The 57,671-nt window shown below is 62.1% G+C and carries 48 protein-coding genes, 2 tRNA genes and 1 pseudogene (2 of these 51 only partly in view); 27 read left to right on the top strand and 24 right to left on the bottom strand.

Annotation, left to right across the window (positions count from 1 at the left end; translation table 11 throughout):
* Both ACIQ2A_RS01475 and ACIQ2A_RS01470 read right to left on the bottom strand, forming a co-directional pair.
* Positions 1–248: the 5' portion of a YciI family protein gene (locus ACIQ2A_RS01475; RefSeq protein WP_398474973.1), read on the bottom strand. It extends 160 nt beyond the left edge of the window; 248 of the gene's 408 nt are visible here — the first part of the coding sequence; the start codon lies at positions 246–248; the stop codon falls past the left edge of the window.
* Between the two features lie 83 nt (positions 249–331).
* Positions 332–1,330, bottom strand: a complete 999-nt coding sequence (locus ACIQ2A_RS01470) for an LLM class flavin-dependent oxidoreductase (protein ID WP_398474970.1) — start codon at positions 1,328–1,330, stop codon at positions 332–334.
* A 399-nt stretch (positions 1,331–1,729) separates the two neighbouring features.
* On the opposite strand from ACIQ2A_RS01470, the gene metF reads away from it, so the two are divergent.
* The 3 genes from metF (at position 1,730) to ACIQ2A_RS01455 (ending at position 7,171) form a co-directional block, all read left to right on the top strand.
* A complete protein-coding gene (gene metF, locus ACIQ2A_RS01465; RefSeq protein ID WP_398474968.1) occupies positions 1,730–2,626 on the top strand; it encodes a methylenetetrahydrofolate reductase [NAD(P)H] in 897 nt (298 codons plus the stop codon).
* A 4-nt stretch (positions 2,627–2,630) separates the two neighbouring features.
* Positions 2,631–6,500: a methionine synthase gene (gene metH, locus ACIQ2A_RS01460; RefSeq protein ID WP_398474966.1), complete on the top strand. Its 3,870-nt coding sequence runs from the start codon at positions 2,631–2,633 to the stop codon at positions 6,498–6,500.
* A gap of 257 nt (positions 6,501–6,757) precedes the next feature.
* Positions 6,758–7,171 (top strand): DUF6636 domain-containing protein, encoded by a 414-nt coding sequence (locus ACIQ2A_RS01455; RefSeq protein ID WP_398474964.1) that lies wholly within the window; start codon positions 6,758–6,760, stop codon positions 7,169–7,171.
* Between the two features lie 24 nt (positions 7,172–7,195).
* Here the strand turns inward: ACIQ2A_RS01455 and ACIQ2A_RS01450 are convergent, their stop codons facing one another.
* On the bottom strand, positions 7,196–8,176 hold the full coding sequence (locus ACIQ2A_RS01450; RefSeq protein ID WP_398474962.1) for a magnesium transporter CorA family protein: 981 nt from the start codon (positions 8,174–8,176) through the stop codon (positions 7,196–7,198).
* Between the two features lie 425 nt (positions 8,177–8,601).
* Here ACIQ2A_RS01450 and ACIQ2A_RS01445 point away from each other — a divergent pair, with 425 nt between their 5' ends.
* Positions 8,602–9,285 carry a L,D-transpeptidase gene (locus ACIQ2A_RS01445; RefSeq protein ID WP_398474960.1) on the top strand — a complete coding sequence of 228 codons (684 nt, stop codon included), beginning with the start codon at positions 8,602–8,604 and terminating at the stop codon, positions 9,283–9,285.
* Between the two features lie 383 nt (positions 9,286–9,668).
* Positions 9,669–9,914 (top strand): hypothetical protein, encoded by a 246-nt coding sequence (locus tag ACIQ2A_RS01440; protein WP_398474958.1) that lies wholly within the window; start codon positions 9,669–9,671, stop codon positions 9,912–9,914.
* A 190-nt stretch (positions 9,915–10,104) separates the two neighbouring features.
* Here the strand turns inward: ACIQ2A_RS01440 and ACIQ2A_RS01435 are convergent, their stop codons facing one another.
* Positions 10,105–11,187: an extensin family protein gene (locus ACIQ2A_RS01435; RefSeq protein WP_398474956.1), complete on the bottom strand. Its 1,083-nt coding sequence runs from the start codon at positions 11,185–11,187 to the stop codon at positions 10,105–10,107.
* 96 nt (positions 11,188–11,283) lie between these two features.
* Here ACIQ2A_RS01435 and ACIQ2A_RS01430 point away from each other — a divergent pair, with 96 nt between their 5' ends.
* Both ACIQ2A_RS01430 and ACIQ2A_RS01425 read left to right on the top strand, forming a co-directional pair.
* The gene (locus ACIQ2A_RS01430) at positions 11,284–12,912 is read left to right on the top strand and encodes a fatty-acid--CoA ligase (protein ID WP_398474954.1); all 1,629 of its coding nucleotides are present in this window, start codon (positions 11,284–11,286) and stop codon (positions 12,910–12,912) included.
* An 82-nt stretch (positions 12,913–12,994) separates the two neighbouring features.
* Complete coding sequence (locus ACIQ2A_RS01425) at positions 12,995–13,342, top strand: endonuclease domain-containing protein (RefSeq protein ID WP_398474952.1); 348 nt, start codon at positions 12,995–12,997, stop codon at positions 13,340–13,342.
* A 113-nt stretch (positions 13,343–13,455) separates the two neighbouring features.
* Here ACIQ2A_RS01425 and ACIQ2A_RS01420 read toward each other — a convergent pair whose 3' ends face one another.
* Both ACIQ2A_RS01420 and ACIQ2A_RS01415 read right to left on the bottom strand, forming a co-directional pair.
* Entirely contained in the window at positions 13,456–13,911 is a 456-nt protein-coding gene (locus tag ACIQ2A_RS01420; protein ID WP_398474950.1) for a GatB/YqeY domain-containing protein, read from the bottom strand.
* Positions 13,912–14,017: 106 nt separating this feature from the next.
* A complete protein-coding gene (locus tag ACIQ2A_RS01415) occupies positions 14,018–15,655 on the bottom strand; it encodes a glycosyltransferase family 39 protein (protein ID WP_398474948.1) in 1,638 nt (545 codons plus the stop codon).
* A gap of 205 nt (positions 15,656–15,860) precedes the next feature.
* On the opposite strand from ACIQ2A_RS01415, the gene carA reads away from it, so the two are divergent.
* Positions 15,861–17,051: a glutamine-hydrolyzing carbamoyl-phosphate synthase small subunit gene (carA, locus tag ACIQ2A_RS01410; protein ID WP_398474945.1), complete on the top strand. Its 1,191-nt coding sequence runs from the start codon at positions 15,861–15,863 to the stop codon at positions 17,049–17,051.
* A 261-nt stretch (positions 17,052–17,312) separates the two neighbouring features.
* On the top strand, positions 17,313–17,795 hold the full coding sequence (locus ACIQ2A_RS01405; RefSeq protein WP_398474943.1) for a PaaI family thioesterase: 483 nt from the start codon (positions 17,313–17,315) through the stop codon (positions 17,793–17,795).
* Between the two features lie 56 nt (positions 17,796–17,851).
* Here the strand turns inward: ACIQ2A_RS01405 and ACIQ2A_RS01400 are convergent, their stop codons facing one another.
* On the bottom strand, positions 17,852–18,373 hold the full coding sequence (locus ACIQ2A_RS01400; protein WP_398474941.1) for a Dps family protein: 522 nt from the start codon (positions 18,371–18,373) through the stop codon (positions 17,852–17,854).
* Positions 18,374–18,642: 269 nt separating this feature from the next.
* On the opposite strand from ACIQ2A_RS01400, the gene ACIQ2A_RS01395 reads away from it, so the two are divergent.
* The 6 genes from ACIQ2A_RS01395 (at position 18,643) to ACIQ2A_RS01370 (ending at position 25,100) form a co-directional block, all read left to right on the top strand.
* Positions 18,643–19,338 carry a class I SAM-dependent methyltransferase gene (locus ACIQ2A_RS01395; protein WP_398474939.1) on the top strand — a complete coding sequence of 232 codons (696 nt, stop codon included), beginning with the start codon at positions 18,643–18,645 and terminating at the stop codon, positions 19,336–19,338.
* An 83-nt stretch (positions 19,339–19,421) separates the two neighbouring features.
* Positions 19,422–19,498 (top strand) — tRNA-Ala (locus tag ACIQ2A_RS01390).
* Positions 19,499–19,781: 283 nt separating this feature from the next.
* Positions 19,782–23,246, top strand: coding sequence for a carbamoyl-phosphate synthase large subunit (carB, locus tag ACIQ2A_RS01385; protein WP_398474937.1), 3,465 nt, complete (start codon positions 19,782–19,784; stop codon positions 23,244–23,246).
* A 212-nt stretch (positions 23,247–23,458) separates the two neighbouring features.
* Positions 23,459–23,935, top strand: coding sequence for a transcription elongation factor GreA (gene greA, locus ACIQ2A_RS01380; protein ID WP_398474935.1), 477 nt, complete (start codon positions 23,459–23,461; stop codon positions 23,933–23,935).
* A gap of 261 nt (positions 23,936–24,196) precedes the next feature.
* Positions 24,197–24,538 carry a hypothetical protein gene (locus tag ACIQ2A_RS01375; RefSeq protein ID WP_398474933.1) on the top strand — a complete coding sequence of 114 codons (342 nt, stop codon included), beginning with the start codon at positions 24,197–24,199 and terminating at the stop codon, positions 24,536–24,538.
* A 163-nt stretch (positions 24,539–24,701) separates the two neighbouring features.
* Positions 24,702–25,100 carry a DoxX family protein gene (locus ACIQ2A_RS01370; protein ID WP_398474931.1) on the top strand — a complete coding sequence of 133 codons (399 nt, stop codon included), beginning with the start codon at positions 24,702–24,704 and terminating at the stop codon, positions 25,098–25,100.
* Positions 25,101–25,250: 150 nt separating this feature from the next.
* On the opposite strand, the gene ACIQ2A_RS01365 is transcribed toward ACIQ2A_RS01370, so the two are convergent.
* Complete coding sequence (locus tag ACIQ2A_RS01365; RefSeq protein ID WP_398474996.1) at positions 25,251–25,730, bottom strand: Lrp/AsnC family transcriptional regulator; 480 nt, start codon at positions 25,728–25,730, stop codon at positions 25,251–25,253.
* 260 nt (positions 25,731–25,990) lie between these two features.
* On the opposite strand from ACIQ2A_RS01365, the gene trxB reads away from it, so the two are divergent.
* Positions 25,991–26,956 (top strand): thioredoxin-disulfide reductase, encoded by a 966-nt coding sequence (gene trxB / locus ACIQ2A_RS01360; RefSeq protein WP_398474929.1) that lies wholly within the window; start codon positions 25,991–25,993, stop codon positions 26,954–26,956.
* Between the two features lie 3 nt (positions 26,957–26,959).
* Positions 26,960–27,883 (top strand): LysR family transcriptional regulator, encoded by a 924-nt coding sequence (locus ACIQ2A_RS01355; protein ID WP_398474926.1) that lies wholly within the window; start codon positions 26,960–26,962, stop codon positions 27,881–27,883.
* 409 nt (positions 27,884–28,292) lie between these two features.
* Here the strand turns inward: ACIQ2A_RS01355 and ACIQ2A_RS01350 are convergent, their stop codons facing one another.
* Complete coding sequence (locus ACIQ2A_RS01350; RefSeq protein ID WP_398474924.1) at positions 28,293–30,674, bottom strand: heavy metal translocating P-type ATPase; 2,382 nt, start codon at positions 30,672–30,674, stop codon at positions 28,293–28,295.
* Between the two features lie 46 nt (positions 30,675–30,720).
* Here ACIQ2A_RS01350 and ACIQ2A_RS01345 point away from each other — a divergent pair, with 46 nt between their 5' ends.
* Together ACIQ2A_RS01345 and ACIQ2A_RS01340 are read left to right on the top strand one after the other, a co-directional pair.
* On the top strand, positions 30,721–30,996 hold the full coding sequence (locus ACIQ2A_RS01345) for a metal-sensitive transcriptional regulator (RefSeq protein ID WP_398474994.1): 276 nt from the start codon (positions 30,721–30,723) through the stop codon (positions 30,994–30,996).
* A gap of 256 nt (positions 30,997–31,252) precedes the next feature.
* Positions 31,253–33,647: pseudogene (locus ACIQ2A_RS01340) on the top strand (EAL domain-containing protein).
* A gap of 67 nt (positions 33,648–33,714) precedes the next feature.
* Here ACIQ2A_RS01340 and ACIQ2A_RS01335 read toward each other — a convergent pair.
* The 3 genes from ACIQ2A_RS01335 to ACIQ2A_RS01325 all read right to left on the bottom strand — a co-directional run bounded on the left by ACIQ2A_RS01335 (position 33,715) and on the right by ACIQ2A_RS01325 (position 35,350).
* A complete protein-coding gene (locus ACIQ2A_RS01335; protein WP_398474922.1) occupies positions 33,715–34,395 on the bottom strand; it encodes an AAA family ATPase in 681 nt (226 codons plus the stop codon).
* Positions 34,396–34,604: 209 nt separating this feature from the next.
* Entirely contained in the window at positions 34,605–34,970 is a 366-nt protein-coding gene (locus ACIQ2A_RS01330) for a hypothetical protein (RefSeq protein ID WP_398474920.1), read from the bottom strand.
* 92 nt (positions 34,971–35,062) lie between these two features.
* Complete coding sequence (locus tag ACIQ2A_RS01325) at positions 35,063–35,350, bottom strand: hypothetical protein (RefSeq protein ID WP_398474918.1); 288 nt, start codon at positions 35,348–35,350, stop codon at positions 35,063–35,065.
* A gap of 196 nt (positions 35,351–35,546) precedes the next feature.
* Between ACIQ2A_RS01325 and ACIQ2A_RS01320 the strand changes: the two genes are divergently transcribed.
* Positions 35,547–36,191 carry an SGNH/GDSL hydrolase family protein gene (locus ACIQ2A_RS01320; protein ID WP_398474916.1) on the top strand — a complete coding sequence of 215 codons (645 nt, stop codon included), beginning with the start codon at positions 35,547–35,549 and terminating at the stop codon, positions 36,189–36,191.
* Positions 36,192–36,196: 5 nt separating this feature from the next.
* Here ACIQ2A_RS01320 and ACIQ2A_RS01315 read toward each other — a convergent pair whose 3' ends face one another.
* Positions 36,197–36,421 (bottom strand): hypothetical protein, encoded by a 225-nt coding sequence (locus ACIQ2A_RS01315; RefSeq protein WP_398474914.1) that lies wholly within the window; start codon positions 36,419–36,421, stop codon positions 36,197–36,199.
* 149 nt (positions 36,422–36,570) lie between these two features.
* Between ACIQ2A_RS01315 and ACIQ2A_RS01310 the strand changes: the two genes are divergently transcribed.
* A complete protein-coding gene (locus ACIQ2A_RS01310; RefSeq protein WP_398474912.1) occupies positions 36,571–36,750 on the top strand; it encodes a hypothetical protein in 180 nt (59 codons plus the stop codon).
* A gap of 10 nt (positions 36,751–36,760) precedes the next feature.
* On the opposite strand, the gene ACIQ2A_RS01305 is transcribed toward ACIQ2A_RS01310, so the two are convergent.
* The 4 genes from ACIQ2A_RS01305 to ACIQ2A_RS01290 form a co-directional block, all read right to left on the bottom strand.
* On the bottom strand, positions 36,761–37,849 hold the full coding sequence (locus ACIQ2A_RS01305) for a helix-turn-helix transcriptional regulator (RefSeq protein ID WP_398474910.1): 1,089 nt from the start codon (positions 37,847–37,849) through the stop codon (positions 36,761–36,763).
* A 208-nt stretch (positions 37,850–38,057) separates the two neighbouring features.
* A tRNA-His gene (locus ACIQ2A_RS01300) sits at positions 38,058–38,134 on the bottom strand.
* A 146-nt stretch (positions 38,135–38,280) separates the two neighbouring features.
* Positions 38,281–38,715: a phasin gene (locus ACIQ2A_RS01295; RefSeq protein ID WP_398474908.1), complete on the bottom strand. Its 435-nt coding sequence runs from the start codon at positions 38,713–38,715 to the stop codon at positions 38,281–38,283.
* 358 nt (positions 38,716–39,073) lie between these two features.
* A complete protein-coding gene (locus ACIQ2A_RS01290; protein WP_398474906.1) occupies positions 39,074–39,448 on the bottom strand; it encodes a phasin in 375 nt (124 codons plus the stop codon).
* A gap of 374 nt (positions 39,449–39,822) precedes the next feature.
* On the opposite strand from ACIQ2A_RS01290, the gene ACIQ2A_RS01285 reads away from it, so the two are divergent.
* Complete coding sequence (locus ACIQ2A_RS01285) at positions 39,823–43,035, top strand: PAS domain-containing protein (protein ID WP_398474904.1); 3,213 nt, start codon at positions 39,823–39,825, stop codon at positions 43,033–43,035.
* Positions 43,036–43,100: 65 nt separating this feature from the next.
* On the opposite strand, the gene ACIQ2A_RS01280 is transcribed toward ACIQ2A_RS01285, so the two are convergent.
* Positions 43,101–44,300, bottom strand: coding sequence for an NnrS family protein (locus ACIQ2A_RS01280; RefSeq protein ID WP_398474902.1), 1,200 nt, complete (start codon positions 44,298–44,300; stop codon positions 43,101–43,103).
* A 21-nt stretch (positions 44,301–44,321) separates the two neighbouring features.
* Entirely contained in the window at positions 44,322–44,765 is a 444-nt protein-coding gene (locus ACIQ2A_RS01275; RefSeq protein WP_398474900.1) for a pseudoazurin, read from the bottom strand.
* A gap of 145 nt (positions 44,766–44,910) precedes the next feature.
* Between ACIQ2A_RS01275 and ACIQ2A_RS01270 the strand changes: the two genes are divergently transcribed.
* The gene (locus ACIQ2A_RS01270) at positions 44,911–45,633 is read left to right on the top strand and encodes a Crp/Fnr family transcriptional regulator (protein WP_398474898.1); all 723 of its coding nucleotides are present in this window, start codon (positions 44,911–44,913) and stop codon (positions 45,631–45,633) included.
* Here the strand turns inward: ACIQ2A_RS01270 and ACIQ2A_RS01265 are convergent.
* Positions 45,630–46,964, bottom strand: coding sequence for an ATP-binding protein (locus tag ACIQ2A_RS01265; RefSeq protein ID WP_398474896.1), 1,335 nt, complete (start codon positions 46,962–46,964; stop codon positions 45,630–45,632). The genes ACIQ2A_RS01270 and ACIQ2A_RS01265 overlap by 4 nt on opposite strands.
* Entirely contained in the window at positions 46,961–47,626 is a 666-nt protein-coding gene (locus ACIQ2A_RS01260) for a response regulator (protein ID WP_398474894.1), read from the bottom strand. Before ACIQ2A_RS01260 ends, ACIQ2A_RS01265 begins: the two co-directional genes overlap by 4 nt.
* A gap of 359 nt (positions 47,627–47,985) precedes the next feature.
* On the opposite strand from ACIQ2A_RS01260, the gene ACIQ2A_RS01255 reads away from it, so the two are divergent.
* From ACIQ2A_RS01255 to ACIQ2A_RS01245, 3 genes are all read left to right on the top strand, one after another.
* Entirely contained in the window at positions 47,986–50,292 is a 2,307-nt protein-coding gene (locus ACIQ2A_RS01255; protein ID WP_398474892.1) for a TonB-dependent receptor, read from the top strand.
* 151 nt (positions 50,293–50,443) lie between these two features.
* Positions 50,444–51,457: a Fe(3+) ABC transporter substrate-binding protein gene (locus ACIQ2A_RS01250; RefSeq protein ID WP_398474890.1), complete on the top strand. Its 1,014-nt coding sequence runs from the start codon at positions 50,444–50,446 to the stop codon at positions 51,455–51,457.
* A 165-nt stretch (positions 51,458–51,622) separates the two neighbouring features.
* Positions 51,623–53,263, top strand: coding sequence for an ABC transporter permease (locus tag ACIQ2A_RS01245; protein WP_398474888.1), 1,641 nt, complete (start codon positions 51,623–51,625; stop codon positions 53,261–53,263).
* Positions 53,264–53,321: 58 nt separating this feature from the next.
* On the opposite strand, the gene ACIQ2A_RS01240 is transcribed toward ACIQ2A_RS01245, so the two are convergent.
* The 3 genes from ACIQ2A_RS01240 to ACIQ2A_RS01230 form a co-directional block, all read right to left on the bottom strand.
* Positions 53,322–54,395 (bottom strand): AI-2E family transporter, encoded by a 1,074-nt coding sequence (locus ACIQ2A_RS01240; RefSeq protein ID WP_398474886.1) that lies wholly within the window; start codon positions 54,393–54,395, stop codon positions 53,322–53,324.
* A 171-nt stretch (positions 54,396–54,566) separates the two neighbouring features.
* Positions 54,567–55,217 carry a CoA transferase subunit B gene (locus ACIQ2A_RS01235; RefSeq protein WP_398474884.1) on the bottom strand — a complete coding sequence of 217 codons (651 nt, stop codon included), beginning with the start codon at positions 55,215–55,217 and terminating at the stop codon, positions 54,567–54,569.
* 27 nt (positions 55,218–55,244) lie between these two features.
* Entirely contained in the window at positions 55,245–55,952 is a 708-nt protein-coding gene (locus tag ACIQ2A_RS01230) for a CoA transferase subunit A (RefSeq protein ID WP_398474882.1), read from the bottom strand.
* Positions 55,953–56,221: 269 nt separating this feature from the next.
* Here ACIQ2A_RS01230 and ACIQ2A_RS01225 point away from each other — a divergent pair, with 269 nt between their 5' ends.
* Positions 56,222–57,671, top strand: partial view of an AsmA family protein gene (locus ACIQ2A_RS01225; RefSeq protein WP_398474992.1) — the 5' portion only. It continues 485 nt past the right edge of the window; only the first 1,450 of its 1,935 coding nucleotides appear in the window; its start codon is at positions 56,222–56,224; the stop codon falls past the right edge of the window.

The following is a 57,671-nucleotide window of genomic DNA, read 5'->3' as shown; positions in this document are numbered from 1 at the left end:
ACGACATAGAAGCCCAGTAACTGCTCCTTGGTCTCGGCAAACGGCCCATCGATGATCACACCTGCCCCGGGGCCGCGCAAGGTGAACGCACCCTTGGTGCCGCCGAGCCGCGCGGCTGGTCCCATCTGGCCATCAGCCGTCAGCCGCTCGTGGATTTCGTGAAGATTGGCCATCACGTTCGTGTCCTGATCGGGAGTCCAGGACACGACGACCTCTTCGACATGATAAGCGAGGATTGCATAGAGCATGGATCATTCTCTGGTTCTTGGTGGCGCCGCTTCAAGGACGATTGCCATCAGCTCGTTCCGACATCGCATCATGCGATTTTTCGCTACGCGAATGCCTCCGCCAGCAGGCTGTAGGATCGCTTGCGCGCGTCATGATCATACATCGCGGTGACGACCATCAGTTCATCGGGCTGGCATTGTCCGATCAGCGGCTGCAACTTTTCGCGCACCGTCGTCGGACTGCCAACGAACAGGCGCGCGCGATTGCGCGCGATCTTGGTCTTCTCCACATCGCTATAGGGATAGGCCAGCGCCTCCTCGACACTCGGCAGCGGCGCGTATTCGCCGCGGTCGCGGCGCAGGCGGTTGAGATCGGCGGATGACGCGAGCCGCTCGGCTTCGTCATCCGTTTCGGCGCAGATCACGGCGACCGCTAGAATCGCCTGCGGCGCCTGCAGCCACGACGAGCTCTTGAAGCGGGCCCGATAATGCACCATCGCATCAGCCGCGTCGTGAGATGCGAAATGGTGGGCAAAGGCAAAGCCCATCCCGACTTGCGCTGCGAGATCGGAGCTGAAATCGCTGGAGCCGAGCAGCCAGATCGGCGGCAGCGGCACATCGTTCGGCATGGCGACGACATTGCTGTAGGGATGGTTTTCCGGAAAGCGCCGCGTCTCCCACAGCAGCAATTCGCTGAGCCGCTCGAGGAAATCGTCGCCTTCGCGACCGGCCAGGCGATTGCGCAGCGCATAGGCTGTTGCGCCATCGGTTCCTGGCGCACGGCCGAGGCCCAGATCGATGCGGCCGGGAAACAGCGCCTCCAGCATCTTGAAGCGCTCGGCCACCATCAGCGGTGCATGGTTCGGCAGCATCACGCCGCCGGAGCCAACGCGAATCCGCGACGTTACGGCTGCGATCTGGCCGATCATGATTTCCGGCGCCGGACTGGCGACGGACGCCAGATTGTGATGCTCGGCCAGCCAGTAGCGGACATAGCCGAGGCCATCCGCATGTCTGGCAAGATCGATGCTGTTGCGCAGCGCCTTTGAGGGCGACGTGCCTGTTGTGACGACCGACAGGTCGAGAATGGAGAGCGGGATCATACCGGCAGGCTAATGCGTCCGGACGGGACAGCAAGCGTGACGGGCGGGCACGAGCACGCCATCGTCAATGGGCGAGAATTAATGCCTCGCAATTCATGAAATTCATTGCCCACAGACAACGCAAGGCTAACACGCCATCAAAATTGTATAATTTCATAATTATTTCAAATAATTAAATAGAATCAAGAATCGTTAGACGGGCGTCACTAGCCTGCCCACTCATGTTTCAGCGGGCGAGCCAAACCCATCCTCCGTAGACACAATGGGCCATTTCCCACCCTATATGGCTTTGCGATGGGCTATTTAATTCCGGCACATCAGCATATTTTGTGCAGTGCAGCCAAAAAGCCTGTGACGACCCAGCAACCGGTGCCGCCAGTCGCGGCGGTGGAGTTCGAGATGACCGAGACGACCCCGGCCACCCCTAACCTTCCGAATATCTCCTTCGAGTTCTTCCCGCCGAAGACCGAGGAGATGGACCGCACCCTGTGGGAGACGATTGAGCGCCTGGCCCCCCTCTCCCCCTCCTTCGTGTCAGTGACCTATGGGGCCGGCGGCTCGACCCGCGAGCGCACCCACGCCACCATCGTCCGCCTGCTGAAGGAAACCAACCTGACGCCGGCCGCGCACCTGACCTGCGTGGGTGCGCCGAAGAGCGAAATCGACGATGTCGTGGCCCGCTATCACGACGCCGGCGTCCGCCACATCGTGGCCTTGCGCGGCGACCCGACCACGGGCATCGGCACCCAATATGTGGCGCATCCGGATGGCTACCAGACATGCGCCGATCTCGTCGCCAGCATCCGTGAGCGCTATTCGGACATCGACGTCACCGTTTCCGCCTATCCGGAAAAGCATCCGGAGAGCGCCGACTTCAGCGCTGATATCGACACCCTGCAGGCCAAGGTCGATGCCGGCGCGACGCGCGCCATCACCCAGGTGTTCTTCGACAACGATCTTTACTTCCGTTATCTCGACAAGGTGCGCGCCCGCGGCATCACGATCCCGGTGCTGCCCGGCATCATGCCGATGCACAATTTCAAGCAGGCGCGCAATTTCGTCACCCGTGCCGGCACCACCGTGCCGAACTGGCTGGCCGAGAAATTCGACGGCCTCGATGACGATGCCGAGACCCGCAAGCTCGTTGCTGCCACCGTGGTCGCAGGCCAGGTGCAGAAGCTCGCCAAGGCGGGCGTCAACGACTTTCACTTTTACACCATGAACCGCGCCGATCTGGTCTTCGCGATCAGTCATCTTCTGGGCTTCCGCCCGAACGGCGCGCGGAAGGCTGCTTAAACTCATGACCGTGCCAGTATCGCCGAAGCGTACCGCCCTGCTCAAAGCCGCATCCGAGCGCATCCTCGTGCTCGATGGCGCCATGGGCACCGTGATCCAGGGTCTGATGTTCGATGAAGCCGCGTTCCGCAGCGAGCGGTTCAAGGATTTTCATCGCGACGTCAAAGGCAACAACGACCTGCTGATCCTGACCCAGCCGGACGCGATCGAAAACATTCACGCGGACTATCTGCGCGCCGGCGCCGACATCGTCGCCACCAACACCTTCTCCTCGACCTCGATCGCGCAGGCCGATTATGACATGGCCGATCTCGCTTACGAGATGAGCCGCGACGGCGCGCGCCTGGCGAAGAACGCCGCCATCAAGGTGGAGGCCGAGGACGGACGCCCGCGCTTTGTCGCCGGCGCCATCGGCCCGACCAACCGCACCGCCTCGATCTCGCCGGATGTGGCCAATCCGGGCTATCGCGCCGTGACCTTCGACGATCTGCGTATCGCCTATAGCGAGCAGATCAACGGCCTGCTCGACGGCGGCGCCGACCTGCTGCTGGTCGAGACCATCTTCGACACGCTGAACGCCAAAGCCGCGCTCTATGCCATCGCGGAAATCTGCGAGGCGCGCAGCATCGACGTGCCGATCATGATCTCCGGCACCATCACTGACAAATCCGGACGCCTGCTGTCGGGCCAGATGCCGGAAGCATTCTGGAATTCGGTCAAGCATGCGCGGCCCGCCACCATCGGCTTCAACTGCGCGCTCGGCGCCGAAGACCTGCGCGCGCATATCGCCGATATCGGCCGTGTCGCCGACACCCTGGTCTGCGCCTATCCGAATGCCGGCCTGCCCAATGAATTCGGCCAGTATGACGAGAGCCCGGAATTCATGGCCGGTCTGGTCGGCGAATTTGCCGCCAGCGGCCTCGTCAATATCGTCGGCGGTTGCTGCGGCACGACGCCTGCGCATATCGCTGCCATCGCCAAGGCCGTCGCCCCGCACAAGCCGCGCGCGGTCCCCGAGATCGCGCCACTGCTGCGCCTCTCCGGCCTCGAGCCGTTCGAACTGGCGGCGTCGATCCCGTTCGTCAATGTGGGCGAGCGCACCAATGTCACCGGCTCGGCGAAATTCCGCCGCCTGATCACCGAAGGCGACTATGCCGCCGCACTGCAGGTGGCGCGCGATCAGGTCGAGAACGGCGCGCAGGTCATCGACGTCAATATGGACGAAGGCCTTCTGGATTCAGAGAAGGCGATGGTCGAGTTCTTGAACCTCGTCGCGTCCGAACCCGACATCGCGCGCGTGCCGGTGATGGTCGACTCGTCGAAATTCCATGTCATCGAGGCCGGCCTGAAATGCGTGCAGGGCAAGCCGATCGTCAATTCGATCTCCATGAAGGAAGGCGTCGAGAAATTCATCCACGAAGCCAGGATCGCGCAGCGCCACGGCGCCGCGGTGGTCGTGATGGCCTTCGACGAGGTCGGCCAGGCCGACACCTATGAGCGCAAGATCGAGATCTGCAAGCGCGCCTACGACATCCTGGTCAAGGAACTGGATTTCCCGCCGGAAGATATCATCTTCGACCCCAATGTGTTCGCCATCGCCACCGGCCTGGAAGAGCACAACAATTACGGCGTCGACTTCATCGAGGCGACGCGCTGGATCCGCCAGAACCTGCCGCATGCGCATATTTCCGGCGGCGTTTCCAACCTCTCCTTCTCGTTCCGCGGCAACGAGCCGGTGCGCGAAGCCATGCACTCCGTGTTCCTGTATCACGCCATCAAGGCCGGCATGGACATGGGCATCGTCAATGCCGGTCAGATGATCGTCTATGACGACATCGATCCGGAATTGCGCCAGGTCTGCGAGGACACCATCCTCAACCGCGATCCCGGCGCCGGCGAACGTCTGCTGGAGCTTGCCGAAAAATTCCGCGGCCAGACCAAGCAGGCGAAGGAACAGGATCTGTCCTGGCGCGAATGGCCGGTGGAGAAGCGCCTCAGCCACGCGCTCGTTCACGGCATCACGCAATATATCGACGAGGACACCGAAGCTGCGCGCCTCACCGTCGCGCGGCCGCTGCACGTCATCGAAGGACCGCTGATGGCCGGCATGAATGTCGTCGGCGACCTGTTCGGCGACGGCAAGATGTTCTTGCCGCAGGTGGTGAAATCCGCCCGCGTGATGAAGCAGGCAGTCGCCTATCTGATGCCGTTCATGGAGAAGGAAAAGGCCGACAATCTCGCTGCGGGCATCGCCGGCGACGGCCGCAAGAACGCCGGCAAGATCGTGCTCGCCACGGTGAAGGGCGACGTCCATGACATCGGCAAGAACATTGTCGGCATCGTGCTCCAGTGCAACAACTTCGAGGTCATCGATCTCGGCGTCATGGTGCCGGCCGCAAAAATCATCGAGACCGCGAAGGCTGAAGGCGCAGACATCATCGGGCTGTCGGGCTTGATCACGCCGTCACTCGACGAGATGACCTTCCTCGCCGGCGAAATGGAGCGTCAGGGCATGCAGATGCCGCTCCTGATCGGCGGCGCGACGACCAGCCGTGTGCATACGGCCGTAAAGATCGATCCGAACTACCGCGCCGGCGCCGTCGTGCATGTGAACGATGCCAGCCGCGCGGTCGGCGTCGCGTCGTCGCTGCTGTCGCCGGAGAAGCGCGCGGCTTATGCAGCCGACGTCCGCGCCGATTATGCCAAGATTTCAGCGGCGCATTTCAAGGCGCAGCAGGACAAGAAGCGGCTGTCGCTTTCGACTGCGCGTGCCAATGCGCATGTGGCGGATTTCAGCATGACCGTGCGCAAGCCGACCTTCCTCGGCATCAAGACGTTCAGCGATTACTCGCTGGAAGAGTTGGCGCGCTATATCGACTGGACGCCGTTCTTCCAGACTTGGGAACTGGCCGGACGGTTTCCGGGCATCCTCACCGACAGTGTCGTCGGCGAAGTCGCGACCTCGCTCTACGCCGATGCGCAGAAGATGCTGAAGCAGATCGTCGACGAGAAGTGGTTCACCGCCAAGGCGACGGTCGGCTTCTGGCCCGCGAATGCCGTGGGTGACGACATCCGCGTCTATGCCGATGACGACCGCAAGGCCGAAATCGCGACGCTGCACACGCTGCGCCAGCAGCTGGTGAAGCGCGAGGGCCGCTTCAACGCGGCGCTGTCGGATTTCATCGCGCCGAAGGATACGGGCGTGGCCGACTATATCGGTGCCTTCGTCGTCACTGCCGGCATTGGCGAGGACGTCATCGCCGATCGGTTCAAGAAGGCCAATGACGATTACTCGTCGATCCTGTGCAAGGCGCTGGCCGATCGTCTCGCCGAAGCCTTTGCCGAACGCATGCATGAGCGCGTGCGTAAGGAGTTCTGGGCCTATGCGCCGGACGAGGATGTCTCGGTCGATGACCTGATCCTGGAAAAATATCAGGGCATTCGTCCGGCGCCTGGCTATCCCGCACAGCCCGACCACACCGAGAAGGCAACGCTGTTCAGGCTGCTCGATGCGGAGAACACCGCGGGCGTGTCGCTCACCGAGAGCTATGCGATGTGGCCGGGCTCATCCGTATCCGGTCTCTATTTCAGCCATCCCGAAAGCTATTACTTCGGCGTCGGCAAGATCGAGCGCGATCAGGCGGAAGACTATGCCGCGCGCAAGGGCATGGATGTGACCGAGGTTGAGCGCTGGCTGGCGCCGATCCTGAATTATATTCCGGGTGCCGTCGCACAGGAGAAAGCAGCTGCCGACAAACTGGCCGCGCAGACGCCAGCCAATGACGAGGCGCCAGCCGACATCGCCTCGCATCCGCCAGGCTGCAATTGCGCGGTGCATCTGATGTATCGCGGCAAGGCTGTGGGCGCGAAGTAGGCGTCTTTTTATCCCTCCCCCAAGCGGCGAAGCCGCGCCGTGGGGAGGGTGGATCGGTGCGAGCGTTCAGCGAGCATCGAGACGGGTGGGGTGCTACCCAAACTCCGTCCTATCGTGGGGAGAGCCCCATATCGGTGGCCCATTCGCTTCGCTCCGGGGATGGAAACCGCGGGCTTCGGCGCGCGTGCGGTCATAGGTTTGTGAAACGAGACCGACTAGACTGGCGCTGCAATGCCCCGTCCGGAAAGTCTCTTGCAATGAAATCACCGCTGCTCGCTGTTGCGCTCCTCATCGCTCCGCTGCCCGCCCTCGCGCAAAGCGCGCCCTCCGGTTTCCTGTCACCCTCCAAGAATATCGCCTGCCAATATTTCGCCGATGGCAAGGATGCCGACATCCGATGCGACATCATGGAGGCGACGGTCAGCGTGCCGAAGCCCAGGGATTGCGAGCTGGAATGGGGCCGCGCCTTCGAGATCAGCAAGACCGGCCAAAGCGGCATTCGCATCTGCCATGGCGACACCATCATGGACTCGAAGCTGCCCGTGCTGACTTACGGCCAGACCTTCCAGCGCGACGGTTTTACCTGCAAGTCGGAACAATCAGGCGTGACATGCTTGAATGCCGACCGCCACGGCTTCTCGATCTCGCGCAGCGCGCAATCGGTGTTCTGACCCGGAAACGAGACGCGGCTCCAGCTACAGCCACTTCTTCCACTTGAAGAAGAGATACGGAACCACCGCCGCGCAGACCATCATCATGACAGCCATGGGATAACCGAAATCCCATTGCAGTTCCGGCATCAGCTTGAAGTTCATGCCATAGACCGACGCGATCAGGGTCGGCGGCATCAGCACCACGGCCATCACCGAGAACAGCTTGATGATGTTGTTCTGCTCGAGATTGACGACACCGAGCATGGCATCCAGCGTAAAGGTGATCTTGCTCGACAGATAGGACGCGTGATCGGTCAGCGAGACGACGTCGCGCTGCATGGTCTTGAGCTGCGCACGCATGTCCTTCGACCATTTCACGCCATCCGCTTCCGCCGTGACGAAAGTGACGAGGCGGCCGATCGAGACCAGACTTTCACGCACTTTCGAGGTCAGGTCGCCCTTGCGGCCGATGGCGATCAGGATCTCCGAATAGCGTTTGGCATGGCCGGTGCGCTGGGACTCGTCCGGCTCGAAAATATCGTGGCTGACCTGGTCGATATCGGCGCCGACACGTTCCAGAATATCGGCGGCGCGGTCGATCACGGCGTCGAGCAGTTCGAGCAGCACCGTCTCGCCATTGGCATTGGACGGCGCGGTGCGGCCGAGCTTCAGTTCCACCGAAGCGAAGGGGCGCGGCGTGTCGTAGCGCACCGTAACAAGGCGCTGGCGGGTGAGGATGAAGGTGACGGCGGTGACGCGCGGATTCTCGGTGTCGGAACCGCACATCAAGCTGGCGGTCATGTAGCGGGCGCCGTTCTCGATATAGAGCCGGCTGGAGATCTCGATCTCCTGCATATCCTCGCGGGTCGGGATCTCGACCCCGGCGAGCTTCTCCACCGCCTTGTCCTCGCCGGGGGACGGCTTCACCATGTCGATCCACACCGCATTGTCCGGCAAACTCGACAGATCGGTCGGCTCGGATTTCCGGAGGGCGTGATCGACGGGGGTGAAGACAGCCAGCATGGCAACTCCGCAATGGTTGAAGATGCAAATTGAAGGGATCCGCCGAAACGACGGCCCAGACCGAATCGGCGGGAGGGCGACCATGCCCGACACGGATGCAGCCCTCATGACAGCCTTCTTGCACCGCGCCAACCCCCGCGCATGCGCGAAACGTCATCCGTAGTGCAGCGCCGCTCAACCAGCCGAACATGTGCTCCGCCGATCACAGCTTGGGGAGCAAACCGTGAGAATGCGTAAACCTTGCCCACAGCTGGGAAATTTCTGCGGCAAATATGACACAGGTCACAACCCGCATGCTGCAGCGCGCATCTCGCCGCTGGAATCAGGGGAGAATTCAGCGATACTGCGCTTAACGGAATCGTGGCGTTTGGGGCCCTATTCTCAGGACGTAACACACGTCCGGGCCTAGCAACTGGAACAAAGTTATGTCTCTCAAGATTCGACTGGGTTTGATCGTCGCGGCCGGCCTTATGCTGTCGGCGTGCAACACGACCACCGCCATGTATCAGCCAGCGCCGGACTCGAGCATCAAGCCGAATGACCGCGCCCAGCTCGCCAAGGCGAAATACGCCAATGTGAAGCCGGCCGAGCCGTTCCGCCGCGCCATCGTCGATTTCCATCGCAAGGAGCTTCCGGGCTCGATCGTGGTCGATTCCGACAACCACTATCTCTATTTCGTGCAGGACGGCGGCAAGGCCATCCGCTACGGCGTGACGGTGGGTGAAGAAGCCCTCGCCTTCTCGGGCGTCGCCCGCGTCGGCAACATGGCCGAATGGCCGAAGTGGACCCCGACCAAGGACATCCATGCCCGCATCGAGGGCCTGCCGGCCCAGGTGCCCGGCGGCGTGGACAATCCGCTCGGCGCCCGCGCGCTGTATCTCTATCAGGGCAACAAGGACACGCTGTTCCGCATTCACGGCACCAACCAGCCGGAATATATCGGTGCCTCGATCTCCTCGGGCTGCATCCGCATGACCAATGAGGACGTCATCGACCTCTATAGCCGCGTCAAGCCGGGTGCACTGGTTGTGGTGCTCGAGCCGAAGGCGGGTGACTCGCCGTACAACTCGAAGCTGGCGCTGCAGGGCGGCGGCGGCACGCCGTACTAAAGTTGGGCGAAATTGGATTTGGAAAAAGCGTCGGGCAACCGGCGCTTTTTTGTTGGGTGAACTCAGGCCGGAGTGTCCCCTCCCCCAAGCCGCAAAGCGGCGCAGCGGGGAGGGGCAGGGTGGGGTCTCTCCCACGTGACGTGCGAGTTTGTTGAAACACCCCACTCGTCACTCGCCATAACGAAGCTTCGCTTCGTCAGGCTCGTGCCACCCTCCCCGCTGCGCCGCTTTGCGGCTTGGGGGAGGGAGAAGCGGAGCGCCGCTGCTTGGTGCCCCGCGCCAAAACGAGCAGTTTACATCTGATTAGAACCATTCCAATAAGTGACCACCTAGTGCATGGCCGTCACGATGCCATGCCCGGCAAGTTGGATTTGTTCACTGTGATGTGGAAGCCGAAGAAGAGTGCCGCCGAACTCGAAAAGATCTTTCGGGAGACCAGCTTCCAAAGCATGGGGCCGTGGCCCGCGAATGTGCGGCTGATCATCTATCCGCTTGACGGCAGCTGGCGCATCACCGTCGGCTATTCCGACGCCGCACATACGCCCTTTCGTGACAGGTTGATGGAGCTCAGCGTTCATCTGCGCGAGCTCTATGATTTGGAAGACGATCCAAACAGTCCCTGGCGCTAGGGGTTTTCGTATATTGCTGAACGCTGTTGAGGAGATTGCTCGGCCTGCATGGTTCGAGACGCCCGCTTCGCGGACTCCTCACCATGAGGGTCTCCTACGGCGCCGCAAACTCCCCCTCATCCTGAGGAGCGGCCTCTTGGCCGCGTTTCGAAGGATGGCCACAAGCTCTTTGCGACAGCTATCCGCTCCATTATCGCAACAAATTTAACGGAAATGGCGCCTGCGCACGTTGCTTGCGCGGCTTCTTGGCTTTCACCTTTGCTTTTGGCGCCGGTTGCGCCTTTGGCTCTTCCGGCTTCGCCTCCTCGACGTGCTCATGCTCCGGTTCGGCTTGTGCCTCCGGAGGTGGCTCTACTGGCTTCGTCTGAGCCGGCGTCCCCTCTTTCGCCACGACCTCGCGCGGCGGCGCCTCGGCCGGGCGCGGGGCCGGCATCAAAGGCGCGACTTGCGGCCAGGCATCCCAGACGTCCCACTGGCAGATGCGATAATTGCCGCGGCGCTCGGCGAGATCGAAATGGATATGGTCTTCATGATAACCGTCCGAGCCCGGCCCGAGCACGGTGGGAAAACGCGAGCATAGCGACAGCAGCACCTTTTCGCGCAAGACGCGCGGCGTCGCGCGCTCGGTCAGTGCGATCGACTCACCATTGGCCAGCTTGAAACCGCGAATATCGAGCGCATTGGCGCGGCCATGCTCGGACAGTTTGGCGCCCTGCACCCGGTTGCGGCCGCGGCAGTTGAAGGAATCGAAATTGTCGAGCTCGACCAGTTTCGTTTTCAGCGAGCCCGCCAGCGCCACCATGTCGGTACGCAGCCAATCGGCCACGGCCGTCGCCATCGTACAGCGCATGGTGGCCGCAGGCTTGAGCGGCACGCGCGTCTTGTCCGCCAGCACCACGGCCTCGAGCCGGACCATATCGGGGCCACCGCAGGCGCCCGGCCCCTTGATGTCAGGGATACTCGGCGCGATGGCGATATCTTCGGTAAGCGCGAGCCGGCAGGCCGAAGGCGGCGGCGGTTCCGGCGGCTTCGGCTCGGCAGTCGTCTTCTCCGCGGGCTGATCCGGCTTCTCGGCCGGCCCGGCGTCTGCTGGTGGCGCCGGCGCGTCAGCAGGGCGCGCCTTGGGCAACGGGAAACGTGTGGTGGTGAGATAGGCGTCTGCCGGCACTGCCGAAATCATGAGCAGTGTCAGCACTGCTCCGATTGTCGTTTGGCCGCAGCGGGATAGACCAAAAGTCGATTTTCCGGCCGCTTTCCCCGCGCTAGACTTCATGGCAAGACCTAATTCCCCAGTGATGGGCCAACCCATCTTGGGCGCTGCGGTTCCTTAGAGGAGTCGCGAGCAGAACAGAAATGCGGAGGAACGAGAATGCGCGGCTTGATGCAAGACTGGCCCCTGTTGTGTCATCGGATCATCGATCACGCAGCAAAGAACCACGGTGAGCGCGAGGTCGTGACCCGCTCCGTGGAAGGGCCGATCCACCGCACCACGTACGGCGAGATCCGAAAGCGCTCGCTGAAAGTCGCGCAGCGTCTCGACAAGGAAGGCATCGTGCTCGGCGACCGCGTCGCCACCATTGCCTGGAACACCTGGCGCCATCTCGAATCCTGGTATGGCATCATGGGCATCGGCGCCATCTGCCACACGGTGAACCCACGCCTGTTCCCGGATCAAATTGCCTGGATCATCAACCATGCGCAGGACCGCATCGTGATGACCGACCTGACCTTCATTCCGGTCCTGGAAAAGATCGCCGACCAGCTCCCGAGCGTCGAGCGCTACATCGTCTTCACCGACAAAGCGCATATGCCGCAGACCACACTGAAGAACGCCGTGGCCTATGAAGACTGGATCAACGAGGTCGATGGAGACTTCCAGTGGAAGGAGTTCGACGAAAACACTGCCGCTGCCATGTGCTACACATCGGGCACGACGGGTGACCCGAAGGGCGTGCTGTATTCGCACCGCTCCAATGTGCTGCATGCGCTGATGGCGAATAATGGCGACTCGCTCGGCACCACATCGAAGGACACGATGCTGCCGGTGGTGCCGCTGTTCCACGCCAATAGCTGGGGCATCGCCTTCTCGGCGCCCTCCATGGGCACCAAGCTGGTCATGCCCGGAGCCAAGATGGATGGCGCATCGATCTACGAGCTGATGAGCACCGAGAAAGTGACCTACACTGCCGGCGTGCCGACGGTGTGGCTCATGCTGCTGCAATATATGCAGAAGGAAAAGCTGACCCTGCCCGATCTCAAGGTCGTTGTCTGCGGCGGCTCGGCGATGCCGCGCTCGATGATCGAGACCTTTGCGAATATGGGCATCGAGCCGCGCCATGCCTGGGGCATGACGGAAATGTCGCCGCTCGGCACCGTGTGCACGCTGCAAGGCCAGTACAAAGATCTGGATGGCGCCGAGAAATTCGACATCCTGCAGACCCAAGGCTTCTCGCCCTTCATGGTCGAGATGAAGCTGGTCGATGACAACGGCAAGCTGATCCCGCATGACGGCAAGACGTTCGGCCGACTGCTCGTGCGCGGCCCGGCCGTCGCCAAGGGCTACTTCCGCGTCGACAAGAACATCCTCGACGATGAAGGTTATTTCGACACCGGCGACGTCGCGACCATCGACGCTTACGGCTATATGCGGATCACCGATCGCTCCAAGGACGTCATCAAGTCCGGCGGCGAATGGATCTCATCGATCGATCTGGAAAATCTCGCGGTCGGCCATCCGCAGGTCGCGGAAGCGGCCGTGATCGGCGTCTTCCATCCGAAGTGGGACGAGCGCCCGCTGCTGATCGTGCAGCTGAAGCCGGACCAGCAGATATCGCGTGAGGACCTGCTCAAATACATGGATGGCAAGATCGCGAAGTGGTGGATGCCCGACGACGTGGTGTTCGTCGATGCGATCCCGCATACGGCGACGGGCAAGATCCTGAAGACGGCGCTGCGCGATCAGTTCAAGGAATATACGCTCCCGACCGCGGCCGCTTGACGTTTCTTGACCTCTCCCCGCATCTTGCGCGGGGAGAGGTCGGATTGCATCGAAGATGCAATCCGGGTGAGGGGCATGGCACATGCGGAGCCGCATACTCAAAACCCTCAAATCGCGCGAACTACGCGCCAACTCCACCGACACTGAAACGAAACTCTGGAATGCCCTGCGCAATCGTCAGATCGCGGGCTTCAAGTTCGTGCGCCAGGAGCCGATCGGGCATTACATCTGCGACTTCGTGTGTCCGGAGAAGATGGTGGTCGTCGAAGCAGACGGCGGACAGCATCTGCATTCGAAATGCGACGAGGCGCGCGATCGATATTTGCGCGAGCAAGGTTATCGCGTGCTGCGGTTTTGGAATAACGACGTACTATCGAACATCGAGGGTGTGGCGATGACCATCGAGGCGGCGCTGAAGGAAAGCAACTAGCGCTTCATCGATCCGAGAGCCCGCGTATATGGCAGCCGCGTGCCATGCCCCTCACCCGCCGCGAAGACGCGGCGAACTCTCCCCGCAAAAGGGCGGGGAGAGGTTAAGAAAAATCATCCGTTCAGCGCGGCCTTCACCAGACCGCTGGCTTTGCCGAAATCCATCTGGCCGGCATATTTCGCCTTCAGCGCGGCGATGACCTTGCCCATGTCCTTCATGCCGGCGGCGCCGAGTTCGGTGATCTCCGCGGCGATGGCAGCCTTGGTTTCGTCTTCCGACATCTGCTGCGGCAGATAGGCGGTGATCACGGCGATCTCCTCGCGCTCGCCGGCGGCGAGTTCGGGGCGACCGCCCTTCTCATAGAGCTCCACCGACTCCTGGCGCTGCTTGATCATCTTCTGCAGCAGGCTGAGCAGATCGCCATCGGAGAGCGGCGGCTTGCTTTGGCCGCGGGCATCGATATCGGCATTCTTGATGGCGGCATTGACCATGCGCAGGGTGGACAGCTTGCGTTCGTCCTTTGCCTTCATGGCCTCCTTGACGGCGGTGTTGATGCTTTCGCGCAGCATTTGCGTCTCCTTAGCGGCGGCCTCTCGGGCGCCCGAATTTCTGCTGGGACGATCTAAGCGCTTTGCCGGGGCGGCACAACACGCCCGCGGAACGGCAGGCAGCGCATCACTGCGCGGGCTGGCGACGTTTGGAGCTAAATTCCTCGGCGGCGTCGCTACGGAGATCAGCAGGCTCCCCGGTCTGCGGCCCGCGTGGCAGCACCATCAGGGCCGCAATCGTGGTCGGAATGCCGGGGGTGCCCCACAGCGTCGGCTGGACATCGAAATTGACACGAATGTTCCGGCTCTCGATAGCGGACACTTTCGCCATCCAGTCCATGCAGGCCGGATCGGACGCGAAACAGGCGCCAACCCATCCGCGCGAGAGCGTGGTTGGCGGCGGCATCCCCCAGCTATATTGAAGACGGAACGGACGGCTGTAGCGCGGATGGTCGGGGCTGTAGAAGGCGGTGGCAAATGCCAGACCGTCGTCGCCGCTGACCTGAACCATCGGGACGTCCGTCGCCTGACGCCAGCGTTTTGTCAGTTCGAGCGCCGCGAGGCGATAATAAGTTCGCTCATTGGGGCTGACACTGTTGCGCTGGATCGCATGTATGGGCGCGGCCACCACCACGGCAATGATCGCAATCCCTGCCACCCATGTGGCGAGATTGACGATGAAGAAGCGCTCCAGCACATAGCTGGCACCGCAGACGATCAGAACCACCGGCAGGAACAGCCCCTGCGCGGCCCAGAGCGAGGGCATGTTGGTGCCGAGCGCGATGGCTGTGACCGGCGGCAGCACGAGCGTGCCGACGAACACCCAGAATAACAGAACCAGCCCTGGCGGCATCGCCCGGAAATCGGCAGTGAAACGGCTGAGCCGTTGCCCTGCCGACAGGATCCAGGCGATCGCCGGAATGGCCAGTGCCGCGCCGATGCCGAGCACGAACATGGTCGCTTCGCCCAGCGAATGATGCAGGCCGAAGCCGCCCTGCTGCTTCAGCGGATAGGTCAGAGTCTCGCCATCATTCATGGCCAACCAGTGCAGATGCGGACCGAGCACGACCAGACCGGCGAGCGTGGACAGCCACGGCGCCCACGACTTGAAATAGGCCGCGCGCTGCGGATGCACGAAGGTGGCCAGCGCGAAACTGGCGATCAAAAACACCGAATAATATTTACCGAGCATGGCCAGCGCTGCGAACACGCCGGCCGCGATCGACCACCCGACCGCGCGGGTCTCGAACGAGCGCAAATGGCAATAGACGGCGAGCGGCCAGATCGCCAGCAGCACCGTATTGGCGTTGAAACGCTGGGCGTAGAATTGATAGACCGGCGTCAGCATCAACAGCATCAGCACGACCGCACGGGCATCGCCGCGCACGAACCGGCGCGCAATCAGATCGACCGCAAACAGGGCCACAGCCGCATTGGTCATGGACAGCAACTGGAACGACCAGTCAGTGAGCGGAAAAACCCGGGTCCACAGCCAGGCCACCCAGCCCATCAGCGGCGGATGCTTGGCATTGCCCCAGGCAAAATCCCGCCCGAGGGTCCAGGTTTCCAGCGCGTCGGCATGGAGGTCGCCGCTCTGATAGGCGACGATGAGAAACAGCCACCACGCCGCGGCAAAACCGGCGATCAGGAGTGGGATCGCCCAGCCCTTCTCGATGCCGTCGAGCCATGTCAGAAAGGGGCGTCGCCAGCGCGCCGGACTGGTATCCGACTGCAGGGCCTTCGCGGCAAAGTAGTCAAGCAGCACGGAAACATCCGGAAATATGGCGGAATTGCAGCTTGCTAACGGTGATTGGCAGTTCCGGCAAGCGATCTGTCGCAGTTTCGAGTGATTATGACCCAATAACTATTGTTTATGTGTCTCGTCCCCTGCTGCCTCACCGCGGAGGCGCATGTGAATCCCTGCTCACAGGCTTTGACGCCGCAAAGCGGCGGGACTATGTAGTCCTCTCATGACCCCCACAGAAACATCCTCAGCCTGGCCGGACCACAAACCGACCGCGCTCCTCGTGCTCGCCGATGGCACCGTGCTGGAAGGCTTCGGCCTCGGCGCGGAAGGCCAGGCCGTCGGTGAAGTCTGCTTCAACACCGCCATGACCGGCTATGAAGAGATCCTCACCGATCCCTCCTATGCCGGCCAGCTGATCACCTTCACTTTTCCTCACATTGGCAATGTCGGCACCAATGACGAGGATATCGAGACGGTGAACATGGCGGCGACGCCCGGCGCGCGCGGCGTGATCCTGCGCTCGGCGATTACCGACCCGTCGAATTTCCGCTCGTCGCGCCATCTCGACGCCTGGCTGAAAGCGCGCGGCATTATCGGCATTTCCGGCATCGATACCCGCGCCCTCACCGCGCTGATCCGCTCCAAGGGCATGCCGAACGCCGTCATCGCGCATGCGAAGGACGGCCAGTTCGACCTGCACGGGCTCAAGGAAGAAGCGCGCGAATGGCCCGGTCTCGAAGGCATGGACCTGGTGCCCATGGTCACCTCCGGCCAGCGCTTCGACTGGGACCAGACCCCCTGGGTCTGGAATGAAGGCTTTGGCCATCAGGACAAGCCGGAATTCAACGTGGTCGCCATCGATTATGGCATCAAGCGCAACATCCTGCGCCTGCTTGCCGGCGAAGGCTGCAAGATCACCGTGGTGCCCGCCACGACGTCGGCGGAAGACATTCTGGCGCTGAAGCCGGATGGCGTATTCTTGTCGAACGGCCCCGGCGATCCCGCCGAGACCGGCAAATATGCCGTGCCGGTCATCAAGCAGGTGATCGATTCCGGCCTGCCGACCTTCGGCATCTGCCTCGGTCACCAGATGCTCGGCCTCGCGGTCGGCGCCAAGACCAAGAAGATGCATCAGGGCCATCACGGCGCCAATCATCCGGTCAAGGACGAGACCACCGGCAAGGTCGAGATCACCTCCATGAATCACGGCTTTGCCGTGGACGAGGCGACGCTGCCGAAGGGCGCCAAACAGACTCATATCTCGCTGTTTGACGGGTCGAATTGCGGCATCGAGATCGAGGGCAAGCCGGTGTTCTCCGTGCAGTATCACCCGGAAGCGTCACCCGGCCCGCAGGACTCGCATTATCTGTTCAAGCGGTTCGCCGATCTGATGCGGGCGAAGAAGGCGTCGTAAAACACGCAGTTTCCTCAATCGTCATTGCGAGCGCAGCGAAGCAATCCAGCTTCGCTGCGCTTTTTATTTTCTGGATTGCTTCGTCGCTACGCTCCTCGCAATGACGGCTTGGGCTGTAGGGTGGGCAAAGCGCAGCGTGCCCACCACCGCGGTCACGGCACTTGGTGGTGGGCATGTCGCAGCGCTCCTTTGCCCAGCCTGCAGGCTGGCACACGCCGCGTCTTTTTGTATGATACCCATCATCACAAAGAAAGAAACGCCATGACCGATCAAGCCTCGCCTTACGGCGTCGTCTCCCCGACAGTTCTCGCCTCGATGTCGGGCCTCGATTTTGTGAGAAAGATATTCGCCGGTGAACTGCCGCAGCCGCCGATCATGGAGAATGTCGGGCCGTTCGATTGCACCGCGGATCACGGCCATGTGGTGCTGCACAGCATTCCCGGTATCCGGCACTACAATCCGATCGGCTCGGTGCATGGCGGCTACGCCGCGATCCTGCTGGATTCCGCCATGGGCCTCGCGGTGCATTCGACGCTGCCGCAGGGCTCCGGCTACACCACGCTGGAGTTCAAGATCAGTTTCATCCGCGGCATGAGCGAAACGTCCGGCACAGTGCGGACCGAAGGCAAGGTGCTGAATGTCGGTCGTCGCGCGGGAACGGCGGAAGCGCGTATTACCGACGACAAGGGTCGCCTGCTCGCACATGCGACGACCACATGTCTGGTGTTTGAATTGCCGAAGTAACGAAGAATCGTAGGGCGGATGACGCCTTCGGCTCGTCCGCCCTACGACAGCTTCACTTACTTCTCGTTCGCGCCTTCCTGGCTGCTGGCTTCGAACAGGAACCAGGTGCGGCGCTCGGTGTCGTCGATATAGTTTTCCAGCAGGCTGGCGCTTGCGACATCATCGGCATCGTCGCACACTTTGTGCGCCTTGCGCAGGGCTGCGGCCATCTTCTTGTTGTCTTCCATCAGCTCGTGCAGCATCTCGATGGGCGGCACGTAATCTTCGTTGTTGTCCTTGACTGACTGCAGCTTGGCGATCTCGCCGATCGAATGCACGGTCCGGCCGCCGATCTTGCGCACGCGCTCGGCGAGCGGGTCGGTGGTCGCAAAGATCTGGTCCGCATGCTCGTCGAGCAGCAGGTGATAGTCGCGGAAGTGGCGGCCCGAAATGTGCCAATGGAAATTCTTGGTTTTCAGATAGAGCGCGAAGGCGTCGGCAACGAGGCCGTTTAGCGCCTTGGTCACCTTCTCCACGCCATCGGCGGCGAGATCGGTGGGGGTGTTCAGATCGGCGGCGATTTTCGATTTGGTGCTCACGAGAAAGACCTTCCTTTAAACGCTGGGGTTGGCGGCTCGGCGGGTTGGCGTGTTTCGGTTGGGGTGTTGATCACGTGCGAATGTCTGCGACGAAGGGCCCACTGTCTTGGACGTCCGTCCTGTCACTTACTCCGCAGCGTTCAAGAGGCCGTTCAAGGTCCTTGGGGTGAAAGACCGTTTCCAACTCGCCGGAAAACGCTCTAGACGGTTTAAACGCAGAGTGAATGTAGGGGTTCCCCAAACGGGAACAAGGAAGGGCCGGCTGCCGCATGGAAGATTGGATCGATTATTACGATTCCACCCACACGATTTACGCCAGCAAATTGCATCGTGACGTTCATTTCGAGCTGATCGCCCGCGACATCACCGGATATATCCCGTCAAAAGACGCCACCGTCCTCGACTATGCCTGCGGCGAAGCATTGTCGGCGAGCAAGGTCACCGAGGCCTGCGCCAAACTGATCCTGGCCGAACCGGCGCCGAAGGTGCGAAGCCGGGTGGCGGCCCGCTTTGCGGCCAATCCGAAAATCGCCGTGCATTCGCTCGAGGAACTCCGCGACCTGCCCGCGGGTTCGGTTGATCTCGCCATCATGAATTCGGTGGCCCAATACATGACCCTGGCGCAACTCGAAGACGCCTTTGCCGTGGTGAAGCGCCTGCTGAAGCCGGACGGCCAACTGGTGGTCGGCGACATCCTGCCGCCGGATCTCGGCATGATGACCGATGTCATGGCGCTGCTGCGGCTCGCCGCCAAACACGGCTTCCTGTGGGACGCGCTGGTCAGCCTGGTCAAAACCGCGCTGTCTGATTACCGACAGTTAAGGACAACGCTTGGTCTGCAGCATTATGGCGCAGCCGACATGCTTGCGAAGCTTGAGGCAGCAGGATACCGAGCCTCTCGCGCGAAGATCAATATCGGGCACAACCAGGCCCGCATGACCTTCCTCGCGCAACCGATCGGTTGATTAAGATTTGAAACGTTAGGGTTAAGCGAACCTTTGCAAAACTGCTGGTAGATCAAGCGTCTGTGATCGATCACAGTGTGAATGGCCCGGTGGCGGAAATGTCTACGCGGGGGCGAGTGCATCGCCTCATATCCTGGTTCAAGTCCAGGCTGGGCCTCCAACCCCCGTCCCCGCGAAAGCGGGGATCCAGAACCACCGTCCGCGTGGTTTGGCCAGAAATCGCACCTGTCGCGTTTCGACCGTTACACCAGCGGTTTTGGGTCCCCGCTTTCGCGGGGACGACATCAACAGTTGACGGCATCTTCAAAAGCCTTCCCTGCCCCGTTATACTGGTCTAAAGACAGCCGCGCGCGAGGATCAACCACTGGTCTGGCGCCCGGGCCCGAGGGACGCGCGACTGCGCGCCCTTTTTTTGTGCCGATTTGTCACCACCGCGAGACGTAATGCCAAAACGCACCGACATATCCACCATCCTGATCATTGGCGCCGGTCCTATCGTGATCGGCCAAGCCTGCGAGTTCGATTATTCGGGCACACAAGCCGTCAAGGCATTGAAGGAAGAGGGCTATCGCGTCGTTCTCGTGAATTCCAATCCGGCCACGATCATGACCGATCCGGATCTGGCAGACGCGACCTATATCGAGCCGATCACGCCCGAGATCGTCGCCAAGATCATCGAGAAGGAACGTCACGTCATTCCCGGCGGCTTCGCGCTGCTGCCGACCATGGGCGGCCAGACCGCGCTGAACTGTGCGCTGTCGCTACGCAAGCAGGGCACGCTGGAGAAATTCGACGTCGAGATGATCGGCGCCACCGCCGAAGCCATCGACAAGGCGGAAGACCGCCAACTGTTTCGCGAGGCAATGACCAAGATTGGCCTGGAGACGCCGAAGTCGCGTCTCGCCAATGCCTCGGACCTCAAGAAGCAGTATCGCGACAAGCACAATGCCGAGCGCGAGAAGTTGACCGGCGACGCGCTGGCCGAGCATGAGCGCCAGTGGGTGCTGCATGAAGGCGACCGCCGCAAGCGCTATCAGGAGCATGCCCTCGGCCAGGCGCTGATGGCGCTCTCCGAGATCGGCCTGCCCGCGATCATCCGTCCGTCCTTCACCATGGGCGGCACGGGCGGCGGCATTGCCTATAATCGCGAAGAATTCCTCGACATCATCGAGCGCGGCCTCGACGCGTCTCCGACCAACGAAGTGCTGATCGAAGAATCGGTGCTCGGCTGGAAAGAGTACGAGATGGAAGTCGTCCGCGATAAAAAGGACAACTGCATCATCATCTGCTCGATCGAGAATCTCGATCCGATGGGCGTGCATACCGGCGACAGCATCACTGTCGCACCGGCGCTGACGCTGACCGACAAGGAATACCAGATCATGCGCGACGCCTCGCTGGCGGTCCTGCGCGAGATCGGCGTCGAAACCGGCGGCTCCAACGTGCAGTTCGGCGTCAATCCTGCCGACGGCCGCATGGTCGTGATCGAAATGAACCCGCGCGTGTCGCGCTCCTCGGCGCTGGCGTCCAAGGCCACCGGCTTCCCGATCGCCAAGGTCGCGGCCAAGCTCGCCGTCGGCTACACGCTCGACGAAATTGCTAACGACATCACCGGCGGTGCAACCCCGGCGTCGTTCGAGCCAACCATCGACTACGTCGTCACCAAGATCCCGCGTTTCGCCTTCGAGAAATTCCCCGGCGCCTCGCGCACGCTGACCACCTCGATGAAGTCGGTCGGCGAAGTCATGGCCATCGGCCGCACGTTCCAGGAATCGCTGCAAAAGGCGCTGCGTGGTCTCGAGACTGGCCTCACCGGCCTCGACGAAATCGAGATCGAGGACCTCGGCCGCGGCGACGACAAGAACGCGATCCGCGCAGCTTTGGGCACGCCGACGCCGGACCGCATCCTGCAGGTCGGCCAGGCCATGCGCCTCGGCTGGACCGATGAAGAAATCTTCAATTCCTGCAAGATCGACCCGTGGTTCCTCGCCCAGATGCGCGGCATCGTGGAGATGGAAGCCAAGGTAAAGGCCAACGGTCTGCCGACCCATGCTTTCGGCATGCGCTCGCTCAAGGCCATGGGCTTCTCCGACGCGCGCCTCGCGGTACTCGCCGGCAAGACCGATGCGGAAGTGAAGTCGCTGCGCCGCTCGCTGAATGTGCGTCCGGTATTCAAGCGCATCGACACCTGCGCCGCCGAATTCGCCTCGCCCACGGCCTATATGTATTCGACCTATGAGTCGTCTTTCGCTGGCACCTTCGCCGATGAGAGCCAGCCGTCGGACAAGAACAAGGTCATCATCCTTGGCGGCGGTCCGAACCGCATCGGCCAGGGCATCGAGTTCGACTACTGCTGTTGCCACGCCTGCTTCGCGCTGGCGGATGCCGGCTACGAGACCATCATGGTCAACTGCAATCCGGAAACCGTGTCGACCGACTACGACACCGCGGATCGCCTCTATTTCGAACCGCTCACGGCCGAAGACGTGCTCGAAATCATCGATACCGAGCGCCAGAACGGCACGCTGCATGGCGTGATCGTCCAGTTCGGCGGCCAGACTCCGCTGAAGCTCGCACGCGCGCTGGAAGCCGCCGATGTGCCGATCCTCGGTACTTCGCCGGATGCCATCGACCTCGCCGAGGACCGCGATCGCTTCAAGCGCATCCTCGACAAGCTCAAGCTCAAGCAGCCCAAGAATGGCATTGCCTATTCAGTCGAGCAGGCGCGTCTCGTCGCTGCCGATCTGGGCCTGCCCTTGGTGGTTCGCCCGTCTTACGTGCTGGGTGGCCGCGCGATGCAGATCATCCGCGAGGAAAGCCAGCTCGGCGATTACCTGCTCGGCACGCTGCCGGAGCTGGTGCCCGGCGACGTCAAGGCGCGTTATCCGAACGACAAGACCGGCCAGATCAACACCGTGCTCGGCACCAATCCGCTGTTGTTCGATCGCTATCTGGCAGATGCCATCGAAGTGGACGTGGATTGCCTGTCGGACGGCAAGGACACGTTCGTCGTCGGCATCATGGAGCATATCGAAGAGGCCGGCATTCACTCCGGTGACTCCGCCTGCTCGCTGCCGCCGCATTCGCTCGATGACGCGATGATCGCCGAACTTGAGCGCCAGACCCGAGAAATGGCGCTCGGCCTCGACGTGGTCGGCCTCATGAACGTTCAGTTCGCCATCAAGGATGGCGACGTCTACGTGCTCGAGGTCAATCCGCGCGCCTCGCGCACGGTGCCCTTCGTTGCCAAGGTGATGGGCATGCCCGTCGCCAAGATCGCGGCGCGCATCATGGCCGGCGAAAAACTCGCCGATTTCAAGCTGACCAAGCGCAAGCTGAACCATGTCGGCGTCAAGGAGTCGGTCTTCCCGTTCGCCCGCTTCCCCGGCGTCGATACGGTGCTTGGCCCGGAGATGCGCTCCACCGGCGAAGTGATGGGCATCGACAGCTCTTTCGAGATCGCTTTCGCCAAGAGCCAGCTTGGCGGCGGCACCCGCGTGCCACGCAAGGGCACGGTGTTCGTCTCGGTCCGCGAAAACGACAAGACCCGCATCCTCGATGCGGTGAAGCTGCTGGCCTCCAGCGGCTTCAAGGTGGTTGCCACCGGTGGCACCCAGCGCTTCCTGGTCGATAACGGCGTTGCTGCCGAGAAGATCAACAAGGTGCTGGAAGGCCGTCCGCATATCGTGGACGCCATCACCAATGGCGAGATCCAGCTGGTGCTCAACACCACCGACGGACCGCAGGCACTGGCCGACAGCCGCTCGCTGCGGCGGGCTGCCCTCTTGCATAAAGTGCCGTATTACACCACTCTTTCGGGTGCCGTGGCGGCTGCCCAGGGTGTCCGTGCCAATATGGACGGCGACCTTGAGGTTCGCACATTGCAGAGCTACTTTTCCGAAGTCTGACTTTAACCGGCGCGGCAATCCGGATTGAGGTTAGTCAAGAACGGGTCATGACCGGAACCAGCCGGTCATGAACAGGTTCTGTTTCGGCGCCTGAATCCTGCATCTGCGCCGGCTGCGAGGACAGCCCCGCATATCCCTGCAGGCCGATTTCACGGACTGAAGAGTTTCGTCGCACGCGCCAGCGTGCGGCATGACGTTAAAGGACGAAGAGAATGGTTGAGAAGGTCCCGATGACCGCCGGCGGTTTCGCTGCCCTCGAAGTCGAGTTGAAGGAGCGCCAGACGGAGCACCGTCCGCGCATCATCGAGGCGATTGCCGAAGCGCGCTCCCATGGCGACCTGTCCGAAAACGCCGAATATCACGCGGCGAAGGAAGAGCAGTCGCATAACGAAGGCCGCATCAGCGAGATCGAAGACAAGCTCGCGCGCGCGGACATCATCGATATCAGCAAGCTCTCCGGCGACACCATCAAGTTCGGCGCCACCGTGACGCTGATCGATGAGGACACAGAGAAGAAGACGGTCTGGCAGATCGTTGGCGAGCCCGAAGCCGATGCGAAGAAGGGCCGCATCTCGATCACCTCGCCGCTGGCGCGTGCGCTGATCGGCAAGAGCAAGGGTACCTCCGTCGAAGTGATCGCGCCTGGCGGCTCGAAGGCTTATGAGATCGCCAAGGTGGAATGGCGCTAAGTCAGCCTGCTCTGCAACCTGCCGACCGATCAAAAGCCGCGCTCACAGCGCGGCTTTTTAATGCTGACGGCCCTTCCGAAAGCTGGCGTCAGCCTTGCGCAACCTCGGTACCATAGTAAGACAGCGAGCGCACCCAGAGGATGCACCCTCGCCATGGACTACCGATCTCACAGGACGATCGACAGGGCGGCACCGGTCGGAATGATCGCCCTCGTAATGACTTTCAGCTGCACCTCCATGGCCCAAACACCGGCGACCGACATGCCTGTGCCGCTGGCCTTCGAACCTCGATCAAGCGCGCCATCGTCCACACCTATCCGGCCGGTCGCATCGTCATGGGGCGCCTATGCGATCGAGACTCATCGGCGCATCGAAAGACACCTCCGCGCCAATCGCGACAAGTTCAAGTTCAGGTCGGACCTGTACGTCGAAGTCTGGATCGATCCGAATGGACGCGTGATACGCACACGCGTCACCGAAGCGTCCAACACCCCCGCCGCCAATGCGATAGCTGGTCCGGATTTCCCGCCGGGCCTGATCCTGCCCGCACCTGCCAAAGACATGCCGCAACCGATCAAGGTGAAGATCAACGCGGACCGGTGACCTGCAGGCAGATCAGGCAGAACGCTGCCTTTCGCGCCGTGGCCTGGATCACACAAAGCTGGAATAATTCTCGGGATCACGGCGTTTCTCACATGAGAGTGACCGATGACTTGTGTAGTTCCAATGCTAGAAGTGATCCGTCATTCACAGGGGGACTAATGACATGGACCAGACTTTCTCGAAATTTCAGCCTTACGCACTCAGCCTGTTGCGCTTCATCACCGGCCTCGTGCTGCTGCAATACGGCATCGCCAAGATCTTCAAATTTCCGGTCGTACCGTATTTTGCCAATATCCCGCCGCTGATCACGGTGGCCGGCACCATCGAACTCGTCGGCGGTGCACTGCTGCTGCTCGGCCTGTTCACCCGCCCGGTCGCGTTCATCCTGTCCGGCCAGATGGCGTGCGCCTATTTCATCGGCCACATGTTCAAGGGTGCCGACCCGGTGTTCCTGCCGCTGCTGAACGGCGGCACGCTGGCCATCGCGCTGTGCTTTACCTGCCTCTACATCGCGACCGCCGGCGGCGGCCCGATCAGCGTAGATGCGGCAATGAAGAAGTAATTTGCTTTCCCTCCCCCGCGTCGTCGCGTGGGGAGGGTCCGCCGATAGGGGGTGGGGGCACCCCCCGTGACGTCAGAGTGTGGGAGACACCCATCCGTCTCGAAGCTCGCTTCGATCCCCATTCGCTTCGCTCCGGGGACGGAAAAGAAGTCAATCCGCGTCTTTCAATTCCAGCGGCACCGCCGCCTCGAATTTCGAATTGTGCAGCACGAGCGACGTACGCACATTGCGGACATGGGGCGCTGCGGTCAGTTGGCTGACGAAGACCTGAAAGGTCGCCATGTCCGGCGCGACGCATTTCAGGATGAAGTCGATCTCGCCGGACAGCATCCAGCACTCACGCACCAGTGGCTCCTTGCGGACGAAATCCTCGAACGCCTTGAGATCGGCATCGGCCTGGCTGGACAGATGCACCGAAGCGAACACCGTGACGTCGAAGCCCAGCTTTCGCGGATCGAGCAGACCGCGATAGCCCTGGATATAGCCGGCCTCCTCCAGCGCCCGAACCCGGCGCAAGCAGGGGGGCGGCGAGATGCCGACCCGTTTGGCGAGTTCCACATTGGTGATTCGGCCGTCGGCCTGAATCTCGGCAAGGATTTTGAGATCGATTTCGTCGAGGCTTTTCGGCACGCCGGGTCCTGCTGGTATTCGAAGCATGTCTTCTTCGCAGTCTGTCTAGCGCAAGACGCTCGACTTGCGCAATTTTATTGCGCGTGCACTGCGGAAATTAAGCGTCTCCGGGGGAAAATCTGGGAGTCCGAATTGCAATTCTTGCATAGCTCACCAGATATTCTAGAATTCCTTTCAACGACTTCGCGCCGCTGCGACCGTTTCGCCGGCACATTTCGCACCAGCATTGACGTAACTGCCCTGCGGAAGGGGACTTGACCATGGCCGCCACCACTCACGCCAAAGTCGTCATCATCGGCTCGGGCCCGGCCGGCTATACTGCTGCCATCTATGCCGCCCGTGCCATGCTCGAGCCGGTCCTGATCCAGGGCATCCAGCCCGGCGGCCAGCTCACCATCACGACCGATGTCGAGAACTATCCGGGTTTTGCGGATGTGGTTCAGGGGCCGTGGCTGATGGAGCAGATGGAAAAGCAGGCGCATCACGTCGGCACCAAGATTGTCACCGATCTGGTCACCGACCTCGACTTGTCGCAGCGCCCGTTCCGGCTGACCTGTGATTCCGGCGATACCTACATTGCCGACACTGTGATCCTTGCCACCGGCGCCCAGGCGCGCTGGCTCGGCCTGCCCTCGGAAGATGCCTTCCAGGGCGGCGGCGTCTCGGCCTGCGCCACCTGCGACGGTTTCTTCTATCGCGGCAAGGAAGTGATCGTGGTCGGCGGCGGCAACACCGCGGTCGAGGAAGCGCTGTTTCTGACCAATTTCGCCTCGCTGGTGACCATCGTGCATCGCCGCGACCATTTCCGCGCCGAGCGCATCCTGCAGGATCGCCTGTTTAAGCACCCGAAAATCAAGGTGGTGTGGGACAGCGCCATCGACGAGATCTGCGGCACACAAGGGCCGGCCAAGGTCACGCATGTACGGTTGAAGAACGTGAAAACCGGCGAGACCACGGACGTGCCCGCCGACGGCGTCTTCATCGCCATCGGTCATGCACCTGCGACCGAACTGGTCAAAGGCCAGCTCAAATTGAAGCCCTCCGGCTATGTCGAGGTTGCTGCCAATTCCACTGCGACGTCGGTGCCCGGCGTGTTCGCTGCAGGCGACGTCGCCGACGAAACCTATCGCCAGGCAGTCACGGCCGCCGGCATGGGCTGCATGGCTGCGCTCGAAGCCGAACGTTTCATTGCGGCTCACGCCCATGACCGCATAGCCGCCGAATAATCAATGCCACGAACCCGCAACGGATCTACGGATATGGATTGGGATAAGCTCAAGGTGTTTCACGCGGCGGCGGAAGCGGGAAGCTTCACGCATGCAGGGGAGCAGCTCGGGCTGTCTCAGTCGGCGGTGTCCCGCCAGGTCTCCGCGCTGGAGCAGGAACTGGCGGTCTCGCTGTTCCATCGCCATGCCCGCGGCCTGATCCTCACCGAACAGGGTGACCTCCTGTTCCGCACCGCCCATGACGTGTTCATGCAGCTGCAGGCGGCACGCGCAAAACTGACCGACAGCCGCGAGCGGCCGAGCGGCGACCTCAAGGTCACCACCACCCCCGGCGTCGGCATCAACTGGCTGATCCCCCGCCTCGGCGAATTCACAGCACTTTATCCGGAAATCCGCATCTCGCTGATCGTCACCGATGAGGAACTCGACCTCTCGATGCGCGAGGCCGATGTGGCGATCCGCACGCGCAAGCCGACCCAGCCGGACCTGATCCAGCGCAAGCTGTTCGCCATGGGCTTTCACGCTTATTGCGCGCCGGAATATATCAAGCATTTCGGCACGCCGCGGACGCTCGACGAACTCGACGGCCACCGCATCATCATGCTGAGCGACGCGCAGGTGTCTCCGCACCTGCAGAACCGCAGCTGGCTGATCGATGCCGGACGTAACGGCAATGGCCCGCGCGAGGCGTACTTCAAGGTCAACAATATCCTGGGCCTGATGCGCGCCTGCCAGCAGGGCCTCGGCATCGCAGCATTGCCGGACTATCTGGTGGAAGAAAACGACCGTCTTGTTCAGCTCTTCAGCGAGTCGGATTCAATTCAGCTCGACACGTATTTTGTCTATCCGGAAGAGCTGAAGACTGTCGCCCGCGTGCAGGTATTCCGCGACTTCATCGTCAGCAAGGCGCAGCGCTGGCCATCATAACCCGCAAATGAAAGCGGCCGCATTTTTGTGAGGTCAGGCATGTCCACGCTAGCGGCATGTCTGACATGACAAGTCATGCGTTGCTGCAGAGCATCTGCGGGGATCATACTATTCGAACGCTGAGGCTCGTGCCGCGCATTTGTCCCCCTCCTCCAGTGGTGCGGGTCTCAGTTATCCCTCTTGGAAGGTGATTGTGTCGGCCTCTCAAAGGCCAATACCTCAGAGCCGGACTCGCAAGAGGCCGGCTTTTTTTTGTGTGCCGAGCTCAGCAACAAACTCAAATATCGTCATCCTGAGGTGCTCGCTCGCAGAGCGAGCGTCGAAGGATGCGGCCACGTGTGCCACACCATCCTTCGAGGCCGGCGCTGCACGCCGGCACCTCAGGATGACGGAAGAGTGTGTGGTTGCCTCAGTCCAATCGCGTCTTCGCCAAGCGCAACGCATTGCCGATCACGCTCACCGATGACAGCGCCATCGCGGCAGCGCCAATCATCGGCGACAGCAGAATGCCAAACACCGGATATAGAATGCCAGCCGCGATCGGCACGCCCGCGGCATTGTAGATGAACGCAAAGGCCAGGTTCTGGCGGATGTTGCTCATCGTCGCCCGCGACAGATGACGTGCACGCACGAGTCCTGCGAGATCGCCGGTCAGCAGCGTGACGCCAGCGCTTTCGATGGCGACGTCAGTGCCCGTGCCCATTGCGATACCGACATCCGCAGCGGCGAGCGCCGGCGCGTCGTTGACACCATCGCCGACCATAGCGACGCGGCGCCCCTTCCCGCGCAGACGCGTGACGACATCGCTCTTTCGCTCCGGCAGCACGCCAGCCTCGACATCATCGATGCCCAGCGTTTTCGCCACGGCTTCGGCCGTGGTGCGATTGTCGCCCGTGAGCATCACGACGCGAAGTCCTTCAGCGCGTAACTTGTCGAGCGCCTCACGTGCGGAGGGCTTCACCGGATCAGCGATCGCCATGACGCCGGCAACCGCACTGTCGATGGCCACGAAGATCGCCGTTGCGCCTTGCTGACGTGCCGTCTCGGCCGTCGCATCGCAGCGCGTGGTATCGATACCGAGTTCGCCCATCAGCATCGCATTGCCAAGCGCGACACGCTTGCCATCGATCACGCCCGACGCGCCCTTACCCGAAGGCGAAGCGAAATCCACCACATCCTTCAAGACGATCTCGCGCTGCTTGGCGGCGGCCACAATCGCCAGCGCCAGCGGATGTTCGCTCGCGCGCTCGACGCTGGCGGCGAGTTGCAGCAGCGCCGCTTCATCACCGCCATCCACCGGCGTGATGCCCACCAATGTCGGCTTGCCCTCGGTCAGCGTGCCGGTCTTGTCGATCACTATCGTATCGATGCTTTCCAGCCGCTCCAGCGCCTCGGCATCACGCACTAGGATGCCGGCATGCGCGCCGCGCCCGACGCCAACCATGATCGACATCGGCGTTGCCAGACCAAGCGCACACGGGCACGCGATGATCAGCACCGTGACGGCGGCAACGAGCGCGTAAGTCAGCCGTGGCTCCGGCCCGACCAGTGCCCACACCGCAAAGGCAATCACCGCCGCCGCAAGCACGAGCGGCACGAACCAGCCAGCCACGCGATCGGCCAGCCGCTGGATCGGAGCCCGCGAACGCTGCGCCTTGGCGACCATGTCTACAATGCGCGACAGCATCGTATCGCGGCCAACTTTGTCCGCCTTGAACACGAGACCGCCGCTCTGATTGACGGTGCCGCCAATGACGCGATCGCCCTTCTGCTTGGTGACGGGCATCGACTCGCCGGTCACCATGGATTCATCCACCGACGAACGGCCATCGCGCACCACGCCGTCCACCGGGATCTTCTCGCCCGGCCGCACGCGCAGCACATCGCTGATGCGGATGTCGTCGAAGGAAATGTCCTCGTCGCCCGATGGCCCGATGCGGCGCGCCATTTTCGGCGCAAGACCGAGCAGCGCGCGGATCGCCCCGGAGGTCTGGTTACGCGCGCGCAACTCAAGCACTTGGCCCAGCAGGACCAGCACGGTGATAACGGCAGCCGCTTCGAAGTAAACGGCGACGGCGCCGTGATGATCGCGAAACGCGGCTGGAAACACACCGGGGGCTAGCGTCGCGACGACGCTATAGATCCACGCCACGCCCGTTCCCATGGCAATCAGCGTGAACATGTTGAGATTGCCGGACACGACCGACCGCCAGCCGCGTACGAAGAACGGCGCGCCCGCCCACAGCACCACCGGCGTCGCCAGCGCGAAGGAAATCCAGTTCGACGTCGCCTGCGGCACAAGTTGCATCAGGCCGAGATGGCTGCCCATTTCGAGCACGAACACCGGCAGTGTCAGCGCCAGCGCGATCCAGAACCGCCGGGTCATGTCGATCAGTTCGGGATCAGGGCCGTCGTCGAGCGAGACCGTCTCGGGCTCCAGTGCCATGCCGCAGATCGGGCAGGTGCCCGGCCCTTCCTGGCGGATTTCCGGATCCATTGGACAGATATAGATCGTGCCCGCCGGCATCGGCGGCGCCGGCTCGCGCGGCTTCAGGAAGCTTTCGGGATCGGCAGAGAAGCGCTCGCGGCAACGCGTCCCGCAGAAGAAGTAATCCTGCCCTTTATAGGAGAAGCGCTGCTTGGCCGTGGCCGGATCGACCGTCATCCCGCAGACGACATCCAGCACCTTCTCCGACGCGGCCGGCGCTGGCGCGTGATCGCCATGGGAGCAGCACGAACCGTGGGTGTGATCGTGCCCGCCATGGGTGTGTGGATGCGTCGTTTCGGTCATGTCGTCGCCTCTTGAAACAGATACCCTTGGGGGGTATATGAGCCGCATGCGCCGAGAGATCAAGACGTCCTGTTTAAAACGCCTCAAACGGATCGAAGGCCAGGTGCGCGGCCTTGCCGGTATGGTCGAGGACGATCGCTATTGCATTGATGTGGTCACGCAGATCGCGGCGGCCCGTGCCGCATTGCGCCGCGTAGAGGAAGAGATCCTGCGCGATCACGTGGCCCATTGCGTCGAGCACGCGATCTCGTCCGGCGACAAGGCCGATCAGCGCCGCAAGATCGCCGAGCTGATGGATGTCGTGAGCCGCGCCGATCGATAAGCCGCAAGGATGTTGCACTGCGACTTTGCGAGCACGGTTGACGCCGGGTTACCAGCTTTGCCCGCAGGGATTAGACCCGGTTTCATACACACGTAGAGATCGCCAGCAACCACATCGATTGCCGTGTGGCCTTACCCACCACATACGAAAGAGTCTGCTGACGGACACACGGGAGCCGCTAGGTATTTACGTGTCCTTACATACTTATATGTAGCGTCGCGTGCAGGTTTGGAATTTCACCTGCGGTATGCGTTTCATGCTCACGATCTATAACTGCATCGCCTATGCCCACGATCTTCGTCTCGTTGGCCTTGCAGCCATTATCTGCGCGATCGCATCGATTACCGCCATCAACCTGCTGCGCCATGCACGCAACGCGAAAAGCGGGATGCGCTACCTCTGGCTCGGGGTCTCCGCCATCTCGACGGGTTTCGGCATCTGGGCCACGCATTTCGTCGCCATTTTCGCCAGGTATTCCGAGCGGCTACAATATCGTCCTCACGGCGGTGTCGCTGGTCGCGGCGATCCTGCTCACCGGGGCCGGCCTCGCCATCGCACTGATCCCCAATTTTCGCGCTGCCCCCGCCATCGGCGGCGCCGTCGTCGCTGGCGGCATCGCGGCGATGCATTACACGGGCATGGCGGCCTTTGAAGTTCAGGCGGCGATGCACTGGGACGTCACTTTGGTGATCGCATCGATCGTGGCCGGCGCCGTGCTGGGCGCACTGGCACTTCCCGTTGGCCTGGGTCGCGACACCCAGGCATGGCGGATCGGCGGCGCGCTACTGCTGACGCTTGCGATCTGCAGCCATCATTTCACCGCGATGAGCGCCGTCACCATCGTGCCGGATCCGAGCATTGTCGTCTCCGAACTGTCCGTGCCGGCCGGCTGGCTCGCACTCGGCGTGGCCTTGATCTCATTCGCCATCATCGGCCTGACTGTGGCCGGCATCGTGCTCGACATTCGCGATCACCGCCGTACCGATCTCGAAGCCGACCGCATGCTCGGCCTGGCCAATGCCGCCATCGAGGGCCTGATCGTTTGCGACGGCGACACCATCGTTACCGTCAATCACAGTTTTGCAGCACTGGCTTGCGCTTCTGCGGAGAGCTTCATCGGCGAAAGCCTGGATGAATGTTTCCCCGACGACCTGCCGCGTGCAGCCCTCCTTGCAAGACCAGATCTGCCGGTCGAGGCCAATCTGCGCCCACATCACGGCATCGCCGTTCCGGTGGAGCTCATCCTGCGCCAGATCGACTTTGCCGGTCGGCCGCATCAGGTGATCGCGGTGCGCGACCTGCGCGCGCGCAAGGAGGCCGAGCAGCACATCCGCTTCCTCGCCCATCACGACGCACTCACCGGCCTGCCCAATCGCAGCCATTTCAACGATCGCGTGGACAACGAGATCGCGAACATGCAGCCAGGGCGCAAGCATGCGGTGCTATGCCTCGACCTTGATCGCTTCAAGGAGGTCAACGACCTGTTCGGGCACGCTGCCGGCGACAAGGTCTTGCAGACCATCGCAGCGCGCGTCAGCAGCCTGCTCGACGATAGCCAGGTGATGGCCCGTCTCGGCGGCGACGAATTCGCAATCCTCATGCCCAACATCCGGCACAACGCTGCGGCGGAAAAGATGGCTCAGCGCGTGCTCGCAATATTGCGAGACCGCGACGACGCATCCGAACTCGGCAGCGTCTCGACCAGCATCGGCATCGCGCTTTATCCCGACGACGCCAACGACCGCGAAGCCGCCCTGGCCCATGCGGACACGGCGCTGTACCGCGCCAAGACCGACGGTCGTGCCAATTATCGCTTCTATGAGACCGGCATGGGCGACGCAGTGCGCGACCGCCGCATGCTGGAGCATGACCTGCGCGGTGCCGTGGCGAGTGGCCAGATGAACCTCGTCTACCAGCCGCAGGAAGGCATGCAGCGCGGCACGGTGATCGGCTTCGAGGCGCTGCTGCGCTGGACCCACCCGACCCGCGGCGCGGTGTCACCCGCGATCTTCATTCCGATCGCAGAAGACACCGGCGCGATCCTGGAAATCGGCGAATGGGTGATGCGGACCGCCTGTGCGGAAGCTGCAACCTGGAAGCAGCCACTGACGATCGCGGTCAATGTCTCGGCGGTGCAGATCTATCACGACAATTTCGTGCCCATGGTCCATCAGATCCTGCTCGAAACCGGCCTGCCGCCTGCCCGGCTGGAAATCGAAATCACCGAAACGGCGCTGGTCCGCGACCTCAACCGCGCGCTCTCGGCGCTGCGGCGGATCAAGGCGCTCGGCGTCCGTATCGCCATGGACGATTTCGGCACGGGCTATTCGTCACTGTCGAATCTGCGCGCCTTCCCGTTCGACAAGATCAAGATCGACGGCTCGTTCATCAAGTCGGTGAACAATAACGGCCAGGCGGCAACCATCGTCCGTGCCGTGGTCGGGCTTGGCCGCGGGCTGGGCCTGCCGGTGCTGGCCGAAGGCGTCGAGACAGAAGCCGAGCTTCAATTCCTGCATGACGAGAAATGCGACGAGGTGCAGGGCTATCTGCTCGGCAAGCCGGCAACCATCGATCACTTCGTGCATGTGACCGAGGGCATCACGCTCCAGCCGTCGCTGGCCGATATGACCGACGACGTCCGGGTTGCCTAGCCGACATCAGACGACAAAAAACGCGCGGCATGCCGCGCGTTTTTCTGAAGTCTCAGTCAGGGATGGTTTACGCCGCCTGCTTGTGCATTGCGCCGTTGGCTGATGCCTGACCGCGAATGGCCTTAATCGAACGCTCGATCGCCGTCCACAGCTTGCCGATCTCGTTGGCCGCACGACCATCCGCAGAATATTCGCGGGCGCCTTCGCCTTCGGCGAGAGCGAGCAGCAAATCCGCACGATTGGTGATCTGCCCCGACCACACCGGCGCCTTGAACTTGGCGAGTGCTTCACGAGCGAGCGACACGATGCGGCTTTCGCTCGTATCGCGACGAGCCGGAGCGCCGTTGAGGACCACCGCATAGGGCTTGCGGGCCGCACGGCAGGACTGAATCGTTGCCTGCACGGCATCGACGTCGAACACGCCGGGACGCGCCGGGATGATCACCATGGTCGCATTCTTGATGGCATCATCGACGACGGCGGACGTATTTGGCGGCGTATCGATGAACACCCATTCGACGCCATCGCGCTTTGCAGCAGCGATGATTTCGGAAACGCTGCGATTGGCGACCTTCAGCGCGGGTTCATTTGTTCCGCGCAGCTTGTGCCACAGAGTGAGCGAACCCTGCGGATCGGCATCGATCAGCAAGCACGGCTTGTTGGGCTTATGGACTTGCGCGGCAAGATGAGCAGCCAGAGTGCTCTTTCCTGAACCGCCTTTACGCGAAGCGAAAACAATCACGTTCATATGTTGGCCTCCAGATTGACCCCGGCGGCGAAAATGAATCAGTCCTCTGATTCGTTAAAGCCAAAACTTTGCCGGCGATAGATTTATCTGACTGTATTTCCTCAAATGTTGGCTTTTGAGTCACAGAGTGCGGCGCAACAGCGCTAAAAGTGAGTCATTGTTAGTACGCTTGCCGCCACATTGTCGCATCCAACTATCATTTCTAAATGTTACTTAGCCCGAGGATGCTTTTGCGAAGCTTGCTCTGTTTGTGACCGTTTTTCTGCTTTCGCGGCCTGCCGCTCCAGCCATTTGCGCTCCATCCAGCCGAGAAGCTGCGCCACCGGCTTCTGCAATGGCGGAATATCCTGAGCTATCAGAATGAGTCCGAGCGGCAGCATCCAGAGCCCGAGAACCGGCAGGATGCTGAAAATGCCACCGATCACCAGCAAAACAGCCAACGGAAAACGGACGAGGCGCGAGGATGGCTTGCGCAGCCAGCTCACGAAGCGCGCCGGCCCTGCGGGCAGTTTTGTCTCGAACCAGAGAAAATGCCGGTCGATCTCGGCTTTGTAGTCGATATCGGTATCGTTCAAGCGCGTCTCCTCAAAGCAGGGAGATGTGACGCCCTGCTTGTGCTCCCAACGTGTCAGTTTGTCACGGGTTCATCGCAACGGCAGAGAAAGACTTAATTCGCACGCTTCGCGGCGTTCGTCTTGCGCGGCTTGGCTGTCGCCTTGCGCGCGCTCGCTGGCACCGGCCGGAAGAACTGTGCGCAGCCGGGGCTCAGCTGCGCCTGTTTGCGCACCATGCAGGCGGTGACGCGATCGACATCGGGTATAGCCGAGCTACACAGCCTGAAGGCATCGTCGGTACATAGCGCCTGCTCATTGGCAGTGTAGCCCTGTGCATGCGCGGCGCCGCATCCAGCCATAAGCATCACCACCAACAGTGTCGCCTTCGCGCTCCCGGACATCGCATCCTCCCTGATGATTGTGCGGGAAGTGTCGGCGACCGGCGCCAACTTGGCAAGCAGTCGGTGGCCTGCGGCATGGATGCCGCACCGGGCGGGCTTGTATTGCCGGCGTTCCTGTAGTTTCTGCTGACCATCCTTGTCTCACACGGTTTCCCGGAACGATGATCGCAGGACGGACATACACGGCAGCTGTCGCATGAACGGCGTTCGCATCGGCATTATTGCTTCGCTGCTCCTCTGCGTCTGGATCGTCTGGCCGAAAAGCGAGAAAAGCGCGCCGCCGCGCCCGCTGCTGATCAAGTCGGCGCTGAAGGATGCGAAGGATCCCGTGATCGTGCTCGGTGACAGCATCGTGCGTCAGGCGCAATTGCCCCGCTCGCTCTGCAAGCGCCCGGTGATCAATGCCGGCATCGATGGCTCCACCACATCGAGCGGCCTGGACGGCATGCTGAAGAAAGCCATCGGCGACAAGAAGGCGGCGCTGATCGTCGTCTCACTCGGCATCAACGATGCGGAAACCATGGACAGCGTCGAGAGCTACAGGAAGAATTACGCAGCACTGCTGACGGCGCTGAAGACGATGACGTCGCGCCTGACGATCGTCGCAGTGACACCTCTGGAAACCGGCAAGGAAGTCGGCCATCGCACGCAGCCCATTATCGACGGCTACAACGCTGCCTTGCCCGACATCGCCCGCGAAGCCGGCGCATCGCTCATCGCCATGCCGGCCATGCCGACGGGATTCACCAGCGATGGCGTTCACCTGAGCGCGAGCGGCGCGGCGATCTGGACAAAGGCGATGAGCGATGGCGTCACGGCCACACTCTGCCCGAATGGCTGAAAACCTCACGCCTCGTTGACGCCGACACCACGCGCATCGAGTTCGCGCTGCCCTTTCGCAGTCACCTCGTATTTCGGATCGGGCTCGTGCTTTCCGGTCTCGGCGACCAGCCCCTGGGAGATCAGCCGCTCCACCACCGCCTGCTTGTTGGCATCAAGGTCGAATCCGGCCGTGCGGGCGATGTCGCACATGACCGCAATCCCGGTATCGCTGATCTCGATCGTCGCCATGGCGCCCTCCTCCGTTTGTGAGCAAACGTGGAGCAAGGCACCGCGGTTCCGGAATTAAAACCGGCTCCGTTTTTGCGTTGCGTAACCCAATCGGGTCACGACGATTTCGATGCCAGCGCTAGCCTTCCACGACACAGATGGAGGTGTTCGTGGATGATGCGACCTACTATCAGGCCATGCGCGGGTTCTGCCTGCAGCGGGCCAAGATCGAAGCCGAAAGCCGGATGTTTTGGGAGAACGAGGCCCGTTACTGGGCGCAGCGTCTGACCGTTGCCCGCTTGGCGCCGTCGAGCTGGCCCAGATTTCCGGACGGCTCGTGGTGGTCCTAGCCGGACCGGTTCAGCGGCCTGGGATCAGCGCTGACAATACGGCTGCCAGCTCGGCTTGCCGGCTGACCCCCACTTTCCCGAACACGGCCTTCAGCTGATTGCGAACCGTTTCCTTCGAGACATCCGCAGTTGCCGCATAGGCGGCAAGGTCCGTTCCACTTCCCAGCGCCATTGCCAACCGCGCCTCAGCCGGGGTGAGATCATAGACCAGACGCAGGGTTGCGGCGGAAGGTGGCTGCATGGCGTCGCTATCGGCGATCACCAGAATCGAATGGAATGCTGTCAGTGGCGAATCCGCCATGCCGGGGAGCCGCATCGCATAGATGATCAACCGTCCCCCATTCCGCTTTGCAAGCACGAGCGGGGGCACTAGGGCACTCTTCATCTGCCAGAACAGATCCCTGAACAGACCATTCAACCGCTCCGCCGCTTGCGGCACAGGCGAAACCAGCCGTCCACCTGTAATCTGCAGATCGTCACCGAGAATGGCCTGCGCGGTGGCGTTGACGGATACGACCTTGCCCGCTCGGTCGAGCAGCAGTGCAGCCTGACTCGAAAACGCGAAGGCATCGAGAGCGGACAGCCCTTTTTGCAAATGCAGCGCTTGGCTTGTTTTCACGACCACGTCGAGCTGATCGGACAGTTTTGCCAGAAACGACAGCTCCTGCTCCGAATATGGCTCCGAGCCTGCCGTGCGTTGCAGGCTCATATTCCAGACGTGATCGCCGCGTCCTATCCGAACGCCGGCAAATTCCCGCAATCCGCTGCGCTGGATGAACTCCTGATAGAAGGCAGACTTCTTGCGGGCCTCGGCCGGCATGCAGTCATCATCGGTAATGACACCGGTTTTGAGAAATGTTTGCATGCCGAGATAGCGCTCGTCTCGATTGAACCAGCCGCCGCTGACATAGAGTTCGACCGATTGATCCAGTGACGGCGTATTCCACATCAGTGGAAGAGCCCCCACCACCGGCAGCAGGATCGCGCCTCGCGAATTCGTTGCCTCAGCAATATCCTCAAGGGCTTTGGACCAACTGGCCGGATCGATGGCGGCTGTCGCAAGAGACGAAGAAATTCGCTCGAGATCAAAAGGCAGCATGGAAAAAACCAACAAAAATAGAGCGGAAGCAACAACGCCCCATGCCCCGGCAAAAAACGCCGCGGCAGTTCTAAACGCTCAAATGTTTGCAGGAATGACGCAGCACGGCCATACAACCACGGGAGTTCGGGACGCCGGCTCATTGTGGCCGCGCGACTGCCCGAAGTCGACCGGTATCAGTCTGATACTAAAGGTTAATTTTGATGCATGGTACAGTTGGCTGGCCTCGAACCAGCGACCTCCTGCTCCACAAACAGGCGCTCTAACCAACTGAGCTACAACTGCATCTTGCCGGCCCCGAAACAGGGGTGCCCGAACAGGCGGGAAACTAGGTGCAACGCTTCGCTTTGGCAAGCCGCGATGCGGGAATTAAGCGCAAAAAAACCCGAGCCAAAGGCCCGGGTTTTCGATGCTTACATCAGCCGCAGCACTTAGGCAGCGGGCTGGAACAGCTTGTTGGCGCCGGTCTTGATCGGCTCGGCGGTCTCCGACGCGATCTTCTGGCCGAGCTCGGCGAGCTGCTTCGATTGGCCGGTGAGGATCTCGAACTGGCTCTTGGCAAAGCCCGACCACAGCTCGAACGCCTGCGACGGAGATTTCACGCCGATCAGCGACTGGGCGAAATCGAAGCCGGCATTGGTGTTGGTCTTGGCAATGTCGAGCAGGGTCGTCGACACTTCAGCAGCGCCCTTGGTCGCGGTGTTGAACACGGCTTCCACGGTGCTGTTGTGGGTCTCGGCCGCATCCTTGAACTTGGCATAGCCTTCGCGAGCCTGGCTGACGCCCTTTTCGGCGAAAGCGCGGACCTGCTCCGGCAGCTGGAACGGGATAACGGAAGAGGAGAACGGATCGATTTGGTCGGCCATAACGTGCATCCTTCGTAACAAACAACAATGGGGTGAAGTCACAGACCGCGGGTCGGAGAACGGCATCGTTGCCGAAAACGGACCAGCGGGAAGCATCGCATGCCGCCTTAAATCTGGGCGGCGTCTGAACGTAGTTACAGCAATATCATGTCTGTTTTGTGCAATGCAACAGAATATTGCGATGCAATAATGCATAAGTGGTCAAAAAAGAACGCGCAATCGTCATGGAACGACTGCGCGCTCAATTAAAAAGTGTAGTCAGATACCGAAATTGCCCAGTTTTATACCAGCAACCGGAATAAGCGGAGCGGTTGTCAACTCAACTCCTGGCTTCAGTTTTTGGCTTCAGTTTTTAGCTTTAGCTTTTAGGCTGCGCTGCTTCCATCGCCGCGCGACTCACGATCTGGCCCATCTCGCTCGCCTGTTCGGCCAGGGACTTCATCTGGTTCTGCACATATTCGCTCTGCAAGCGCATGACGTCGCCGAGATCCTTGGCCTGCAGCAGTTTCTGGGCGTGATCGAGCGAAGCTGCCACGTTCTGCTCGGCGTAGCTGATGGCCTTCGCGCTCACATCCTTGGCGCTCGCTCGCGCGCTTTCACCGCGGGTTTCGATGGTGGCGGCAGCGCTATGGGCGCTCGACACGAACTTCTCGAAGGCCTGACGGGCCTGATCGAAGCTGGCCTCGGCCATCGCACGCATTTCTTTCGGAAATTCGAATTTGTTCTCGGTCATGTCCCTCTCCCTGGTCACGGGCGAGACCCATGCAGCCTCGCCTTCGTGCATCCACTCGCAGCCTAGCCACGCTTGGCATCGCCGTTATGACGCGACGCGCAGTCATGGCCGCGGCCATCGTGAACCTTTGTCATGCTTTTGCAACATTCAATGCCGGGCTGCGGCGATTGGTTCAGCGCCCTCAAGAACTTGATCAAGAACCCGGGCCTCAAATTAACGTTGTTGTCGCTTAGGCCTGTGGGAAGCGCCCGCAGACATGGACCTCGCTGCGCCCGCGCGCGATACTAACGAAGTATTAAGCATGTTGCCGTTTGCCCGCCGGATAATACCGTTCGAACGAGGCAGACCCCAGGCGACTCAGCCATGAAGTGCCAATGAGCAGTGCGAAAAGTCAGTTGCGGGGTGTGGGGGATGCGCGGCTCGCCATGCATGCCATCAGCGCCCAGCCGGTCTGGCTGTGGTCGCTCGACGGCACCAAGGTGCTTTGGGCGAACCCGGTCGGCGCAAAGCTGTTTGGCGCGCGCAATGCGGCTGAACTCGCCGCGCGCGAATTCGGCGCTGCCGATGCGCATCGTCGCCAGATCGCACAGCTCGCACATCGCATGCAGGTGAGCGACACCACGCGCCTCGAACGGCTGCGTGGGTTCGGAGCTTCGCTTGGCGGGCTGATGACCTGCGCCTGCACGCGGCTCGATTTTGCCGACGGCGAAGCCGGCCTGCTTATCATCGCCGCCGACACCATTGCCGGCCGCGGCATGCCGCTGATGGAGCGGCTGCAGAATCTCACCGATGGCATCGATACGCCGATCGCCGCCTTTGCGCGCGACGGCCTGTTTGTCGGCGCCAGCGACACCGCACGCGCGCTGCTCGGTTTCCGTAACCTCAATGACGCCGGTCTCAACGATGCGCGCGATCACGCACTGAAGGATGGCCGTGCGGAAACGCCGATCGGCTTCGGCCGCATGGTGCTGCAGCGCGTCGGCAGCGGCAGCGATGTCGGCCTCGTCGCGCTGATCGCACCGGGCGCCGTGCACCCGGCGCCGAGCGAGGAAGAACTGGCGGCAGAAGCGCCGCATCAGGAGATCGAGGCACCGACACCCATAGCCGTTTCGTTGGCAGATGTCGTCGAAGTCGACCCTGAACTCGCACCTGCAGGACAGGCGCACGAAGATCATCACGACGATACGCATGAAGACCTGTTTGTAGCTCCTCAGGCCGCAGAGCCCGAGCCCGCCGCAACGGATCCTGCTCCGGTGCAAAGCATCGTCGCTCAGCCTGCGCCTGACGCATTGACGATTGCCCCACGCACCATGCCGCTGCGCTTTGTCTGGCAACTCGATGCCGACGATACATTCAGCATCGACGATGGCGACTTCAAACAGCTGATCGGCCCGCATGCGGCGGCGCTGTCCGGCCGCAAGTGGAGCGACATTTCCGCTGAATTCACCCTCGATCCCGATCATCGCTTCGCCCAGGCGCTGGCGACCCGGCAGACCTGGAGCGGCGTGACGCTGCTGTGGCCGGTGGATGATGGCGGCCGGCTTGCCGTCGAATTGTCCGGATTGCCGTTGCAGGATCGAAACCGGCAGCCCGCGGGCTATCGCGGCTTCGGCATCTGCCGCGATCTCGATGGCATGAACCGCCTGATCGAACGGCGACATGCCAAGCCGAACGATCCACCGCCGAACGATCCACCGCCACGGCCGCTCTCCGCCGACATGGCACAGGCCGGCCCGGTGGACGACGCCATCGACGAACTCATCACTCCACTCGACGACAACATCCAAGAGCCGACACCGACAGAACCGATCTCAACAAACGAAGCGATCCCCACCGTGCAGCCCCCCGAAAACGTTGTTCAGTTCCGACCAGGCGATCCGAAATCGCCGGCATTGTCGCCGGGCGAGAACAGCGCCTTCAACGAACTCGCACGCCAGCTTTCGGCGCGCCTGGAATCGGAGACCGGCCTGATCGCTGCACCTTCTGTGGCAGCCGATCAACCGCTCGATCCCGCAGAGAACGAAGGCGAAGCCGCAGCGGCCTGGCTGACCACGCCGCCCGCCGCCCCGCGCGGCGAGATGGGGCGCGACCGCATGCTGCTCGATCTGATGCCGGTGGGTGTGCTGATCTATCGCCTCGATCGTCTGATCTATGCCAATCCCGCTTTCCTGGCTCACATGAACTATCCGACACTCGCCGCGCTGGAAGACGCCGGCGGCCTCGACACGCTGCAGGTGGAGCCGGACGTCTCAACGACGTCGAGCGCCTCCGATGGCGGCACGACGGTGACGATCTCGGCCAATGACAAGGCCGGCGATGGCGCCCTGCGCGCACCGGCATCGGCGCGGCTGCATGCGATCAACTGGAACGACGAGCCCGCCCATGCGCTGATCTTCGCGCCGGCAAAGGCCGAGCCAGCGGCACCTGTTGCCACGCCAGAGCCCGTGGTCGCAGAACCACTGCCCGCCGGCCATATCGATGCGGAAGATCTCGCGGCGATCCTCGACACCATGGCCGAGGGCGTCGTGATGTTCGATGCCGAAGGCAATATCAATTCCTGTAACCGCAGCGCAGAAGCGCTTTTCGGCTATGACGGCGAACTGCTCACCCAGCGCAATGTGGTGGACCTGTTCGCCCATGAGAGCCGCCGCAACGTCGCCGATTATCTCGACAGCGTGAAACAGGCCGGCGCCGCCAGCCTGCTCGATCACGGCCGCGAGGCACTTGGCCAGGTGCGCGCCGGTGGGCTCGTGCCGCTGTCCATGATCATCGGCCGCACGCGCGCAGCCGGCCCGAATTTCTTCGCCGTGTTCCGCGATCTGACCCAGATCAAGAAGACCGAAACCGAACTGCTCAACGCGCGTCGCCAGGCCGATCGTTCGGCCACCGCGAAGGCCGATGTGCTCGCGCGGATCAGCCACGAAGTGCGGACGCCGCTGAACGCCATCATCGGCTTTGCCGATGTGATGATCGACCAGCGTTTCGGCCCGCTCGGCAATGAACGTTACGGCGAATATCTGCGCGACATCCGCACCTCCGGCGAGCGCGTTATTGCCATCGTCAACGACCTGCTCGATCTCTCGCGCATTGAGACCGGCAAGATCGATCTCGCTTTCTCCACGCAGAATCTCAACGAGATGGTGGAGCAATGCGTCGCAGTCATGCAGCCGCAGGCCAATCGCAGCCGCATCATCATCCGCACCTCGCTGTCGCATCTGCTGCCGACCATCGTGGCGGATGCCCGCGCGCTGCGTCAGATCACGCTCAACCTGATCGGCAATTCGATCCACCTCGCCAATGCCGGCGGACAGGTGATCGTCTCCACTGCGCTGTCCGATCAGGGCGACGTGGTGTTGCGCGTGCGCGATACCGGCCATGGGCTGAACGAGAACGAAGTGGCGGCGGCACTGGAGCCGTTCCGCAGCTCCGGCCCGAGCGATACCGAAAGCGCCGGCGTCAGCCTGTCGCTGACCAAGGCGCTGGTGGAAGCCAATCACGCCCGCTTCCAGATCAAGAGCGCGCCGAGTTCCGGTACGCTGATCGAAGTGGTGTTCTCGAATGCCGCGAGTTCGGCGATCAATGCATAAGCCGTAGGGCGGATTAGCCGAAGGCGTAATCCGCCGGCCGAACGCATGGGACGAAGGGCGGCGGATTACGCTTCGCTAATCCGCCCTACGGCCCTGCGCCGCTTCCGATACCCGATCAGCACCGGCCCATAGACAACCGCAAAACCGATAAACGCCAGCGCCCAGGCAAGTGCTGCGGTGTGCAGCAACGGCAAATGGTCCGGCATCAGCACCGCGCTGATCCGCAGCACCGCCGCCAGAATAATCATCGCATAGATCAGCATTGTCGCCTTCGACGCATGTAGCGCCTGTCCGGTATGGCCGAGCGTTGCGCGGCTCATGACCGCCAGCGTCATCACACCGGCCGCGCCCGCCATCCACGCATGCAACCCCGCGCTGGCAGGCAAGTCGTAGGCATAGGCGGCCGCAGCGAGCAGGAAGCCGATCGTCACGAAGGCATAGCCAATGTGAAGGATCAGCAGCAGCCCTTCGCGCAGCGTGCGATCGCCGGCCCAGCGCGCGACGCGTACGATATGCAGCAGGCCCGCGACACCGAGGAACAGGGCCGTCACGACATCGAGCGGGCGTGCGATCCACAGCAGCAGTGCAGCCGCGCTCATGACGAGCGTCATCTTGTCGAAGCGCGCAAACGGCACCGGCAGCCGCCCCGGATTTTCCCGCACCAGCCAGTTGCGCGTGAAGCTTGGAATGATGCGGCCGCCGATCAGCGAAATCAGCAGCACGACAACGGCGACGCCGATACGGATACTGATATCGGCCATCACGACGTAACGCGCTTCAAGATGAAACGCGACATTGCCGATCAGCAGGCAACTGACGATGCCCACCACCGCCAGATTGCGCCAGTTCTTGCCCGCCGCGATTTCGCGCGCGGCGGCGAGGACGACCAGTGCCAGAAAACTGGTATCGACCAGCATGGCGATGAGCCACCCCGTATGCGCGGAGAAGGTGACGACGAGACGCCCCGCGAGCCACAGCAGCACGAGACCGAGCAGCGGCAGGCCGCGGATCGGCAATCGTCCGGTCCAGTTCGGGATAGCGGTGAACAGGAAGCCTGTCACCACGGCCGGCAGGAAGCCATACAGCATCTCATGGATATGCCAGTCCCGCGCCACGAAGACCGATGCAATCTCGAGCCGACCGTGAAACGCCGGTATCCAGACCAGAATCGACAGGCCCGCATAGAGCGCGCCGAGCAGGAAGAACGGCCGGAAGCCGGCCGACAGCAATGGCGTATCGGCGATGGCACTGAGACGCGATGACATCGTCACCTCCTCATGGATCTGTTACTTGGCAGCAGCTTTCTCGAGCAGCGCAGCAAAAGCCGGCTTGGCTTTGCCCGGATGTGTCACGGCTTTCGCCTCGTCCAGATTGGCCGGCGTGCCGACGACCACCAGCGCCACCATGCCCATGCCGTAATGCGGCATGCACTTGATCCCGTAGACGCCCGGTTTGTCGAAGGTCACGACGACATCCTGGTTCATCTTGCCGGCAAATGGCACGGCGTCGGCCGGCATCATGCCCTTGATGGATTCGGCCATATGCGTCTTGTCGGTGGCGACGAATTTCACGCTATCACCCGGCTGTACTTTGACCAGCGCCGGCTCGAACACCATGGCGGTGCCATCGGATCCCTTGTTGAGCATCTTGACCTCGACTTCCGCAGCCGTAGCGGCGCCTGCAAGCGAGATCAGGACAGCGGCGGTTGCAAGCATGACAGCCTTGCGCATCGGACTTTCTCCAGTTACCCGCACAGTCAGCGGGGTACTGGAAAATAGGCGCCGGCTGGCGGCGACTCATTGCTATAGCGCAAACTTCTGCTTGATCGCCGTCAACGGGCGCGGTCTAGAAGGTGAGCACACGAGACCGAGAGCCATGTCGATCGATCCTTCACTGGTTGCACATCTGCCGCTCTTCGCGGGTCTCGACACGAACGCCTGCGAGACGATCCTGCGCGATGCCCATTCGCTCAGGATCGCCAGGAATAAGACCGCATTTGAACAGGGCGAAGAAGTGCATTCCTTCTTCCTCCTGCTGCACGGCCATATCCGCGCTGCCAAGATGACACCAGCCGGCGAGCAGGTCATCGTGCGTTATGTCTCCAGCGGCGAGATTTTTGGCGTCGCCCAGGCGATCGGCCTCATGCAATATCCCGCGACGGCGACCGCTGTGGAGGATAGCGTGGTGCTGTCCTGGCCCGTGACTGCCTGGGCACGGCTCACCGCCCAGTATCCGCTTCTCGCTGCCAACACGTTGAAGACCGTCGGCGGGCGGCTGCAGGAAGCGCATAGCCGCGTGGTCGAGATGTCCACCGAGCAGATGGAGCAGCGCATCGCCCATGCTTTGCTGCGGCTCGCCGATCAATCCGGCCGCAAGAACGAGCACGGCATCGCCTTCGACTTCCCGCTCAGCCGGCAGGACATCGCCGAAATGACCGGCGCAACCATCTTCACGGTGAGCCGCACCCTCAGCAATTGGGAGCAGCGCGGCCTGATCGATAGCGGCCGTCAGCGCATCGTGTTGCGCGAGCCTGTTGTGCTGCGCGCATTGGCGGAGACGGTGCCGGGCGAAGACAAGCGCGCCGTCGGAAAGAACTAGGCAGCCTTCGGGGCCAGCGCCTCGCTCGGCATCGCACTGAGCTGGATTGCCACCTGCCCGCGGACACCGGTCACGTCCCCGCGGTTTTCGACGGTCAAGGTGAAGCCACTACGGTCCGCCGCACTCCTGGCAATCGCAAGCCCAAGACCGGTGCCATCGATATCCACCGGTGCAGCCCGGAAGAAGCGATCATACAGATGCGGGATCGCGGTCTCGGGAATACCACAGCCGGTGTCGAGCACCTCGATGACAAGGCGATCGTCGAACCTCTGTGTGCCAATGCTGACCGTGCCGCCCGCCCGCGTATAGCGCACGGCGTTGTCGATCAGATTGGACAGGATCAGGCGGAGATCGTCGGCACGCACATGGAGGTCGCAGCCGGGCTGCGGCACCACTGTCAGCGTCACGCCCTTCGCCTCCGCCACCGGCGCAAAGCCGGAGGCGATCAGTCCGATCAGGTCCTGCGCATCCACGGTCTCCGCATCGCTCTCGATCGACGCATCGGCGCGCACCAATGTCATCAATTGATTGACCGAATAGGATGCGCGGCGGATGCCGTCGAGCAGATCCTGCGCGATCTCGCGCGACGGGCCACTCAGCTCGCGCGCCCGCAGATTATCGATCTGGATCTGCAAGGCGGCAAGCGGGGTGCGCAATTCATGCGCGGCATCCGAGACGAAGCGACGCTGTGTCTCCAATGCCGTCTGATGTCGCTCGATCAGTGAATTCATGGCAGTGACCAAGGGAACCACTTCGAGCGGAACGCCCTGCAAGCCGAGCGCATCCTTGGCGTCGGCACTGCGTTCGCCGATCTCCGATGAGAGCTTGCCAAGCCCCGACAGCACACGTTTAACGGCCCAGGAGATCAACAGCCACGCAATGGGGATCGCCGCGATCAGCGGCACGGATGCACCGGCCGCCGCATAGGCTGCCACTTCCTCGCGCGCTCTCCAGCGCTGCGAGACCTGGATGGCGTGACCGCCGTCGCGCGATCGGAACACCCGCCAGCGCTCGCCGCCGGCAGTAACATCGGAATAGCCGAGCTCGGGCTGGAGCGGGATATCGACTGACGGGCCGGAGTGATGCAAAGGCGCGTGCGCCTCATCCCACATCTGAATCACGAGCTGATCTTCCAACTCGGCATCGATCCGCGGCTCGATATCGTGACGGAACACCATGCCTGCAGCCATCGCCACTTCGTGCAGCGCGTTGTCCTGAAAACTGTTCACTTCATATTTGACGAAATAATACGACGTCACGGCAGCAGCCACGCCGATAACCATCAGGAGACCCGTGACATGGTTCATCACGGTCTTGCGCAGCGAGGTCATGCTCCCTCCTTGGTCACGGTCCAGCCGGCGCCGCGCACATTGCGCACGATCTCCTTGCCGAATTTCTTGCGCAGCCCGTGGATCACGACATCAACTGCATTGCTCTGCACCTCCTCGCCCCAGCCATAGATTCGACCTTCAATCTGGCTGCGCGAAAGGATCTGACCCGGACGCTCCATCAGCGCGTTGAGCACGGCAAATTCGCGAACCGACAGCAGATGCTTGACGTCCCGGAACGTTGCCACCTGGGTCGATGGATCGAGCGTGATGTCGCCCGCCGTCATCAGCGACTGTGCGCGGCCATTGGTGCGACGCATCACGGCGCGCATCCGCGCCAGCAGCAAGGGCAGCTCGAATGGCTTGACGATGTAATCATCGGCACCGAGATCGAGCCCGGCGACCATATCGGACACGCCATCGCGCGCCGTGATGATCAGTGCCGGCGTCATCAGCCCCGCCTGGCGCTTGGATTTCAGCACATCGAGCCCGGACATTTTCGGCAGACCGATGTCGATCAACGCCATCGCATAGTCGGAGCGATCCAGTGCTGCAAAACCATCGACACCATTGCGCGTCCAGTCGACGGTCATGCCGTTCTCGCTCAACCCGCGCACCAGCGCCTTGCCGAGCATCGCATCGTCTTCAATCAACAGGACCCGCATGATTCGAAATGTCGCCTTGGCAATGGAGGGCTATACAAAAGTCGAAGCGAGCGCGCAGTGAAACGAGACGTCCCGCCGATGATGGATGCGCGCTCGACAATACGAACGCCGGCGCAGGCCGGTTCATTCCGCAGCCAACAGCCAATAGACCGATGTTTAGAGCGATTTCAATCCGCTCCGTACGAATGGTGACGCAGGCGCAACACGCCCGGCGCCATCAATCGCACTTCGAGTAATTCTAATCGCCATCTAATTCGCCCCTAATTTTCCGGACCGCAAGTGTGTCCGCGTGTTTCCGGGGAGAAACGCGGCCATTCGCCGTCGCGGACGGCGCAAGAGAATTCAGGGGCGTTATCGATATGACTGACCAGACCAAGATCGGGGGCCACAGCCTTCGTGCACACAGGGCATTTTTGATCTCCACGAGTGCAGCCGCTGTGCTGGCTGCAAGCCTGTGCATCACGGAATCGGCGATCGCGCAGAGCGCGGCCCCCGCCGCGTCCTCGCTGCCGCCGGTCCAGGTCGAAGCCCCCGCCGCCCGCGTGCGCCGCGCCCAGCCGAAACGCGCCGCCACCAACCGTGCCGCCCGCACCCAGCGTGCCGTGGCCGCGCCGGTCGTCGCCCAGCCGCTCAGCATGCGCAGCCAGGATGCCCGCACCGGGCAGGTCGGCTACATCACCACCAGCATTTCGTCGGGCACCAAGACCAACACGCCGCTGGTGAACGTGCCGCAGTCGGTCTCGGTGCTGACCAAGGAATTCATCCGCGACCAGGATTTCCGCAGCATCGGCGAAGCCATCCGCTATGTGCCGGGCGTGGTCCCGCATCAGGGCGAAGGCAATCGCGACGACGTGGTGATCCGCGGCCAGCGCACCAATGCCGACTTCTTCATCGACGGCATCCGCGACGACGTGCAGTATTTCCGCGATCTCTATAACACCCAGCGCATCGAGGTCCTGAAGGGACCGAACGCCATGATCTTCGGCCGCGGCGGCGGCGGCGGCGTCATCAATCGCGTGCAGAAGGAAGCCGACGGCGTTCCGATCCGCGAAGTCACCGTGCAGGGCGGCTCCTTCGACAACAAGCGCGTCACCGTGGATACCGGCGGCGCAGTCAACGAGAATGTCGCCGCGCGCATCAATGCGATGTACGAGAATTCCGGCTCCTATCGCGATTTCCTGCATCTGGAGCGCTACGGCATCAACCCGACCGTGACCGTCCGCGGCGAGGACACAAGCGTCAAGTTGAGCTACGAATATCTGCATGACGACCGCACCGCCGATCGCGGCATTCCGGCCCAGGGCACCGTGCCGGCGCCGACGCCCGCACGTCCGACCGTGCCGGTGAACACCAGCCCCTCGACCTTCTTCGGCAATCCCGACCAGAGCTATTCGAAGCAGGACGTGCATATCGCCAATGCGGTGATCGACCACGACTTCAACAACGGCCTGACGGTGAAGAACTCGTCGCGCTACGCGAATTACGACAAGTTCTACCAGAACGTCTTCCCGACCACGGGCACCTTCGTGACCCCCGGTGGCATCGCGTCGATCTCGGCCTATAACAATCTCGTCCAGCGCGAGAACCTGTTCAACCAGACCGACTGGACCTATCGGACCCATACCGGCCCGATCAAGCACACCATCACGTTCGGCACCGAATTCGGCCAGCAGAACACGTTCAGCCTGCGCAATAGCGGCACGATCAATGGCGGCGCCTCCACGCTCCTGGTGCCGGCATCGAACCCGACGACCTTCGCGCCGTGGATCTTCCCGCACAATAATGCCTCCGACAACAACGCCACTGCGACGCTCAACCTCGCCTCGGTCTATGTCCAGGACCAGATCGAGTTCAATCGCTACCTGCAATTCATCGGCGGCGTGCGCTATGACCGCTTCGATCTGACGGCCACCAATCTCAATCCCGGCGGCACCCGCGACAGCCGCACCGACAATCTCGTCTCGCCGCGCGCCGGCGTCATCGTGAAGCCGGTGGACAATGTCTCGGTCTATGGCAGCTACAGCATCTCCTACCTGCCGAGCGCCGGCGACCAGTTCTCGTCGCTGACGCCGGGCCTCGCCGTCACCGTGCCGGAAAAGTTCATCAACAACGAAGTCGGCGTGAAGTGGGACATCAACCCGCGCCTGCAGGCAGCTGTTGCAGTCTATGACCTCGATCGCGAAAACCAGCGCTTCATCCAGAACGGCCTGGTCGTCGCCTTCGGCAAGACCAACACCAAGGGCGCCGAGCTCAGCCTGACCGGCTATCTCACCGACCAGTGGCAGGTGACGGGCGGTTACGCTTACACGGACTCGCGCATCGTCGATGCGTCATCGGCCACCATCGTCGCCGGCAATCGCGTCGGTCTGGTGCCCTACAACACGTTCACCATGTGGAATAAGTATCAGTTCACCGAGATGTGGGGCGCCGGCCTCGGCGTCATCCATTACGACAACTTCTTCGCCACCTCGGATGACACGGTGAACCTCAAGGCCTTCACCCGCGTCGATGCGGCGATTTACTTCCGCCTCGACAAGACCTGGCGCGGTCAGCTGAACATCGAGAACCTGTTCGACACCCGCTATTTCGCCACAGCGGATGCACCGAACAACATCACGCCCGGCTCGCCCCGCGCCTTCCGCGCGTCGGTCACCGCCAGTTTCTAAACACGACACAGGGGCCGCAGGTATTTCGTATCTGCGGCCCCTAACATTTTGAATCATTCTAACAATGTGGCGCGACGTTGCGTCACTGACGCAAATGCGCGCGCTGCGCTACGTCATCAGTCCATTGCAACGCCCCTGCCGGAGCCCATCCATGATCAAGCGTTATGCCCTCGGGACAGCCCTCGCTCTCATCGTCAGCGCCACCGCCGCGCAGGCGTCCGGCGAGGTCAATGTCTACACCTATCGCGAGACGAAACTGGTGCAGCCGCTGTTCGACGCGTTCACCAAGGAGAGCGGCATCAAGGTCAATGTGATCTCGGCCTCGTCCGGCCTCGAACAGCGCATCAAGACCGAGGGCGCAAACAGTCCGGCCGACGTGCTGCTCACCGTCGATCTCGGCCGCATCGATGACGCCGTGAAAGCGGAGATCACGCAGCCGATCAAATCCGAGGTGATCGACAAGAATGTGCCGGCGCAATATCGCGATCCCGATGGCAACTGGACCGGCATCTCCATGCGCGCCCGTGTGATCTATGCCTCCAGGGACCGCGTGAAGCAGGACGCGATCACCTATGAAGAGCTAGCCGATCCGAAGTGGAAGGGCAAGATCTGCATCCGCTCCGGCCAGCACATCTACAATAACGGCTTGTTCGCCGCTTATGTCACCAAGCACGGCGAAGCCAAGGCCGAGGAATGGCTGCGTGGCGTCAAAGCCAATCTCGCCCAGAAGCCGTCGGGCGGCGACCGCGAACAGGCCCGCGACGTCGCGGCCGGCAAATGCGATATCGGCATCGGCAACACCTATTACTGGGCGCTGATGATGAACAGCGATCCCGACAAGAAGCCATGGGCCGAAGCCACCAAGGTGATCCTGCCGACCTTTGCTGGCGGCGGCACCCATGTGAACCTGTCCGGCGTGCTGCTCGCCAAGCATGCGCCGAACAAGGCCAATGCGATGAAGCTGATCGACTGGCTGGCCGGCGAGCAGGCGCAGAAGATCTATGCCGATACGAATTACGAATATCCGATCCGCGCTGGCGTGGATGTGAATCCGACCATCGCGGGTTACGGCAAGCTGAACGCCGACCCGATGCCGATCGCCAAGATCGCGACCAACCGCAAGGCGGCATCTACGCTGGTGGACAAGGTTGGCTTTGATAACTAAGCGGTAAAACTCATTGTCGTCCCCGCGCAGGCGGGGACCCATAACCTCCGAAAACAAGATGAATTGCTGGAGCGGCCGCAATCTCAAACCGCACCTTCGCTGTGCATGGGTGCCCGCCTGCGCGGGGACGACAGGCGGAGAGGTCGTGCGTAAATCATCATCCACGTGAAACTCTCCCGCACCGAACGCATCGCCATCACCCTCGCTGCCGCGACCGCCCTTCTCGTCGCCGGGCCTGTGATCGCCATCGCGCTTCTCGCACTGCAGCCCGAACCCGAACTTTGGCAACACCTCATCGCCTATGTCCTGCCTCAGGCGCTGCGCGACACGGCGGTGCTCCTCCTCGGCGTCGGCATCGTCGCGCTCATCCTCGGCGCCGGCACCGCATGGCTGATCTCGTCGCATGATTTTCCGGGCCGCGCGCTGCTGCTCTGGCTGCTGCCGCTGCCGCTGGCGATCCCGACCTATCTCGCCGCTTACGTCTATGTGGACCTGTTCGAGCCGCTCGGCCTCGTCCACCGCGCGCTGGCCACCGCCATGCCGCTGCCCGATGCAATAAAACTGCTGCCAGCGATGCGCTCGCTGCCCGGCGCGATCTTCATCATCGGCCTCGTGCTGTATCCCTATGTCTATCTCTCCGCCCGCGCCATGTTCCAGCATCGCAGCGCCGACTTTGCGGAAGCCGCCAAGGTGCTTGGCGCGAGCCGCTGGACCACCTTCCGTCGTATCTCGCTGCCGATGGCGCGCCCCGCACTTGCGGTCGGCCTCGCCCTCGTCGCGCTGGAGACGCTGAACGATATCGGCGCCAGCGAGTATCTCGGCGTGCGCACCCTCACCGTCTCCGTCTTCACCACCTGGCTCAATCGCGGCAGCCTGGCCGGCGCCGCACAGCTCTCGCTGTTCATGCTGGCCATCGTTGCGGTGCTGATCGCCATCGAACGGTCTGGGCGCCGCGAAGGCCATTTCGAACTCTCGGCCGAAAATCCACGGCTGACACCGCGCACGCCGCTGCATGGACTGCGCGGTTGCATCGCATTCACCGCCTGCCTGTTGCCCGCGCTGCTCGGCTTCGCCGTGCCGTTTTTGTATCTGCTGCATCAGAGCGTCCGTCGTGGGCTGTTCGCGAACGAGACGACGGTCTGGCGCGATGCCGGCCATACGATCCTGCTCGCGGCCATTGCAACGGGTTTCGCTTTGCTGCTCGGCTTGATCGTGGTGGTCGCCCAGCGCTGGCGTGCCTCGCGCATCACCAATGCCTCCTTCGCCATCGCGCAGATGGGTTACGCCCTGCCCGGCCTCGTGCTGGCGCTCGGCCTGCTCACACCCGTGCTGTTCATCGATAACAGCCTCAACTCCATTGCGCGCTGGTTCGGCCTTACCGCGCCCGGCCTTGTGATGGTCGGTTCCGGCGCTGCCGTGGTCATCGCTTATGTCATCCGCTTCCTGGCGGTGCCCACCGGCTTCATCAAGACGGGCTTCGAGCGCATCCCGGTCGATTACGACGACAGCGCACGCGCGGCCGGTGCGCCCGTGATGACATCGCTGCGTGTGATCCAACTGCCGCTGCTGCGCCCGGCGCTGCTCGGCGCGGCCATCATCGTCTTTGTCGATTGCCTGAAGGAATTGCCGGCGACGCTGCTGCTGCGTCCGCTCAATGTCGAGACCCTGGCGACCTCGATCTATCAGTATGCGAGCCGCGGTAGTTTCGAGGAAGGCGCGCTGGCGGCGCTGCTGATCGTTGCGGCGAGCATAGGTCCGGTGATGTGGCTGACACGGTTTTCCGACGCGCCGCAGGGGCCGGTGTAGGGCGGATTAGCCGAAGGCGTAATCCGCCGGCCGAGCGTATGGGACAAAGAACGGCGGATTACGCTTCGCTAATCCGCCCTACATCCCCACCCTTCCTTGACTTCGCAAAGATCGCCCAGCCCGCCACGAACATCGCTGCGATCACGGGGCCGACGACGAAGCCGTTCAGCCCCAGCGCATTGATGCCGCCAATGGTCGCCAACAGGATGAGATAATCCGGCAGCTTGGTGTCCTTGCCCACCAGCATCGGGCGCAGGATGTTATCGACGAGGCCGATGACAAGAAAACCATAGGCGATCAGCACGATGCCCTTCACGACCGAGCCCGTCGCCAGCAGATAGACCGCGACCGGCATCCAGACCAGGCCTGCGCCCACCGCGGGCAGCAACGACAGGAACGCCATCAGCACCGCCCAAAGCAATGCCGCGCTGATGCCGAGGATCCAGAAGATCAGACCGCCCAGCGCGCCCTGTGCCAGCGCGACCAGAATGCCGCCCTTCACCGTGGCACGGATCACCACCGTGAATTTTTCCAGCAGGTCATCGCGCAGCGACGGCCGCAGCGGGATCGCATCCTTGAAACGTGCCGCCAGCGCATCGCCATCCTTGAACAGGAAGAACAGCAGATACAGCATGATGCCGAGCTGGATGATGAAGTCGAACGTGCTCTGGCCGATATTCAGCGCCTGCGAGGCGATGTACTGGCTGCCCTGCATCAGGCCGCTGGACAGCTTTTCCTGCAGATTGCCGAGGCTGGAAATGCCGAAGCGGTCGAGCAGTCCCTTGAGCCAGGCCGGCAGCGCATCGAAAATCTGCTGCATGAACGTGCCGAGATTGTATTCGCCCGACTTCATCTTGCCGAACACGACCGCTGCCTCCTGCGCCAGCGAGGCCCCGACCAGCGTAAGCGGCAGGATGACGATGAAGACGATGAGGCCGACCGTGAGCAGCGCCGCGGAATTTGGATGTTTCGGCATCTTCGCGAGCAGGCGCCGATGCACCGGCGCAAACATGATCGCCATCACCACGCCCCACAGGATCGCGCTGGTGAAGGACGACAGGATCCAGAAGAACGCGAGCGACACCGCGATCAGCAGCAGCATGAAGGTACGGTCTTCGAGACGGGCGCTCATGCAATGTCCTTCAAATATGCGAATGCCCGGCACGGGCCGGGCATGAGAATTGTAGGATGGATTGAGCGAAGCGAAAACCCATCATTCCGTCAGTGCGGCGAGCTCGGCTGATGGGTTGTCGCTCCGGCGCTTCGCGCCTGCGCTCAACCCATCCTACGACCTTACTACAGATCACGTGTTCTTCAGCGCCACGCGGAATTCGGCTTCGGTCTTTTCCTTGACCTCGTCCAGCGTCACGCCATCGGCCAGTTCGATCAGCGCCATGCCGCCATCACCGAGCTTATCGATGGTAAACACTGCGAGATCGGTGACGACCATGTCGACCACCTTCTCGCCGGTGAGCGGCAGGTCGCACTTCTTGAGCAGCTTGGCGCCGTCCTTGGCCGAGTGCTCCATCACGACGATGACGCGCTTGACGCCGGCGACGAGATCCATCGCGCCGCCCATGCCCTTCACCATCTTGCCGGGGATCATCCAGTTGGCGAGATCGCCGTTCTGGGCCACCTGCATGGCGCCGAGGATCGAGAGATCGATGTGACCGCCGCGGACCATGCCGAACGAGTCGGCCGAGGAGAAATAGCTCGTGGTCGGCAGTTCGGTGACGGTCTGCTTGCCGGCATTGATGAGGTCGGGATCTTCCTCGCCTTCATAGGGAAACGGGCCCATGCCGAGCATGCCGTTCTCGCTCTGCAGCTGAACGTCCACGCCTTCCGGGATGTAGTTCGACACCAGGGTCGGGATGCCGATGCCGAGGTTGACGTAGTAACCGTCACGCAGTTCTTTTGCAGCACGGGCTGCCATCTGATCGCGGGTCCAGGCCATTGTGGCTCTCCTGCTGAATTCTGAAGCTTAAGCGGGGCGCTGACGGGAGGTGACTTTTTCGATGCGCTTCTTGCCGGTACCGACCTCGACGATGCGCTGCACGAAAATGCCGGGTGTGTGGATGTGATCCGGGTCGATCTCGCCCGGCTGCACCAGATGTTCCACTTCCGCGATGGTGATCTTGGCGGCGGTCGCCATCATCGGGTTAAAGTTGCGCGCGGTCTTGCGATAGACGAGGTTGCCGGCGGTATCGCCCTTCCAGGCATGCACGATGGCGATGTCCGCAAACAGGCCGCGCTCCATCATGTAGGTCTCGCCATCGAATTCCATCGTCGGCTTGCCTTCGGAGATCAGCGTGCCGACGCCGGTCTTGGTGTAGAAGCCCGGGATGCCCGCGCCGCCGGCGCGGATGCGCTCGGCCAGGGTGCCCTGGGGGGAAAATTCGAGTTCCAGCTCGCCGGCCAGATATTGCTGCGCGAACAGCTTGTTCTCGCCCACATAGGAGGAAATCATCTTCTTGATCTGGCGGGTTTCCAGGAGCCGTGACAGGCCGATGCCGTCCACGCCGGCATTGTTGGAGACCACCGTGAGATCCTTGACGCCGCTGTCGCGCAGCGCGTCCGAGAGATCCTCGGCGATGCCGCAGAGGCCGAAGCCGCCCGACATGATCATCATGCCGTCCTTGAGGATGCCGTCGAGTGCCGATTTGGCGTCGGGGTAGACCTTGTTGACCATGGGGAAATCGACCTGATGAAGAGAGTGCGGAGGTCCGGCTGATGCCGCAATGCGACGAAGTATTAGGCGCAAACCTCAAAGCCCGTCAATCGCAGTGGATGCGACCCCTTCGCCCGCGTTCCGGCCTTGAAAGCGTCAAGAAAACCGATCAAATTGAGGGTCTTGGAGACGGGGCGAGCACAAATGTGGCTGCGCCCCGGCTGCGTTTAGACCAATAGCCAAACCCGGATAGATCATTGACGAAAGCCCAAGGAATTAAGCGCCTGGGGATGCCCATCGTGGCGCTCCTGGGCGTTGTCGTGATCGGGTTGTTCGCCATGTCGTGGCTGCTCAGCCGCGATGCACTGCGCCATGCCGTGGAAGCCCAGATCCGCAGCGTCACCGGGCTCGATTTCGTCGTCAACGGCGCCGTGGATATTTCCGTGTTCCCCGGCAGCTATGTGTCGTTTCACGATGTCGGGCTGAAGAATGGCGGCGCCGTCGATCCGGCGCTCACGGTGGATGTCCTCACCGCCAATCTGCGCCTGTTGCCGCTTTTGCTGCAGCGTTTCGAGATCGCCGACATGGTGATGCTGCGCCCGCGCATCCGCGTGATCCGCGAGGCCAATGGCGACAGCAACTGGTCGCCCTTCATCGAGTCGATCGCCCGCAAAACCAAGCCCGGCGGCGAACAGCTCTCCTTCTCGGAAATCCGCATCCAGGACGGCCAGCTCGACTATCGCGACCCGCATAATCACGAACGCCTGAACGATATCGACCTCGCGCTGGCCTGGCCCTCGATCTCGCGCTCCTTCGCCGCCACCGGCCAGTTCGACTGGCGCGGCGAGCGCGTCGATGCCAGCCTCAGCGTCAGCGATTTCCTCGCGGCGCTGGCCGGCGAACGCTCCGGCCTGAAAGCGCGTTTCGCCAGCGCGCCCATCAAACTCGCTTTCGACGGCAATATCGCCAACAAGGCCAGCCTGGTGATGGAAGGCACGCTGACCGCCGACAGCCTGTCGCTGCGCAATGCGCTGCGCTGGGTCGGCCAGGCGCCACCCGGCTCCGGCGGTTTCGGCCGGTTTGCCCTCAAAGCGCGCGCCAGCCTGGTCGGCCCGTCCATTGCGCTGACCAATGTCAATGTCGAACTTGACGGCAACACTGCCGAAGGCGTCATGACCTATAGCAATTCGGGCCGCCAGACCCTGCAGGCAACGCTGGCCGCCGGCGCGATCGACTTCACGCCTTATGTCTCCACCGTCCGCCTGCTCGCCTCCGGCCAGCGCGACTGGAGCCGCCAGCTGTTCGATCTCGATGCCCTCTCCTCCGTCGATCTCGACATGCGCCTGTCGGCCGCCAAAGTGACCGTCGGATCGTCGGTGCTCGGCCGCACGGCACTCGGCGCCAATCTGCGCGGCGGCACGTTGGCGCTGTCGGTGGGCGAAGCGCAGATCTATGGCGGCATCGCCCGCGGCTCCTTCAATATTGCGCGCTCGGACACCATCGCCGACATCAAGGCGCAGGTGCAGTTCAGCGATGTCGATCTGCTCGCCTGCGCCAGCGACCTGTTCGGCGTCACCCGCCTCACCGGCCGCGGCACCATGAACATGATGCTGGAAGCCTCCGGCTCCTCACCCTTCGGCCTTGCGCAGTCCCTTGACGGCTCCGCCACGTTGATCGGCCAGGACGGCGCCATCACCGGCTTCAATGTGGAGCAATTGCTGAAGCGTCTGGAGCGCCGTC

Origin of the sequence: Tardiphaga sp. (genome assembly GCF_044336785.1) — a bacterium.
In the GTDB taxonomy this organism is placed as follows: Bacteria; Pseudomonadota; Alphaproteobacteria; order Rhizobiales; family Xanthobacteraceae; genus Tardiphaga.
This window is presented reverse-complemented; position numbering and strand designations above follow the sequence as displayed.

What these genes read in the sequence shown, in the direction of transcription:
- ACIQ2A_RS01315 (WP_398474914.1), bottom strand. Translation starts at nt 36,421, where the DNA reads ATGGCGACGATCGAGATCAGCGATACCGGGATTGCGGTCATGTGCGAC.
- ACIQ2A_RS01345 (WP_398474994.1), top strand. Translation starts at nt 30,721, where the DNA reads ATGCGCCGAGAGATCAAGACGTCCTGTTTAAAACGCCTCAAACGGATC.
- ACIQ2A_RS01325 (WP_398474918.1), bottom strand. Translation starts at nt 35,350, where the DNA reads ATGTCCGGGAGCGCGAAGGCGACACTGTTGGTGGTGATGCTTATGGCT.
- ACIQ2A_RS01335 (WP_398474922.1), bottom strand. Translation starts at nt 34,395, where the DNA reads ATGAACGTGATTGTTTTCGCTTCGCGTAAAGGCGGTTCAGGAAAGAGC.
- ACIQ2A_RS01405 (WP_398474943.1), top strand. Translation starts at nt 17,313, where the DNA reads ATGACCGATCAAGCCTCGCCTTACGGCGTCGTCTCCCCGACAGTTCTC.
- ACIQ2A_RS01280 (WP_398474902.1), bottom strand. Translation starts at nt 44,300, where the DNA reads ATGTCATCGCGTCTCAGTGCCATCGCCGATACGCCATTGCTGTCGGCC.
- metF (WP_398474968.1), top strand. Translation starts at nt 1,730, where the DNA reads ATGACCGAGACGACCCCGGCCACCCCTAACCTTCCGAATATCTCCTTC.
- ACIQ2A_RS01445 (WP_398474960.1), top strand. Translation starts at nt 8,602, where the DNA reads ATGTCTCTCAAGATTCGACTGGGTTTGATCGTCGCGGCCGGCCTTATG.
- ACIQ2A_RS01455 (WP_398474964.1), top strand. Translation starts at nt 6,758, where the DNA reads ATGAAATCACCGCTGCTCGCTGTTGCGCTCCTCATCGCTCCGCTGCCC.
- ACIQ2A_RS01470 (WP_398474970.1), bottom strand. Translation starts at nt 1,330, where the DNA reads ATGATCCCGCTCTCCATTCTCGACCTGTCGGTCGTCACAACAGGCACG.
- ACIQ2A_RS01255 (WP_398474892.1), top strand. Translation starts at nt 47,986, where the DNA reads ATGACTGACCAGACCAAGATCGGGGGCCACAGCCTTCGTGCACACAGG.
- ACIQ2A_RS01235 (WP_398474884.1), bottom strand. Translation starts at nt 55,217, where the DNA reads ATGGCCTGGACCCGCGATCAGATGGCAGCCCGTGCTGCAAAAGAACTG.
- ACIQ2A_RS01295 (WP_398474908.1), bottom strand. Translation starts at nt 38,715, where the DNA reads ATGGCCGACCAAATCGATCCGTTCTCCTCTTCCGTTATCCCGTTCCAG.
- ACIQ2A_RS01435 (WP_398474956.1), bottom strand. Translation starts at nt 11,187, where the DNA reads ATGAAGTCTAGCGCGGGGAAAGCGGCCGGAAAATCGACTTTTGGTCTA.
- ACIQ2A_RS01265 (WP_398474896.1), bottom strand. Translation starts at nt 46,964, where the DNA reads ATGACCTCGCTGCGCAAGACCGTGATGAACCATGTCACGGGTCTCCTG.
- ACIQ2A_RS01395 (WP_398474939.1), top strand. Translation starts at nt 18,643, where the DNA reads ATGGAAGATTGGATCGATTATTACGATTCCACCCACACGATTTACGCC.
- ACIQ2A_RS01420 (WP_398474950.1), bottom strand. Translation starts at nt 13,911, where the DNA reads ATGCTGCGCGAAAGCATCAACACCGCCGTCAAGGAGGCCATGAAGGCA.
- ACIQ2A_RS01450 (WP_398474962.1), bottom strand. Translation starts at nt 8,176, where the DNA reads ATGCTGGCTGTCTTCACCCCCGTCGATCACGCCCTCCGGAAATCCGAG.
- ACIQ2A_RS01350 (WP_398474924.1), bottom strand. Translation starts at nt 30,674, where the DNA reads ATGACCGAAACGACGCATCCACACACCCATGGCGGGCACGATCACACC.
- ACIQ2A_RS01290 (WP_398474906.1), bottom strand. Translation starts at nt 39,448, where the DNA reads ATGACCGAGAACAAATTCGAATTTCCGAAAGAAATGCGTGCGATGGCC.
- greA (WP_398474935.1), top strand. Translation starts at nt 23,459, where the DNA reads ATGGTTGAGAAGGTCCCGATGACCGCCGGCGGTTTCGCTGCCCTCGAA.
- ACIQ2A_RS01270 (WP_398474898.1), top strand. Translation starts at nt 44,911, where the DNA reads ATGTCGATCGATCCTTCACTGGTTGCACATCTGCCGCTCTTCGCGGGT.
- ACIQ2A_RS01305 (WP_398474910.1), bottom strand. Translation starts at nt 37,849, where the DNA reads ATGCTGCCTTTTGATCTCGAGCGAATTTCTTCGTCTCTTGCGACAGCC.
- ACIQ2A_RS01260 (WP_398474894.1), bottom strand. Translation starts at nt 47,626, where the DNA reads ATGCGGGTCCTGTTGATTGAAGACGATGCGATGCTCGGCAAGGCGCTG.
- ACIQ2A_RS01440 (WP_398474958.1), top strand. Translation starts at nt 9,669, where the DNA reads ATGTGGAAGCCGAAGAAGAGTGCCGCCGAACTCGAAAAGATCTTTCGG.
- ACIQ2A_RS01425 (WP_398474952.1), top strand. Translation starts at nt 12,995, where the DNA reads ATGCGGAGCCGCATACTCAAAACCCTCAAATCGCGCGAACTACGCGCC.
- carB (WP_398474937.1), top strand. Translation starts at nt 19,782, where the DNA reads ATGCCAAAACGCACCGACATATCCACCATCCTGATCATTGGCGCCGGT.
- ACIQ2A_RS01355 (WP_398474926.1), top strand. Translation starts at nt 26,960, where the DNA reads ATGCCACGAACCCGCAACGGATCTACGGATATGGATTGGGATAAGCTC.
- ACIQ2A_RS01320 (WP_398474916.1), top strand. Translation starts at nt 35,547, where the DNA reads ATGAACGGCGTTCGCATCGGCATTATTGCTTCGCTGCTCCTCTGCGTC.
- ACIQ2A_RS01240 (WP_398474886.1), bottom strand. Translation starts at nt 54,395, where the DNA reads ATGAGCGCCCGTCTCGAAGACCGTACCTTCATGCTGCTGCTGATCGCG.
- ACIQ2A_RS01285 (WP_398474904.1), top strand. Translation starts at nt 39,823, where the DNA reads ATGAGCAGTGCGAAAAGTCAGTTGCGGGGTGTGGGGGATGCGCGGCTC.
- carA (WP_398474945.1), top strand. Translation starts at nt 15,861, where the DNA reads ATGACCCCCACAGAAACATCCTCAGCCTGGCCGGACCACAAACCGACC.
- ACIQ2A_RS01250 (WP_398474890.1), top strand. Translation starts at nt 50,444, where the DNA reads ATGATCAAGCGTTATGCCCTCGGGACAGCCCTCGCTCTCATCGTCAGC.
- trxB (WP_398474929.1), top strand. Translation starts at nt 25,991, where the DNA reads ATGGCCGCCACCACTCACGCCAAAGTCGTCATCATCGGCTCGGGCCCG.
- ACIQ2A_RS01230 (WP_398474882.1), bottom strand. Translation starts at nt 55,952, where the DNA reads ATGGTCAACAAGGTCTACCCCGACGCCAAATCGGCACTCGACGGCATC.
- ACIQ2A_RS01375 (WP_398474933.1), top strand. Translation starts at nt 24,197, where the DNA reads ATGCCTGTGCCGCTGGCCTTCGAACCTCGATCAAGCGCGCCATCGTCC.
- ACIQ2A_RS01275 (WP_398474900.1), bottom strand. Translation starts at nt 44,765, where the DNA reads ATGCGCAAGGCTGTCATGCTTGCAACCGCCGCTGTCCTGATCTCGCTT.
- metH (WP_398474966.1), top strand. Translation starts at nt 2,631, where the DNA reads ATGACCGTGCCAGTATCGCCGAAGCGTACCGCCCTGCTCAAAGCCGCA.
- ACIQ2A_RS01430 (WP_398474954.1), top strand. Translation starts at nt 11,284, where the DNA reads ATGCGCGGCTTGATGCAAGACTGGCCCCTGTTGTGTCATCGGATCATC.
- ACIQ2A_RS01370 (WP_398474931.1), top strand. Translation starts at nt 24,702, where the DNA reads ATGGACCAGACTTTCTCGAAATTTCAGCCTTACGCACTCAGCCTGTTG.